The sequence below is a fragment of the Idiomarina solivarensis genome (assembly GCF_033052755.1).
Classification (GTDB): Bacteria; Pseudomonadota; Gammaproteobacteria; order Enterobacterales; family Alteromonadaceae; genus Idiomarina.
Genome location: NZ_JAVFHZ010000006.1, coordinates 115344 through 173014, shown reverse-complemented (window position 1 = coordinate 173014; position 57671 = coordinate 115344). Strand labels below are relative to the sequence as shown.

The 57671-nt window shown below is 46.3% G+C and carries 61 protein-coding genes and 1 tRNA gene (2 of these 62 cut by a window edge); 43 read left to right on the top strand and 19 right to left on the bottom strand.

Going from position 1 to position 57671, the window contains the following annotated elements:
• Window positions 1-1704, top strand: partial view of an EAL domain-containing protein gene (locus tag RBK99_RS13540; RefSeq protein ID WP_411161979.1) — the 3' portion only. The gene continues 747 nt to the left of window position 1, outside the view; the window shows 1704 of its 2451 coding nt (coding positions 748-2451); the start codon falls outside the window, past its left edge; it ends in the stop codon at window positions 1702-1704.
• Here RBK99_RS13540 and RBK99_RS11400 read toward each other — a convergent pair.
• The 6 genes from RBK99_RS11400 to flgA form a co-directional block, all read right to left on the bottom strand.
• Window positions 1666-1739 (bottom strand) — tRNA-Arg (locus RBK99_RS11400). The two genes, RBK99_RS13540 and RBK99_RS11400, sit on opposite strands and share 39 nt — an antisense overlap.
• Before the next feature lie 40 nt (window positions 1740-1779).
• Window positions 1780-2943: a flagellar assembly protein FlgT gene (locus tag RBK99_RS11395; protein ID WP_317504726.1), complete on the bottom strand. Its 1164-nt coding sequence runs from the start codon at window positions 2941-2943 to the stop codon at window positions 1780-1782.
• Between the two features lie 96 nt (window positions 2944-3039).
• Window positions 3040-3519 carry an LPP20 family lipoprotein gene (locus RBK99_RS11390; RefSeq protein WP_317504725.1) on the bottom strand — a complete coding sequence of 160 codons (480 nt, stop codon included), beginning with the start codon at window positions 3517-3519 and terminating at the stop codon, window positions 3040-3042.
• 57 nt (window positions 3520-3576) lie between these two features.
• Window positions 3577-3978: a flagellar export chaperone FlgN gene (gene flgN, locus RBK99_RS11385; RefSeq protein ID WP_317504724.1), complete on the bottom strand. Its 402-nt coding sequence runs from the start codon at window positions 3976-3978 to the stop codon at window positions 3577-3579.
• On the bottom strand, window positions 3978-4301 hold the full coding sequence (gene flgM / locus RBK99_RS11380; protein WP_317504723.1) for a flagellar biosynthesis anti-sigma factor FlgM: 324 nt from the start codon (window positions 4299-4301) through the stop codon (window positions 3978-3980). The genes flgN and flgM overlap by 1 nt, the downstream gene beginning before the upstream one ends.
• Before the next feature lie 81 nt (window positions 4302-4382).
• A complete protein-coding gene (gene flgA, locus RBK99_RS11375; RefSeq protein ID WP_317504722.1) occupies window positions 4383-5117 on the bottom strand; it encodes a flagellar basal body P-ring formation chaperone FlgA in 735 nt (244 codons plus the stop codon).
• Between the two features lie 163 nt (window positions 5118-5280).
• Here flgA and RBK99_RS11370 point away from each other — a divergent pair, with 163 nt between their 5' ends.
• From RBK99_RS11370 to RBK99_RS11270, 21 genes are all read left to right on the top strand, one after another.
• Window positions 5281-6213, top strand: coding sequence for a chemotaxis protein CheV (locus RBK99_RS11370; RefSeq protein WP_317504721.1), 933 nt, complete (start codon window positions 5281-5283; stop codon window positions 6211-6213).
• A gap of 87 nt (window positions 6214-6300) precedes the next feature.
• Window positions 6301-7137, top strand: coding sequence for a CheR family methyltransferase (locus RBK99_RS11365; protein ID WP_317504720.1), 837 nt, complete (start codon window positions 6301-6303; stop codon window positions 7135-7137).
• An 81-nt stretch (window positions 7138-7218) separates the two neighbouring features.
• Window positions 7219-7623, top strand: a complete 405-nt coding sequence (gene flgB / locus RBK99_RS11360; protein WP_317504719.1) for a flagellar basal body rod protein FlgB — start codon at window positions 7219-7221, stop codon at window positions 7621-7623.
• Between the two features lie 6 nt (window positions 7624-7629).
• Window positions 7630-8082 (top strand): flagellar basal body rod protein FlgC, encoded by a 453-nt coding sequence (gene flgC, locus RBK99_RS11355; protein WP_317504718.1) that lies wholly within the window; start codon window positions 7630-7632, stop codon window positions 8080-8082.
• Window positions 8083-8096: 14 nt separating this feature from the next.
• Window positions 8097-8780, top strand: a complete 684-nt coding sequence (gene flgD, locus RBK99_RS11350) for a flagellar hook assembly protein FlgD (protein WP_317504717.1) — start codon at window positions 8097-8099, stop codon at window positions 8778-8780.
• A gap of 15 nt (window positions 8781-8795) precedes the next feature.
• On the top strand, window positions 8796-10163 hold the full coding sequence (flgE, locus tag RBK99_RS11345; RefSeq protein ID WP_317504716.1) for a flagellar hook protein FlgE: 1368 nt from the start codon (window positions 8796-8798) through the stop codon (window positions 10161-10163).
• 121 nt (window positions 10164-10284) lie between these two features.
• A complete protein-coding gene (flgF, locus tag RBK99_RS11340) occupies window positions 10285-11028 on the top strand; it encodes a flagellar basal-body rod protein FlgF (protein ID WP_317504715.1) in 744 nt (247 codons plus the stop codon).
• A gap of 21 nt (window positions 11029-11049) precedes the next feature.
• Complete coding sequence (gene flgG, locus RBK99_RS11335; protein ID WP_317504714.1) at window positions 11050-11838, top strand: flagellar basal-body rod protein FlgG; 789 nt, start codon at window positions 11050-11052, stop codon at window positions 11836-11838.
• Between the two features lie 24 nt (window positions 11839-11862).
• Window positions 11863-12549, top strand: a complete 687-nt coding sequence (gene flgH / locus RBK99_RS11330) for a flagellar basal body L-ring protein FlgH (protein ID WP_317504713.1) — start codon at window positions 11863-11865, stop codon at window positions 12547-12549.
• 9 nt (window positions 12550-12558) lie between these two features.
• The gene (locus RBK99_RS11325; protein ID WP_317504712.1) at window positions 12559-13662 is read left to right on the top strand and encodes a flagellar basal body P-ring protein FlgI; all 1104 of its coding nucleotides are present in this window, start codon (window positions 12559-12561) and stop codon (window positions 13660-13662) included.
• A 15-nt stretch (window positions 13663-13677) separates the two neighbouring features.
• Complete coding sequence (flgJ, locus tag RBK99_RS11320) at window positions 13678-14655, top strand: flagellar assembly peptidoglycan hydrolase FlgJ (protein WP_317504754.1); 978 nt, start codon at window positions 13678-13680, stop codon at window positions 14653-14655.
• 106 nt (window positions 14656-14761) lie between these two features.
• A complete protein-coding gene (gene flgK / locus RBK99_RS11315; RefSeq protein WP_317504711.1) occupies window positions 14762-16771 on the top strand; it encodes a flagellar hook-associated protein FlgK in 2010 nt (669 codons plus the stop codon).
• Window positions 16772-16786: 15 nt separating this feature from the next.
• On the top strand, window positions 16787-17995 hold the full coding sequence (gene flgL / locus RBK99_RS11310) for a flagellar hook-associated protein FlgL (protein ID WP_317504710.1): 1209 nt from the start codon (window positions 16787-16789) through the stop codon (window positions 17993-17995).
• Window positions 17996-18188: 193 nt separating this feature from the next.
• Complete coding sequence (locus RBK99_RS11305) at window positions 18189-19169, top strand: flagellin N-terminal helical domain-containing protein (protein WP_317504709.1); 981 nt, start codon at window positions 18189-18191, stop codon at window positions 19167-19169.
• Between the two features lie 150 nt (window positions 19170-19319).
• The gene (locus RBK99_RS11300; RefSeq protein WP_317504708.1) at window positions 19320-20291 is read left to right on the top strand and encodes a flagellin N-terminal helical domain-containing protein; all 972 of its coding nucleotides are present in this window, start codon (window positions 19320-19322) and stop codon (window positions 20289-20291) included.
• 171 nt (window positions 20292-20462) lie between these two features.
• Window positions 20463-21434 carry a flagellin N-terminal helical domain-containing protein gene (locus RBK99_RS11295; RefSeq protein WP_317504707.1) on the top strand — a complete coding sequence of 324 codons (972 nt, stop codon included), beginning with the start codon at window positions 20463-20465 and terminating at the stop codon, window positions 21432-21434.
• A gap of 168 nt (window positions 21435-21602) precedes the next feature.
• Window positions 21603-22007 (top strand): flagellar protein FlaG, encoded by a 405-nt coding sequence (locus RBK99_RS11290; protein ID WP_317504706.1) that lies wholly within the window; start codon window positions 21603-21605, stop codon window positions 22005-22007.
• A gap of 11 nt (window positions 22008-22018) precedes the next feature.
• Complete coding sequence (fliD, locus tag RBK99_RS11285; RefSeq protein WP_317504705.1) at window positions 22019-23431, top strand: flagellar filament capping protein FliD; 1413 nt, start codon at window positions 22019-22021, stop codon at window positions 23429-23431.
• A 29-nt stretch (window positions 23432-23460) separates the two neighbouring features.
• Window positions 23461-23889 carry a flagellar export chaperone FliS gene (fliS, locus tag RBK99_RS11280; protein WP_317504704.1) on the top strand — a complete coding sequence of 143 codons (429 nt, stop codon included), beginning with the start codon at window positions 23461-23463 and terminating at the stop codon, window positions 23887-23889.
• Window positions 23889-24185, top strand: coding sequence for a hypothetical protein (locus tag RBK99_RS11275; protein ID WP_317504703.1), 297 nt, complete (start codon window positions 23889-23891; stop codon window positions 24183-24185). The genes fliS and RBK99_RS11275 overlap by 1 nt, the downstream gene beginning before the upstream one ends.
• Before the next feature lie 69 nt (window positions 24186-24254).
• Complete coding sequence (locus RBK99_RS11270) at window positions 24255-26324, top strand: motility associated factor glycosyltransferase family protein (RefSeq protein WP_317504702.1); 2070 nt, start codon at window positions 24255-24257, stop codon at window positions 26322-26324.
• Window positions 26325-26329: 5 nt separating this feature from the next.
• Here RBK99_RS11270 and RBK99_RS11265 read toward each other — a convergent pair whose 3' ends face one another.
• The 4 genes from RBK99_RS11265 to RBK99_RS11250 are packed head-to-tail and all read right to left on the bottom strand — an operon-like array spanning window position 26330 to window position 29752.
• Window positions 26330-27058, bottom strand: coding sequence for an oxidoreductase (locus RBK99_RS11265; RefSeq protein WP_317504701.1), 729 nt, complete (start codon window positions 27056-27058; stop codon window positions 26330-26332).
• 1 nt (window position 27059) lies between these two features.
• A complete protein-coding gene (locus RBK99_RS11260; RefSeq protein ID WP_317504700.1) occupies window positions 27060-27752 on the bottom strand; it encodes an acylneuraminate cytidylyltransferase family protein in 693 nt (230 codons plus the stop codon).
• Window positions 27745-28698 carry a Gfo/Idh/MocA family protein gene (locus tag RBK99_RS11255; protein ID WP_317504699.1) on the bottom strand — a complete coding sequence of 318 codons (954 nt, stop codon included), beginning with the start codon at window positions 28696-28698 and terminating at the stop codon, window positions 27745-27747. Before RBK99_RS11255 ends, RBK99_RS11260 begins: the two co-directional genes overlap by 8 nt.
• 1 nt (window position 28699) lies before the next feature.
• Window positions 28700-29752, bottom strand: a complete 1053-nt coding sequence (locus RBK99_RS11250) for a nucleotidyltransferase family protein (RefSeq protein ID WP_317504698.1) — start codon at window positions 29750-29752, stop codon at window positions 28700-28702.
• 155 nt (window positions 29753-29907) lie between these two features.
• Here RBK99_RS11250 and neuB point away from each other — a divergent pair, with 155 nt between their 5' ends.
• The 3 genes from neuB to RBK99_RS11235 are packed head-to-tail and all read left to right on the top strand — an operon-like array spanning window position 29908 to window position 32839.
• Complete coding sequence (gene neuB / locus RBK99_RS11245; protein ID WP_317504697.1) at window positions 29908-30951, top strand: N-acetylneuraminate synthase; 1044 nt, start codon at window positions 29908-29910, stop codon at window positions 30949-30951.
• Window positions 30939-32141 carry a UDP-N-acetylglucosamine 2-epimerase gene (gene neuC, locus RBK99_RS11240; RefSeq protein WP_317504696.1) on the top strand — a complete coding sequence of 401 codons (1203 nt, stop codon included), beginning with the start codon at window positions 30939-30941 and terminating at the stop codon, window positions 32139-32141. Before neuB ends, neuC begins: the two co-directional genes overlap by 13 nt.
• The gene (locus RBK99_RS11235) at window positions 32141-32839 is read left to right on the top strand and encodes an acetyltransferase (RefSeq protein ID WP_317504695.1); all 699 of its coding nucleotides are present in this window, start codon (window positions 32141-32143) and stop codon (window positions 32837-32839) included. The genes neuC and RBK99_RS11235 overlap by 1 nt, the downstream gene beginning before the upstream one ends.
• A 9-nt stretch (window positions 32840-32848) precedes the next feature.
• Here RBK99_RS11235 and RBK99_RS11230 read toward each other — a convergent pair whose 3' ends face one another.
• The 3 genes from RBK99_RS11230 to rpsT form a co-directional block, all read right to left on the bottom strand.
• Window positions 32849-34009 carry a LegC family aminotransferase gene (locus RBK99_RS11230; protein WP_317504694.1) on the bottom strand — a complete coding sequence of 387 codons (1161 nt, stop codon included), beginning with the start codon at window positions 34007-34009 and terminating at the stop codon, window positions 32849-32851.
• A gap of 9 nt (window positions 34010-34018) precedes the next feature.
• A complete protein-coding gene (locus tag RBK99_RS11225; protein WP_317504693.1) occupies window positions 34019-35209 on the bottom strand; it encodes a UDP-N-acetylglucosamine 4,6-dehydratase in 1191 nt (396 codons plus the stop codon).
• A gap of 197 nt (window positions 35210-35406) precedes the next feature.
• Window positions 35407-35667, bottom strand: a complete 261-nt coding sequence (gene rpsT / locus RBK99_RS11220; protein ID WP_054486760.1) for a 30S ribosomal protein S20 — start codon at window positions 35665-35667, stop codon at window positions 35407-35409.
• A 192-nt stretch (window positions 35668-35859) separates the two neighbouring features.
• Here rpsT and murJ point away from each other — a divergent pair, with 192 nt between their 5' ends.
• The 6 genes from murJ to ispH are packed head-to-tail and all read left to right on the top strand — an operon-like array spanning window position 35860 to window position 43234.
• Window positions 35860-37422 (top strand): murein biosynthesis integral membrane protein MurJ, encoded by a 1563-nt coding sequence (murJ, locus tag RBK99_RS11215; RefSeq protein WP_317504692.1) that lies wholly within the window; start codon window positions 35860-35862, stop codon window positions 37420-37422.
• Between the two features lie 60 nt (window positions 37423-37482).
• Window positions 37483-38421, top strand: a complete 939-nt coding sequence (gene ribF, locus RBK99_RS11210) for a bifunctional riboflavin kinase/FAD synthetase (RefSeq protein WP_317504691.1) — start codon at window positions 37483-37485, stop codon at window positions 38419-38421.
• Between the two features lie 26 nt (window positions 38422-38447).
• A complete protein-coding gene (ileS, locus tag RBK99_RS11205) occupies window positions 38448-41282 on the top strand; it encodes an isoleucine--tRNA ligase (protein ID WP_317504690.1) in 2835 nt (944 codons plus the stop codon).
• Window positions 41275-41802, top strand: coding sequence for a signal peptidase II (gene lspA / locus RBK99_RS11200; protein WP_317504689.1), 528 nt, complete (start codon window positions 41275-41277; stop codon window positions 41800-41802). Before ileS ends, lspA begins: the two co-directional genes overlap by 8 nt.
• A 10-nt stretch (window positions 41803-41812) precedes the next feature.
• Window positions 41813-42253 (top strand): FKBP-type peptidyl-prolyl cis-trans isomerase, encoded by a 441-nt coding sequence (gene fkpB, locus RBK99_RS11195; protein WP_317504688.1) that lies wholly within the window; start codon window positions 41813-41815, stop codon window positions 42251-42253.
• Between the two features lie 36 nt (window positions 42254-42289).
• The gene (gene ispH, locus RBK99_RS11190; RefSeq protein ID WP_317504753.1) at window positions 42290-43234 is read left to right on the top strand and encodes a 4-hydroxy-3-methylbut-2-enyl diphosphate reductase; all 945 of its coding nucleotides are present in this window, start codon (window positions 42290-42292) and stop codon (window positions 43232-43234) included.
• 4 nt (window positions 43235-43238) lie between these two features.
• Here the strand turns inward: ispH and RBK99_RS11185 are convergent, their stop codons facing one another.
• From RBK99_RS11185 to RBK99_RS11170, 4 genes are read right to left on the bottom strand one after another with little or no spacing between them, the layout of a single operon-like run.
• Window positions 43239-43583, bottom strand: coding sequence for a type IV pilus modification PilV family protein (locus RBK99_RS11185; protein ID WP_317504687.1), 345 nt, complete (start codon window positions 43581-43583; stop codon window positions 43239-43241).
• Window positions 43564-43758 (bottom strand): Type II secretion pathway-like protein, encoded by a 195-nt coding sequence (locus RBK99_RS11180; protein ID WP_317504686.1) that lies wholly within the window; start codon window positions 43756-43758, stop codon window positions 43564-43566. The genes RBK99_RS11185 and RBK99_RS11180 overlap by 20 nt, the downstream gene beginning before the upstream one ends.
• 13 nt (window positions 43759-43771) lie before the next feature.
• On the bottom strand, window positions 43772-44275 hold the full coding sequence (locus RBK99_RS11175; RefSeq protein WP_317504685.1) for a prepilin-type N-terminal cleavage/methylation domain-containing protein: 504 nt from the start codon (window positions 44273-44275) through the stop codon (window positions 43772-43774).
• Complete coding sequence (locus tag RBK99_RS11170) at window positions 44269-44685, bottom strand: prepilin-type N-terminal cleavage/methylation domain-containing protein (protein ID WP_317504684.1); 417 nt, start codon at window positions 44683-44685, stop codon at window positions 44269-44271. Before RBK99_RS11170 ends, RBK99_RS11175 begins: the two co-directional genes overlap by 7 nt.
• 167 nt (window positions 44686-44852) lie before the next feature.
• Here RBK99_RS11170 and flhA point away from each other — a divergent pair, with 167 nt between their 5' ends.
• Genes flhA through RBK99_RS11110 form a run of 12 tightly spaced genes read left to right on the top strand, consistent with a single transcriptional unit; the run spans window position 44853 to window position 57088 of the window.
• Window positions 44853-47006, top strand: a complete 2154-nt coding sequence (gene flhA, locus RBK99_RS11165) for a flagellar biosynthesis protein FlhA (protein ID WP_317504683.1) — start codon at window positions 44853-44855, stop codon at window positions 47004-47006.
• A 12-nt stretch (window positions 47007-47018) separates the two neighbouring features.
• Complete coding sequence (flhF, locus tag RBK99_RS11160; RefSeq protein WP_317504682.1) at window positions 47019-48341, top strand: flagellar biosynthesis GTPase FlhF; 1323 nt, start codon at window positions 47019-47021, stop codon at window positions 48339-48341.
• Window positions 48342-48396: 55 nt separating this feature from the next.
• The gene (locus RBK99_RS11155; protein WP_317504681.1) at window positions 48397-49269 is read left to right on the top strand and encodes a MinD/ParA family protein; all 873 of its coding nucleotides are present in this window, start codon (window positions 48397-48399) and stop codon (window positions 49267-49269) included.
• Window positions 49262-49987, top strand: a complete 726-nt coding sequence (locus tag RBK99_RS11150) for an RNA polymerase sigma factor FliA (protein WP_317504680.1) — start codon at window positions 49262-49264, stop codon at window positions 49985-49987. The genes RBK99_RS11155 and RBK99_RS11150 overlap by 8 nt, the downstream gene beginning before the upstream one ends.
• Window positions 49988-50024: 37 nt before the next feature.
• Window positions 50025-50408: a chemotaxis response regulator CheY gene (gene cheY, locus RBK99_RS11145; protein WP_126782668.1), complete on the top strand. Its 384-nt coding sequence runs from the start codon at window positions 50025-50027 to the stop codon at window positions 50406-50408.
• 13 nt (window positions 50409-50421) lie between these two features.
• A complete protein-coding gene (locus RBK99_RS11140) occupies window positions 50422-51171 on the top strand; it encodes a protein phosphatase CheZ (protein WP_317504679.1) in 750 nt (249 codons plus the stop codon).
• A gap of 13 nt (window positions 51172-51184) precedes the next feature.
• Window positions 51185-53329 (top strand): chemotaxis protein CheA, encoded by a 2145-nt coding sequence (locus RBK99_RS11135; protein ID WP_317504678.1) that lies wholly within the window; start codon window positions 51185-51187, stop codon window positions 53327-53329.
• Between the two features lie 15 nt (window positions 53330-53344).
• Window positions 53345-54505, top strand: coding sequence for a protein-glutamate methylesterase/protein-glutamine glutaminase (locus RBK99_RS11130; protein WP_317504677.1), 1161 nt, complete (start codon window positions 53345-53347; stop codon window positions 54503-54505).
• A 12-nt stretch (window positions 54506-54517) separates the two neighbouring features.
• The gene (locus tag RBK99_RS11125; RefSeq protein WP_317504676.1) at window positions 54518-55294 is read left to right on the top strand and encodes a ParA family protein; all 777 of its coding nucleotides are present in this window, start codon (window positions 54518-54520) and stop codon (window positions 55292-55294) included.
• Between the two features lie 3 nt (window positions 55295-55297).
• Window positions 55298-56113, top strand: coding sequence for a chemotaxis protein CheW (locus RBK99_RS11120; protein ID WP_317504675.1), 816 nt, complete (start codon window positions 55298-55300; stop codon window positions 56111-56113).
• 21 nt (window positions 56114-56134) lie between these two features.
• A complete protein-coding gene (locus RBK99_RS11115) occupies window positions 56135-56638 on the top strand; it encodes a chemotaxis protein CheW (RefSeq protein WP_317504674.1) in 504 nt (167 codons plus the stop codon).
• Window positions 56639-57088: a DUF2802 domain-containing protein gene (locus tag RBK99_RS11110; protein WP_317504673.1), complete on the top strand. Its 450-nt coding sequence runs from the start codon at window positions 56639-56641 to the stop codon at window positions 57086-57088.
• 6 nt (window positions 57089-57094) lie between these two features.
• Here the strand turns inward: RBK99_RS11110 and RBK99_RS11105 are convergent, their stop codons facing one another.
• Entirely contained in the window at window positions 57095-57376 is a 282-nt protein-coding gene (locus RBK99_RS11105; RefSeq protein ID WP_011234359.1) for an EscU/YscU/HrcU family type III secretion system export apparatus switch protein, read from the bottom strand.
• Window positions 57373-57671 carry the final stretch of a flagellar hook-length control protein FliK gene (locus tag RBK99_RS11100; RefSeq protein ID WP_317504672.1) on the bottom strand. 1363 nt of this gene lie beyond the right edge of the window, so the window shows 299 of its 1662 coding nt (coding positions 1364-1662); its start codon lies off the right edge, out of view — the gene reads right to left on this strand; its stop codon occupies window positions 57373-57375. Before RBK99_RS11100 ends, RBK99_RS11105 begins: the two co-directional genes overlap by 4 nt.

The following is a 57671-nucleotide window of genomic DNA, read 5'->3' as shown; positions in this document are numbered from 1 at the left end:
CATGACAGCTTGACCGGCTTGCCAAACCGAGTGTTGCTGGCGGATAGATTGCAGCAGAGCATGACACTGTGCAAGCGTAACGATGTTCAATTAGGTGTTGTGTTTGTCGGGCTCGATGGGTTTAAAGCTGTGAACGACACTATGGGTCATAAAATTGGTGATCGGCTGTTGCTTGCGGCGGCAGAACGCTTGAAAGACTGTTTACGGCCGGGTGACACATTAGCGCGCATGGAAGGGGATGAGTTTGTTGCGGTATTGTCTGAGCTGAGACGGCAAAGTGATGCTGCCTTTATAGCCGATAGACTGATAGAGGCCATGCAAAGACCTTTTCATATTGAAAGTTCGGAATTGCATTTATCGGCGAGCGCCGGTATTGCCGTCACCGAAAGCTACGATGACGACCCATTAAAATTGGTCCAGCAAGCTGATATTGCTATGTATGAAGCCAAACGCCAAGGCCACGGAACCTATCAGTGGTTTGATCAGCAGCTCAATCAGCAGCTTACACAGAGTCTTCGTATCCGCAACTCACTGCAAAGCGGTATTGATAAGCAAGAGTTTGAGCTGCACTATCAACCCCAGTTTTATCTTAGTCATGGTGATGAGATAACCGGAGTGGAAGCCCTCATTCGGTGGAACCACCCTGAGTTGGGCATGGTTCCGCCCGGGGATTTTATTGAAGTAGCGGAAAACACGGGTCAGATAGTTCAGTTAAGCCGTTGGATTTTGATGCGCGCCTGTCACGATTTTCTCATTTTTTCAGCTGAACGAGACAGCTTAACGACGGTATCCGTAAATATCTCAACCGTTCATATCTTGCGAACTGAGTTTGTTGACACGGTGCGCGAGGTGATTAAAGAAACGGGTATTAAACCGTCCCAGCTGGTATTAGAAATTACTGAATCGGTATTTATGAGGCACCCCGAGTTAGCTATCAATAAACTGCATGAACTTCGCGAATTAGGGGTAAAGGTGGCGTTGGATGACTTTGGTACTGGCTACTCCAGCTTAAGTTATTTAAAAAGCCTACCGGTAAACTTGTTAAAAATAGACCGCAGCTTCGTCAGCGATATGGTCTCAAATCGTCATGACTCAGCAATAATTGAAGGCATTATCTCAATGGCGCACCACCTGGAGTTAGAAGTGTTAGCCGAAGGGGTAGAAACGAGCGCTCAGCAAGAGTATTTACGGCGCTGCCACTGTGATGCCATTCAGGGCTTTTTGTTAGCAAAACCGCTGCCTAAAGATGCACTCATTAAGTTTTTACACGAATACCGCGGCACGGTTGGAAAGGAGCTTAAAGACGCTAATAGTCAAACCGTGCTGATTGTGGATGACGAAGAGAATGTCCTTAAATCACTAAAGCGGTTACTGCGTCGTGACGGGTACGAAATCTATACTGCAGGCAGTGCAGATGAGGCATTTGATGTGTTAGCGCATAACGCCGTAGACGTTGTTATTTCTGATCAACGAATGCGCAATATGCAAGGGCTAGAGTTTTTGTCCAACGTACGCTCCATGTACCCGAATACCGCTCGTATCGTACTAACGGCTTACCGCAATGAAGACAATTTGACGCAGGCCATTAATGAAAGCGAAGTGTACCGATTTTTGGATAAACCCTGGGATGATGAAGTGTTAAGACAAACTGTAAGAAACAGTATGCGTCCCCGGCAGGAGTCGAACCTGCGACCTTTCACTTAGGAGGCGAATGCTCTATCCAACTGAGCTACGAGGACGTGCCCGCGATTATGCCAGAAGCTGACGCGGGTTTCACCCTTAGTTAATTGGCACTACCCAGTCGCTCACCTGAACGTTGTGCAGCATATTGCCTTTGGTCAGTTCTGCGATAGCGGTAGACTGCTGCACCTGGGATACTTCCACCTCAAATTCACTGACCTGCCATTTTAGACGGAAACGACCCTGATCATCCGTAAAGTGAGTAGGTTGAACAATCTTGAGCTTATCCCCCAGGCTAACGCCGTGCTTTTCACCTAAGTTAAACAGAACGGTTTTTGCATCTACTTCAATGATTCTGGCGCGCACAGGTTTGCAGATTACTTGTTTTTTAACACCCGCCGCTAAGTCCCTCAAGCCACTGTCTAGCGCAGCTCCGAAAGGCTGATTCCAAAACTTTGCTGCGGCAACATCTACGTCAACCGTGCGGTCAAACGTCCAGGGTTGGGTGTCTTCAACCCGGGCGCGGGTGACTAACTGTCCTGTTGTTGCATCGAGCAGGTAGAGCGTTAATGCATAGTGGCGGTTAGGGTCACTGGGCCACAACCAGTTAGAACTGGTGTCCATCATAGCGAGGTCGTCGAACATGCCGAAAATGATGAACTGACTGTCGTTTACCAAACCCAGGCTACGGGCCATACGACCTAGTTCTTCCAGGTTCAGCGCGCTGAGCGCTTGCTCAAGGCCCGCATGACGCTGAAGCGTATGCGTAATGTGTAATTGGCTGCCAACACCGCCTAACTCGCGCGCTAAACGTTCAGCGGCCACTTCACCAATATCCCATATTTGCCCCCAAGTGCCATGACTACGGTCGCGTAGTTCAAAGGGGACAACAGTAACCGAGTTTTTATAACTGCTGCGGGCACAGTCGCCTTCGCGGTTCCAAATATCCGCTCTTAACCTGACAATGACACGATCGTCCCGGACTTCTTCACGAACAATGGTGACTTGATCGACATTACCCTGGCTGGTCCATTGAGTTTGTGTATTTTGAAGTACGCCATCAACGACTTGTTGAATGCTGGAGATATTACCACCAGAGGCAAGCAGAGCTTGCTGAAGCGCATTTTCGATTGCTTTTTGGCGTGCTGTGTCGATATCGCCGTTAATAATGCGAGCAGTCCCCTGAGCTTCAACCCAACGCGCCTCGCTTGGCATAGCAACAAAGAAAACAGAGGTCATCAGCAGCAGGATTTTCCAGTTCATGGTGTTAGGCACCTCAGTGTCGGTTTTTCGTCATTTCATTACTGTTGAGGTTGATACTTGCAAAAATCCTGCCACCTTATTTGCGGCTAGTACGGTCTAATAGTAAACCACACGTTTTACTCGTTGTTGACGGTTGGTGCTTTGATACAAGCGATGTACTTTTTCAAAATCTAACCGCAGCTCGGTGGCATAATAGTCGCCAACGGTATAAGTTTTTACTACTTCAGCACCGCGAATAACACCGTCAACTGAGGCTTGAAAGCTGTCTTGCTTTAATACCCAGTCTTCTACGGAGCTGCCACCTGCTATACGCTGTCCGTAAACTTGTTCTGCTAGTTCACGGTAAGCGGCAAGTTTCGATGCGCGCATGGCGTTTAAGTCTTTTAGCTGTGAACTGGCACCTTGTTGAGTTGCTATTGGAGCATAGCCTACTGCATTAATGACCGGAAATTCATCTGGAGTACGGGTTTCCCATTCCACATGCTTCTGATCATAAACAACGTTGTTGTATGCACTGCAACCGCTTAGCAGTAGCGTAGCGGAGAGTAAAACGAATGAAAATTGAAGCTTAGCCATAACGACCTCTGCTGGATCAAAGTACTTAACGTTATAGCGGCAGAAATGGCAAAATCTTTAACGAATTTTACCTTTACTGTTGTAGGTGAGGGTGTCTTTTCTGGCAGACTGCAAAATGGTTTGCTTTAGCTGTTCAATGTTATTTAGCGTTGACTGAACGACTCGTTCATTGACCTGGCTTTGCTGTTGAGTTTCAGCTAATGATGCCTTAATAGAGGAGACCGCCTCGGCCAGGTTTGGATCGTCTTTTAATTGCTCTTTGTCCGGGTGCGAGGCAAGTTGCTGATCAAGTTCAGTAACGCGTTTAAGAGCGTTCTCTTTCTCGAGAGTCAAGGCGTTCATATCCGCGTGCTGGCGATCGACCATAGCATTAAGCTCACGTTGCTGTAACAACGCAAGAGTATCCAGTGACTCGGCCAGTTCCTGTAAAAGCTCGTTGACAGGGGCCAAGACTGCCATTACTCGTTACTGCCGTTACCGAATAAATCGGACTCAAACTGAGCGAGTTTATCCGCCAGCTGCTCAACATTGATTTTGTATGAGCCGCTTTCAATAGCGGTTTTAATTTTATCGACTTTCGCTTGGTCGATTCCACTGCTGCTCATGGCTTTCTCTTGCAGCCCACCAAGGCTTTTCGCCTCGCTGGTCAGAGAAACCGCTTCACCACCTTTTTGAGATACAGAAGCAGGCTTTCCCTGAGAGTCATTCTGTACCTGGCGGTTACCGGATTTGTTGTCAATGTTGGCGTTTTTCAGCCCAGCATTATTAATATTAATTGGCATTGTTTTTAGCCTCGCTAGATAGACGGTCTCAGTCACTTATCGACCACGTTCGAAAAAACTTAAATAAAAATATCAACAATTTTATAAATTAACAGTCACTTCATTGAGTCCTGTGACAACGGCTTGTACCGATTTGTTCGAACGTACATTTTCAACAACAACTGACTCACCTTTTAAACCGTCAGCTAACGCTCTTCCCGCGGCAGTAATTCGTAATGTTTTATCCTGAGCGACTATTGTAACGCTTTGTCCTTCACATACAAGGCATGTGTCGCTGGCATTGATGGCTTGCCCTGCTGAAACCCGCCTTTTTATTCTGGCGCCAACGAGTGCTGTCATATCGGTGAAAACATTAGAGCGTACACGGTTAAGGTCGATTTCAGCAAAAGCCAGATCGCCCTCGCTGATGACTTGTCCTGGAGCCAGGGGCGAGGCGGCTGTTACAACATTCTTATAGTGGTAAACTCGCACCGGAACGTAAGTTCTCCAGGTTGGGACTGTGGCGCATTCGATCTCAACGGTGGTGTAACTATCAAGTGCGGTATTACTTGCCAGGCTGACCTTAGGTTGCTCAGCACACACTTTCGGGGTCATGCGTGGATCCAGGTTGTCGGCAACAATTTCAACGCGACCATTGTCAGGTGCCGACACCCGTTGTTCGATGTAATTATGAGCCATGTCCTGTAACGCTTTATAGTTAAAATGTAAATTAGCGCTGTTGTCGGCTGTGGTATTCGCCTGAACAGGGCCAATAGCGCAGAAAGCACTCGTTACGAAAAAAAGCGAACTGATCAGCAGCGATTTACGTACTATCATAAAAGATCCTGATGTTATCCGTTAAGGTTATCTGGTCGAGTGCCGAAAAAAACGGTATAACGTCAAAAGTTCGGCAGTTCGATGGTTTCGTATGGTTATTGCTGGTGTAAAGCAAATACCGTGCCGAAGTAAAAAATAGCCTGCCACATTACAGGAGTGAACAATGGCTAGTATTCTTGATTCAGTGAATCAGCGCACGCAAATGGTTGGTCAAAACCGGCTGGAACTCTTAATGTTTAACCTCAATGGCAAACAGCGGTTTGGCATTAACGTATTTAAAGTGCGAGAGGTACTGCCTTGCCCTAAACTCACCGCTATGCCTCATCGGAACCCCTTGGTTCGCGGCGTTGCTCATATTCGCGGTCAGGCCATTTCCGTCATCGATTTAAGCATGGCAACAGGTGGCCCTGAATTGGTGGGCACTGAGAACCGTTTTGTGATTATTTCGGAATATAACCGTACCATTCAAGGCTTTCTGGTGGGCGGGGTTGATCGCATTATGAACATTAATTGGGAAGATGTTATGCCACCGCCAAAAGGAACCGGACGCGGAGCTTACTTGACGGCTGTTACACAAATTGAAAATGAATTGGTCGAAATTATCGATGTCGAGCGAATTTTGGCGGACATTATGCCCACCAATATGGACGTTAGCGAAGAAGTGGCTAACGCCCCGATTAATGTTGCTAAGGAAGACCTAACCATTTTAATCACTGATGATTCCTCGGTTGCCCGCAACCAAATTAAACGTGCGTTGCAGTCGTTAGGCATTACGCTGGAAGTTAAAAAGAACGGCAAAGAAGCGTTAGATTACTTAAAAGAGAAATCTAAAGAGGTTGGCGGGCTGGTTCATCCGCATGTGCCGGTGCTGGTTTCGGATGTTGAGATGCCAGTCATGGACGGTTATACCTTAACAGCAGAGTTAAAAGCTGATCCCAATTTGCGTGATATACACGTTATTTTGCATACATCATTGAGTGGTGTGTTTAATCAGGCTATGGTGAAGAAAGTCGGGGCTGATGATTTTATTGCAAAATTTCATCCGGATGAGCTGGCGACAGCCGTTCAAAAATGGCTTAATACTGCTGTAGCCTGATGCTATTGCATCAGGTGATATATCGAACCTGACGTAAATGTCAGGCTACGAAGCGAATAAAACTGAAACGGAAGTTGTTTATATAACGTGTTGAATCGCGAACTAAGTTTATCGGAATATCAAGAGTTTCGTCAGTTTCTTGAGCACCAGTGCGGTATCGTGTTGGGTGAGAGCAAACTGTATCTAGTCAAGAGTCGTCTCAGTCCTTTAATGGGCCGGTTTAACGTCGACTCGTTGTCGGAACTTGTTAAGCGCTCAATGAAGATCAGTGAGCGCGCTCTGCGTGCGTCGGTAATTGATGCAATGACGACGAATGAAACCTTGTGGTTTCGCGACACCTATCCGTTTGAAATTTTAAGAGACCGAATTCTTCCTGAATACAAAAATCACACCGGGCCATTGAAAATATGGTCGGCTGCCTGTTCTTCCGGACAAGAACCGTACTCTATTGCAATGACCTTCTCTGAATATAAAGCAAAACATGCAGGGGCCTTGCGGGGCGGAATAAAAGTCACCGCGACCGACATTTCAAATAAGGTTCTGGAGCAGTGCAGTGTTGGTGAATACGACAGTCTTGCGCTTGCCCGCGGACTTTCTGCAGAACGTCGGAAAAAGTTCTTTACGGAGTCTGACGGTAAGGCCGGCTCAATGAAAATAAAAGATGAACTTAAACAATTCATTCACTTTCGTCATTTAAATCTATTAGACAGCTATTCTTTGCTGGGCAAGTTTGACGTTATTTTCTGCCGTAATGTCCTTATTTACTTTGCCCCGGAAGTGAAGCGGAAAATTATTGCCCAATTCCGGCAATCGCTAAACCCAGGCGGTTATCTTTTCCTGGGTGCCTCAGAGTCTATTTCGGGGCTTACCGATGACTTCGAAATGATCCGCTGCCAGCCCGGCATTATCTACAGAAGAAAGTAACGTCCTCTAAGAATCCCCAGCCTTTTAAACTGGCACACTTCCTGCATTGTCTTCACCATCAAACACTGTGGAGACAAAAATATGGCACTTTCCATGGATAAAATTATGGGAATACAGCAATACACGTTGGGCGTTCGAACCCAGCGTGCGGAGCTTATTGCCAATAACATCGCGAACGCAGATACCCCTGGCTATAAAGCAAAAGGTTTAGACTTCCAGCAAGCTCTGCAACAAGCACAGCGTGGCATAGAAAGCTACAAGCTGGCGCGTACCCACGAAAAGCATTTTAACGTTGAAGTTAAGCCTCAGGGAACGGAGAAGTTCAGAGTGCCCAACCAACCGGATACCGGCGATGGCAATACGGTTGATGTGCAGTTGGAACAAAACTTGTATGCACAAAATGCATTGGAATATGAAATGACCATGAACTTTCTTAACGGCAAAATTAGCGGAGTTAAGAAGGCCTTGGGTGGACAAGGGGGATAGTAAGTCATGAGTCTGTTTAACATTTTTAATATTACCGGTTCGGCTATGAGTGCTCAGTCTGTGCGACTGAATACAACAGCCAGTAACCTGGCCAATGCAAACTCAGTAAGCAGCAGTGTGGGCGAAACCTATCGGGCCAGAAGTCCGGTATTCGCGACTGCTTTATCCGATGCACAGGGTAACTATCGAGGCAACAGTCTGACGAATCAAACTCAAGCAGGCCAGGCCGCAGGAGTAAAGGTATTGGGTGTTGTTGAGAGTCAGAAACCGCTGCAAATTGAGTATGCACCAAACCACCCCATGGCGGATGAAAGTGGTTACATCTATCGGTCAAACGTTAATACGATGGAAGAAATGGCTAATATGATTTCGGCTTCGCGTTCCTACCAGACAAACGTGCAGGTAGCGGACACTGCCAAAACAATGACACAACGTTTATTGCGTCTGGGTCAAGGGTAAGCAGGAGATAGATAATGGAAGGCGTAAGCAATAATTCTCTCATCGACAGCATGAGATGGAAAAAAGAAGAAGGTGCCGAGTATGCTGATCCTAATGAACAGCAAAAGCTCGAGCAGGAAGACTTTTTCAAGCTGTTAACCGAACAATTGAGCATGCAGGACCCTTCTAAGCCGGTTGAGAACGATCAGATGATTGCTCAAATGACCAGCTTTACTATGGCGGAAGGTATCAGCAGCTTATCAGACCAATTTGGACAGTTTGCTAAAGACATGACCTCGAATCAGGCGCTGCAGGCTTCGACTATGGTTGGGCGCCGAGTGTTAGTACCCACTGACCAGGCTAACGTTGAAGCCGGGGCTGGGGTAAGCGGGATGATCGCGACAACTCAGACGGCTCAGAATGTAAAAGTCAATATTAAAGACTCTACTGGCTCTTTGGTGAAAACGATTGACCTTGGTGATGTACCGCAGGGTACCAAAGAATTTGAGTGGGACGGCGTGATGGCTAACGGGCAGCAAGCTCCAGCGGGAAATTACTCTTTCTCCGTTAACGCCAATATTGGTGGGAAGACCGAAGAATTACCATTACAGATGCACGCCCGCGTGCAAAGTGTCAGCACCGGCGGAGACCGCGGTGTGATTTTGAATCTTAAAGGATTAGGTGGCATCAAGCTTTCTGATGTGACTGAAATTAGCTAACAGGTGAGGTGACCTATGTCATTTAATATTGCACTCAGCGGTATCAACGCATCGCAGAAAGATCTGGATACGACCGCTAATAACATTTCAAACGTGAAAACAACCGGCTTTAAACAGTCTAGAGCTGAGTTTGCCGACGTTTATGCAACCAGCATTTTTAATGCCGGCAATACAAAAGTGGGCGACGGTGTTTTGACATCCAGTGTTGCTCAGCAATTTAGTCAGGGAACGCTGGAGTTTACCGAAAATGCTCTGGATATGGCGATTGGTGGTAACGGTTTCTTTGCGACCACTGATGATATCGGCTCGCGTGATATGACGTATACCCGCTCTGGTGCTTTCAAACTAAACGACGGTAAATTTATTGTCGATAATCAGGGAAACTACCTGCAAGGCTATCAGGTGAATGCGCAAAGTGGCTCGCCATCGTCAACCAGTCTGGCGACTACTCAACCTATCCGGGTTCCTGATGTTGCTGGTGCGCCACAAAGCACGCAGAATATATTTACGAGCTTTAACGTAGACGCACGGCTGTCGCCTATTCCAGTGACAGGCGGTGGTCCTCCGCCAACGTCAAATTTTGATCCATCGAGTCCTGCGACCTACAGTTCATCGACATCGGCAAATGTTTATGACTCGTTAGGTGAATCGCATGTTTTAACGACATACTATGTTAAACGCGCACCTAATACCTGGGACGTATACGCCACTTTTGACGGCAAAGAAATTGATATGGGTACAGCGGCAAACGCTAATGGCGGTGCTGTATCAGCTAACAATACCATAGGCCGTAGAATTATCTTTAACCCAGATGGTACACCTGCGGTAACGCCACCCGACGTGACGTTTGCGCCAGCAACAATCAATATCAATGGTAATGATTATGCAGGTAATCCTTATTTGCCAAATGGTGCTGAAACACCTCAGACAGTCCAGTTTAATTTTCAGGATGAGACCGGAACCACGCCTCCAACCCAGTTCGCTTCTGACTTTGAAGTGACTACGCTAGAGCAGGACGGCACCACCGTTGGCCGCTTGACGAATGTGGATATTGATAAGTCGGGACTAATTGCCGCCACTTACTCTAATGGCGATGTTCGTTACCTGGGGCAAGTGGCGCTGGTTCGCTTTGCGAATGAGCAGGGGCTGACTCAGATCGGCGGGACTAAATGGCGTGAGAGTCTGGACTCTGGTGAGGCGTTAGCCGGTGAAGCGAATACCGGTACTTTCGGTTCGATTGAAGCCTCGGCGCTTGAAAACTCAAACGTCAACCTGACCAAAGAGTTAGTGGATTTGATTACCGCGCAGCGTAACTTCCAGGCGAATTCTCGCTCTCTGGAAGTGAACAACACCATTAATCAGACCATCCTTCAGATTCGATAAAAGGGTTTGACTCGATGAATAACAAAAGACGCCTCAGGGCGTCTTTTTTGTTTTTGGCACGGAATCTGCATCGTATTTAACAATGAACCGAAAATGACAAAATTTTGGCTGGAGGTCAGCTATGGACAAAATGCTTTGGATAGCCATGAGCGGCGCGAAAGAAAATATGAACGCCGTGGCCATAAGAGCGAACAATTTAGCTAACGCCAATACTACAGCGTTTAAAGCCGATTTACAGCAGGCGCGCTCAATGCAGGCTTTCGGTGAGGGCTTGCCGACCCGTGTTTTTTCAATGACAGAGAGTCCAGGGCAAAGTTTTGCCAGTGGCCCGCTGCGGACAACCGGCCGGAATCTTGACGTTGCCATTAAAGATCAGGGCTGGATTGCAGTGGACAACGGCACCGGCAATGAACGCTATACCAGAAACGGTAGTCTGGAAGTGGGAACCGATGGGTTATTAAAAAACTCGACAGGGGAAACCGTATTAGGCGAGAACGGGCCAATATTCGTGCCTATGCCAATTGATAACTTGGTTATAGGAGCCAATGGCAACGTGTCGATACGACCGATGGGAGCACCGCCGGACGTGATGGAAGTGATCGATCGGATCAAGTTAGTCAATCCACCCAATGGCAACCTTGAAAAAACCAGTGACGGACTTTTTAAGCTAAAAGACGATCAGCAGGCTTTGGCGGACGCCAATGTTAAATTGCAAATTGGGGTTCTGGAAGGCAGTAACGTCAACAGTATTGAAGAAATGACCAATATGATTGCGCTCCAGCGCCAGTACGAAATGAACGTCAAATTAATGAAAACGGCCGATGAGAACGCTCAGCGTTCTGAGTCGCTGATGAGAATGAGCTAAGCGTAGCCGAGGAGAAACACTATGAACCCAGCATTATGGATCAGTAAAACCGGACTGGATGCGCAGCAACGCGATATCTCAGTCATTTCCAACAACCTGGCGAACTCCAGCACCATTGGCTTTAAGAAAAGTCGCGCAGTGTTTGAAGATTTGCTGTATCAAAATATTAACCAACCGGGTGGTCAGTCGGCTCAGGATACTGAATTGCCAAATGGTTTAATGCTGGGTGCCGGTACCAAAGTAGTGGCAACGCAAAAATCACATACCCAAGGTAACGTGCAGACAACCGACAATTCGCTTGATGTGATGATTGACGGAAAAGGTTTTTTCCAGGTGTTAATGCCAGACGGCAACATTTCCTACACCCGAAATGGGCAGTTTTCACTGAACGAAGAAGGGGAAATGGTGACCTCAGGCAATGGCTATACCATTGAGCCTGCAATCCAAATTCCTGAAGATGCGATGTCCGTCAATATTTCGCAGGAAGGCCAAGTGACGGTTACTCAGCCGGGAAACCCAGACAATGTGGTTGTTGGTCAGCTGAACTTAGTGAACTTTATTAATCCGGCCGGCTTACAGCCCATGGGACAGAACCTCTACCGTGAAACTGCGGTCAGTGGGGCGCCTTTGGAAGCCGCTCCGGGTGTTGACGGTATGGGTAATACCATCCAAGGGGCGTTGGAAACATCGAACGTGAATGTGACCGAAGAGCTGGTGAATTTGATTGAAAGCCAGCGAGGCTACGAGATGAACTCCAAAGTGATTTCATCTGTGGATCAGATGTTGAGTTACATTAATCAGCAGCTTTAATACGAGTCGTAACAGGTGAGTCCTATGCGTAAATTATTTTTTTGTTTAACAGCGATACTTCTGGTCGGGATTCTGGCCGGTTGCGCGCAGACGCCTTATAAGCCGATGCCGAATGATCCCTATTATGCGCCAGTGTTGCCGGAAGAAAGAGCGCAGCCAATTGTGCCGACGGGATCGCTATTCCAGGACGCTTACGCGGACAACCTGTTTTCGGACATTAAAGCTCGCCGCTTAGGTGACATTATTACCGTAACTCTGCAGGAACAAACCAGCGCCACTAAAACGGCGACGACAGAAAGTTCTAAAGAGAGTTCGGCTGAATTAGCCGCACCAACGATGTTTGGTCGCAATATTACGGTTGGCGGAAACCCTTTATCTGCCGGCGTAGAAGGCACCAGGAACTTTAATGGTGAAGCCAGTTCCGATCAAAGTAATCAGTTAACTGGTGAAATTACAGTGACCGTTATTAAAGTGCTGCCAAACGGCAATTTGATTGTTCGTGGCGAAAAATGGATGCGCATTAATACGGGTGATGAGTACATTCGTTTAACCGGCATGATCCGTCCACAAGACATAACGGCTGCTAACCAGATCCCATCCACTCGGGTAGCGAATGCACGAATCGAATATTCCGGTACGGGCATGTTGGCTCAGACTCAGGAGCAAGGTTGGTTGACCCGCTTCTTTAACAGTCCAATCTGGCCGTTCTAAGGAGTTGCTATGAACGTATTTAGAATCTTTGCCATAGTGCTGAGTTTAGTGTTTGTGCTGGAGGCTCCTCCGGCACAGGCCTCAAGAATAAAAGATATAGCGTCGGTGCAGGGAATTCGTGAAAACCAGTTAATTGGTTATGGCTTAGTGGTTGGTTTACCGGGAACCGGTGAGCAAACACCTTTTACTGACCAGACATTCCGCACCATGTTAGGCAACTTCGGGATTAATATCCCGGCCAATGAGCGGCCTAAAATCGATAATGTCGCGGCTGTTGCCGTGCACGCTGACTTACCTGCGTTCGCTAAGCCGGGACAGACGATTGATGTGACGGTTTCTTCTGTTGGCAGTGCGGACAGCCTAACGGGCGGAACGTTGCTGCAAACCTTTTTGAAGGGCGCCAATGGCGAAGTCTATGCCGTTGCTCAGGGAAGCCTAATTGTCGGTGGTTTAGGCGCTGAAGGTAACGACGGCTCTAAAATTGTTATTAATACCCCAACGGTAGGTCGGATCCCCGGCGGCGCGATTGTTGAGCGTGAGGTCAGAACCGGGTTTGGTTCGTCCGACTATTTTACCTTTAATTTGCACCAGTCTGATTTCACTACGGCTAAGCGCATGGCTCAGACCATTAATAGTTTAGTCGGTGAGGGTACTGCTCAAGCCATTGACGCGACTTCAGTCAAGGTTCGCGCGCCCAGAGATTTAGGGCAGCGGGTGAGCTATATGTCGACGCTGGAAAATTTGGAAGTGCAACAAGCATTGGCTGCTGCCAAAGTCATCATTAATGCCCGAACCGGAACCATTGTGGTTGGTCAGAATGTCGAGCTTAGGCCGGCAGCGGTTGCTCACGGTAATATGCAGGTGACGATCGCAGAAAATGTCAATGTCGATCAGCCGAATCCATTTGGAGAGGGCGAAACCGTCGTAACACCGCAGTCTATCATCGATGTAGACCAGGAAGACGCTCGTATGTTTGTGTTTCAGCCGGGAACAACGCTTAATGATTTAGTGCGCGCAGTGAACCAAATTGGGGCCGCTCCCAGTGACATCATTGCGGTACTAGAGGCGTTGAAACAGGCCGGTGCCCTGTCGGGCGAGCTCATAGTGATATAAGTAGTGATATAAGTGATGGCAACGTCGGACTCGCAATTTAAACAAGCGCAACTGGCCATGGATACCCATAGTTTAGATGGGTTGCGTCAGCGCGCGTTTGATCCCAAAGACAAACAAGCGTTGATGGAAGCGGCTGAGCAGTTTGAAGCGATATTCCTGAACATGGTCATGGGTAGTATGCGCAAAGCGAATGCGGTGTTTGAAAAAGGAAATATGCTCGATAGCCGCTACACTAAGATGTACCGTGACATGTACGATCAGCAATTAACCTCAGAACTTTCAAGCCAGGGTACATTAGGTTTGGCTGAGCTGATGGTGAAGCAACTCGGCGGTGACGACAGTTACATTCCTGCGTCAGTGCGCCGTTCAGGCGCAAACCTTGACGATCCACGAATGAAAAATCGGGCGGATATGGTTTCAGAGCAAGCTCGAGTCAGCGATCAGGGCGGCATAGATGCGGGTTTGTACTATGGCTCCCAACGCGTGAATACCGCAACGTTTTCAGAGGGAAGTGAGACGTTTAATTCACCGCAAAGCTTTATTACGGCATTAAAGCCGCACGCTGAAAAAGTGGCGAAAGAGGCGGGTATCAATGCCGATGTGTTAATGGCGCAGGCGGCGTTAGAAACGGGCTGGGGCAAACGGCTCGTACCGGGGCGGCATGGAGGCTCCAGTAATAATTTATTCAATATAAAAGCGGATCAACGTTGGGAAGGCGATAAATCCCACGTCAGTACTCTGGAGTTTGATGGTGAAGTTGCGCGCAAAGAACGAGCCGCTTTTCGGTCTTACACTAATGTGGAACAGAGTTTGCAGGACTACGTTGACTTTATAAAAGGGCATCCGCGTTACCAACACGCTATGCAAGTAGCGGATGACCCCATGCAGTACGCAAAAGAGTTGCAGAAGGCGGGTTACGCGACCGACCCTCAGTACGCACAAAAAATTCAGTCGGTGTTAAATAACCCGGCTTTTGGTGATACAGAAATTTAATTGAACGGTACAAACTTGAACGGGGTAGCGGCAAAAAATTGCCGCACCGGCTAAATATTATCCGATTGTTGCCGATAACGGTCACAGAGTAACTGGAGAGTCATCGATGAGTTTCGACTTATTAAATATCGGTAAAAGCGGAATACTGGCACACCAGCAAAGTCTGCAAGTAACCAGTCAAAATATTAATAACGCGAATACACCAAGTTATGTGCGAGAGCGTGCTGAATATCTTGAGTCGTCGTATGGCGGGCTTGAGCGTGTGCGCGTGCAGCGAATGATTGATGAGTTTGCCAATCGCCAGTTACGCAGTGATATTTCGAAAGTCAGTTACTACGAAGCCAACTTACAGCAGGCAGAACAACTTGATTCCTTGCTGGGCGACAGTACGACCAATGTTGCGTCCAGTATTGAAAGTTTCTTTAATACCTTACAAGATGCGAACAATGATCCCGGCTCAGTTACCGCTCGGCAACTCGTTTTAGCGGAAGCGGACGCAATGGTTACCAAGTTCAACGACTTTTCAAGTTACCTAGATGACCAGAAAGACATTATTAACGAACGGCTTAAGTTGTCGACCGATCGGATAAACGCTATTGCGGAAAACATTGGTAACTTAAATAAAGAAATTTTCGCATCTCAGGGATTGAGTGAAGCCAATGGTGATACTAATGCCTTGCTAAACCAACGCGATGAAGAGTTACGTAAACTGGCAGAGTTGGTCGAGTTCAGTGTCATTGAAAATGACAGTGGTAGCCTCAGCGTCAATTTGAAGAACGGGCAGCCTCTAGTGCTTGAAGATGGCCGCTTTAACTCGGTCGCGGTTTCAAATAACCCCAATACGGAACGTCTGGAGTTTGTTCTTCGTAAAGACCACGGCGGCGGAGCAAAAAGTGAGTTTTTAGTGCCTGTCGGGCAAGTTGGTGGTTCAGTTGGTGGGTATCTCGAGTATCGGGATGAAACCTTAATGCCGACGCAGCGTCGTTTAGGTCAACTAGCGGTGCGTATTGCCGATAGCCTGAATACGCAAAACCAAAAAGGCATGGATTTAGATAATCAGCTTGGCCGCAAACTTTTCGATTTGACAAAAACAGAAGCTGCTGGTTTGGGGTATAGCCAAAATACTGGTAATGCAAGCGTTACTATGGGTGTCCTGGAAGGCAACAGTGAGTCATTCCCTTCGGAGAATTTACAAGTCACTATGACCAGTGCAACAGATTATGAAGTGGTTGCGGTTGATAGCCGGGGCGTTCCACTAGACGGAGCCGAAGTGGTTACCGGAACACTGACTGCAGGGAGCGCTGATATTGTCCGTTACGGTGTTTCTTTGAATGTTGCTAATACGGCGAACGCCGGCGATAAATTTTTAGTGAAACCTTCTGAAAGTGCGGCGGCTGAAATTAATTTAGCGGTGCGTCGGCCGGAAGATCTTGCTTTGGCAAGCCCGGTGCGAGTGAGTGACAACCCCGATAATACGGGCGCGTCGAGTATTGAACTGAGTGCGATTAATACACCGGATGATTACTATGACACAACCAATAATACGTTATTGAATAGTGCACCGGCACGTATAGAGATTACAGGCCAAACAGGTGATGCTTATGATCTGACTATTTTTGCGAAAGACGGCAGCACCCTGAACACTATTGCAGGAACGACGGATCTGAGTAATATTTTAAGTCAGGCTGGTTTAGCTGACCCGGATTACGAAGTGAGTATTAACGGTGAACCCGCTGTGGGCGATTCATTTGAAATGGAATATAACCTGAACGGTTTTGATGACAACAGCAATGGCCAGCGATTAACTGATTTACAACGACAGCAGCTAGTGCGTCGTGATGGCGCGGAAGACTATGAACCCACTATGACCTTTAATGAAAGCTATGGTCGGCTGGTGTCAGATGTTGGTAGTAAAGTGAGTCAGAACCGCGTTTTGCGTGACTCTGCAGAAGCTATTAAGGCGCAGACAACCGCGCTGTACGAATCAAAGTCGGGTGTTAATTTAGAAGAAGAAGCCGCGAACCTTATTCAGTATCAGCAAGCGTACACGGCGTCAGCCCGTATTATTACAACATCGCAGACAATTTTTGATACATTGCTGCGTTCGTTAGGTTAAGTGAGGTGAGATAAGATGAGATTAAGTACCAGTTTATTTTATCAAAGAGCCCAGGACAGCCTGACAACGTCTCAGTCTCGAATGGATAAAGTACAGCAGATGCTGACCAAGCAAACGCGTATATTGAGCCCTGCCGATGACCCCATTGGTAACTCTCAAGTCTTGGCATTAGACGAAAAGCTGGCGCAGAATGCTCAGTTTGATCGTAACTCGGTTACCTTGGAGAATAATCTTAGACGTGAAGAAAGTGCATTGTCGAGTATGGTGGACTTTGTTCAGCGTGCGCGGAAGTTAGCTGTAAATGCGGGTAACGGCAGTCTGTCAGCTGAAAATAGAGAGGCGGTAGCATTGGAGCTCCGTAATATTGAAAAAGCGCTATTTGACTTTACTAATGCGCAAGATGAGTCAGGTGAGTATATTTTTGCTGGCTACCAAAACCGTATTCAGCCGATGGAATATGATCAGGCATCAGAGTCGTACGCTTATCGAAGCGACGATGGGCAAAGAGAAATTCAATTGTCGCCAAGTTTATATTTACCTGCGGGCGACCCTGGCAGTAAAGTATTTGGCAACTTATCTACTCGTGTTGATATTGACTTTACGAATGGAGATAACTTAGTAAAAGGCCTGAAGGCTCCGGATCGTGAAGCGCTGGCCGCTTCATGGGTAGAAGGCGATCCTGATACTCAGTCCGCAAGCATAGTCTTTGGTGCTGGTGATTATGATATTCTAGATGGAGCTGGTAACCCCATCCAAACAAATGTTGCTTATACTCCAGGTGATACCATTAGCTACGAAGGTATTGAAATTGAGACTTCTGAAAGTGTGGTAAATGGCGATACGATTAACTTTGATATCGGTGAACCGGTATCGAGAAACCTGTTGACCCAAGTGGGAGACTTAGCCGATTCGTTGGAAAATTCAGGGCCTGAAGGAAAGAATTTCTTCAGAGAAGAAATTGCTTCTTCTTTAACTGCTTTTGATGATGCGATTTCAGGTCTTACTGATACTCAAGCCAAAGTCGGGGCTCGTCTGAATGTTTTAGAAAGCTCTAAGCTGAGTAACGCAGACATTGAGATTATTAATAAAAAGGCGAGAGCTGATATTGCGGATGTTGATTATTCTACGGCGATTACTGACCTTATTAAAAATGAAACCATCTACTCCGCTGCGCAACAGGTATTTACCCGGGTGAGTCGTTTGAGTTTATTCGATTACTTGTAATAAAGCCCTTATTTCGTCTGGCATTTATGCTAGGCGAAAAAGTTTCAAAAAAATACTAAAGCTTCCTAAAATCCTGCCGATATGCTTTGTGAGAGGAAATTTTAACCAGGCGAAACACGAAGCCGCACACTTCCTCCAGCTTGGCAACAACGATTGAATCCAAGCTTAGGCTAGGTAACTGAGGAGCATTATTATGCCATTATATGTAAATACCAACGTCAGTTCACTGAACGCACAGCGTCAGTTGATCAGCTCAGGTAACAAGCTTGACCAGGCATTTGAACGTTTGTCGTCAGGCTTCCGAATTAACAGCGCATCTGACGATGCCGCGGGCTTACAGATTTCAAACCGCCTGGAGTCTCAGGTGATGGGTCTTAACCAGGGTAACCGTAACGCGAATGACGGTATCTCTCTGGCGCAGACTGCTGAAGGTGCGCTAGACGAAGTGACCAACACGTTCCAGCGTGTTCGTACGTTGGCGCAACAGGCGGCTAACGGCTCAAATACCGGTGAAGATCGTCTGGCGATCCAGGAAGAAATCCGTGTATTGATGAGCGAAGTCAACCGTATTGCAGAAGATACCACCTTTGGTGGCCAGAACCTGCTGGACGGCTCTTATGCTGCTGAATTCCAAGTGGGCGCTGACGCCAACCAGACCATAGATTTTTCAATGAAAACAGTTGGTGGCTCTGCTGTTTCTACAAACGGCGTAAGTGCGAACGGTGGCTTTACTTTATCGGGTATCGCAGGAATTGCCGCAGAAGTAACGGGTGAAACGCTTGTAGAATCATACGGTACGGCTCAAACATTTAATGGCACTGCTGTTGCTACGACGGCTACTGTCAATTTCGCTGGCGTTTTTACAGCGGATGGTATCTCAGTATCAACCCAAGATAACGCTCAAGCAGTACTTGCGGGTATGGATTCACTGATTGCGGTTGTAGATAAAAAGCGTGCTGAGCTGGGTGCAGTTCAGAACCGTTTCCAATCTACCATCCGTAATCAGGGTAACGTCTCAGAAAACTTGGAAGCAGCGAAATCACGTATTAAAGACGCCGACTTTGCGGCTGAAACAGCAAAACTGACTCAGGCACAGATCCTCCAGCAAGCGTCACAGACTATTTTGGCACAAGCGAACCAGCGTCCACAGGCGGCGTTACAGCTTTTAGGTTAATTTTTAATCTATCCTATATGAAAAAAGTCGAGTTTTTCTCGACTTTTTTCTTTTCTCCCCTCAAGAAATAAAAAACTTCGCCGATACCCTTTATAAGCATACGGTTTCGTGCAGCAACTATGTTTGCACTTCTAAATAAGGGGAATAACTATGCCTTTATATGTAAATACTAATGTTAGTTCACTGAACGCACAGCGTCAGTTGATCAGCTCAGGTAACTCACTTGATCAGGCATTTGAACGCCTGTCTTCAGGCTTCCGCATTAACAGCGCATCTGACGATGCCGCGGGCTTACAGATTTCAAACCGCCTGGAGTCTCAGGTGATGGGTCTTAACCAGGGTAACCGTAACGCGAATGACGGTATCTCTCTGGCGCAGACTGCTGAAGGTGCGCTAGACGAAGTGACCAACACGTTCCAGCGTGTTCGTACGTTGGCGCAACAGGCGGCTAACGGCTCAAATACCGGTGAAGATCGTCTGGCGATCCAGGAAGAAATCCGTGTATTGATGAGCGAAGTCAACCGTATTGCAGAAGATACCACCTTTGGTGGCCAGAACCTGCTGGACGGCTCTTACGCCGCTGAATTCCAAGTGGGCGCTGACGCCAACCAAACCATTGATTTTACAATGAAAAAGGTTGGAGGAACTGCTGTTGCAAATAGTCTAACTGCTAACGGTGGCTTTACACTATCCGGTATTGCGGGTGTTGCTTCAGTAGTAACCGGTGAGACATTGACTCAATCATATGGAACCGCAACCTTTACTGCTACTAACAACGGCGCATCGGCTCTTTCATTTGCAGCTGTATTTGAAGCCGATGGTATCTCGGTTAGTACTCAAGAAGGGGCTCAAGCGGTATTGGCCGGTATGGACTCACTAATTGCGGTCGTTGACAAAAAGCGTGCTGAGCTGGGTGCAGTTCAAAACCGTTTTCAGTCAACCATTCGTAACCAGGGTAACGTGGCGGAAAACCTGGAAGCAGCGAAATCGCGTATTAAAGACGCCGACTTTGCGGCTGAGACAGCAAAACTTACTCAGGCACAGATCCTCCAGCAGGCATCACAGACCATTTTGGCGCAGGCGAATCAGCGACCACAGGCAGCGTTACAGCTTCTGGGCTAAACGTAGACTCTATTTATTATTTGAAGCCGGCACAGTAAAAGCTGTTCCGGCTTTTTTATAAACAAATTAAAAAGCGGCTAAAGTTTGCCGCTTCTTGGCCGTTAGCTTAGTAGAGGGTTATATTTTCGGCTAAACCCGAAGAGTAGCCAAAATAAACTAAGGAACATAATTATGCCTTTATATGTAAATACTAATGTCAGTTCACTGAACGCACAGCGTCAGTTGATCAGCTCAGGTAACTCACTTGATCAGGCATTTGAACGCCTGTCTTCAGGCTTCCGCATTAACAGCGCATCTGACGATGCAGCGGGCTTACAGATTTCAAACCGCCTGGAATCTCAGGTCATGGGTCTTAATCAGGGTAACCGTAACGCAAACGACGGTATCTCTTTGGCGCAGACTGCTGAAGGTGCGCTAGACGAAGTGACCAACACGTTCCAGCGTGTTCGTACGCTGGCGCAACAGGCGGCTAACGGCTCAAATACCGGTGAAGATCGTCTGGCGATCCAGGAAGAAATTCGTGTATTGATGAGCGAAGTCAACCGTATTGCAGAAGATACGACCTTTGGTGGCCAGAACCTGCTGGACGGCTCGTATGAGGCGGCGTTCCAGGTTGGTGCTGATGCGAACCAAACCATTGAGTTCTCAATGCAGAATGTTGGCGGGGATGCTACTGCAAATAGTCTAACTGCTAACGGAGGCTTTACACTATCCGGTATTGCGGGTGTTGCTTCAGTAGTAACCGGTGAGACATTGACTCAATCATATGGAACCGCAACCTTTACTGCTACTAACAACGGCGCATCGGCTCTTTCATTTGCAGCTGTATTTGAAGCCGATGGTATCTCGGTTAGTACTCAAGAAGGGGCTCAAGCGGTATTGGCCGGTATGGACTCACTAATTGCGGTCGTTGACAAAAAGCGTGCTGAGCTGGGTGCAGTTCAAAACCGTTTTCAGTCAACCATTCGTAACCAGGGTAACGTGGCGGAAAACCTGGAAGCAGCGAAATCGCGTATTAAAGATGCCGACTTTGCGGCTGAGACAGCAAAACTGACTCAGGCACAGATCCTGCAGCAGGCCTCACAAACCATTTTGGCGCAGGCGAATCAGCGACCACAGGCAGCGTTACAGCTTCTCGGCTAATTTAGCTTCTTAAAAATCACTTCGAAACCGGGCCTACTTTTTTAGTAGGCCCGGTTTTTTTATGTTTTTTTGTAGTAAATCAAAAAAAAAGTTAAAGTTTGTCTAATAAGTAGCCGATAGACCATATGGAAAGAACTAATCATTTAAAATGGGGAAAAGGTGACTCTTATGGCCGACCTATCAATGGAGTTCCGTACGGGGGCAGCGATGAACTCGCCGCAACTGGAAGCAGGCAATCGGCAAGACGTTGTAACGACTCAAAGAGAGCAAGTGATCTCTAAAGTTGAAGAAGTTAAAGGCAAGCAACGAAGTACTCAGCAAGAAGTTGAACCCGAATCGGTTTCAGAAGTAATAGAAAAAATGAATGACTCAAGTGCGATTCGAAATACAAGTTTGCAATTTGTATTTGATGAGCGAGGGGATCCTCCTGTGGTCAAAGTTGTCGACAAAGACAGTGGAGAGATGATTCGTCAAATTCCTTCAGAACTGGCCGTTAAACTGGCTAAAGCTCTGGAAGAAGTTGCCGATAACAAAGGTAACACGTCAGGCTTTTTGTTTGACAAGCAAGTGTAAGGAACATTGATATGCCGTTATTTACTTCTGCAGGTGTGGGGTCAGGTCTGGACCTTGAGGCGATTATTTCGTCGACTTTACAGGCAACCAATCAGCCACAACAAGCAAAATTTCAGCGTCAGGAGTCTCAATATGAGACTGAACTGTCGGCTTTAGGTGCAGTAAAATCGGCATTATCAAAGTTCGATGATGTTGTGAATAAGCTGAGTGATAGTAATTTATTTGACAAACGAGTTGCTAATTTAACTCAGCCGGAATCAGGTGATCTGATTCGTTTTTCAAGTAATGATGACTCAGGCAGTGGTTCGTTTGCGGTAGAAGTGCTGCAATTAGCAAAAGGCTCGCGGGCGGTTTCCGCAGGTGGCTCTTTTGCATCTTCTGATCAAATCGTTAATACGGCGGAAGGTACACTAAGCTTCGCCGCAGGGGACAAAAGTTTTGATTTGACGATTGCCGCAGATTCCACGCTTGAAGACATACGCCAGCAAATTAATGATTCTGCTGATAACTTCGGTGTTACTGCGAATATAATAAATACAGGAACTGAGGCTAAACTGGTGTTTAACTCTAACGTTTCTGGTGTTGGTAATGATTTAACGGTGACGAATGATAATGCCGAGCTTGATGCGTTATCAACCCAGGCGTTTGGCGGTGGTGCTGGTGGTATGGCTATAGCGGTTAATGATCAGGCGACGGATGCCCAAATTGAAATCGATGGTATTTTAGCGACAAGTAGTACCAATACCTTTACCGATGTTATTCAAGGTTCAACAATTACTGCGGTAAAAGAAAGCGAAAATAATGAAACAGCCCAAGTCGAGATAGCGCGAGACAGAGAAGGTGTCAGTAAGCTGATTGATGAGTTCGTGCAATCGTATAACGCGGTTGTGGACATTATGGATAAAGCCACTGCTTTTGACCCTAAAACGGGAAACTCTGCGGTTTTAAATGCCGATTCTACGATGCGTAACTTAAAAAACCAAATGGTCAATGTGTTAACCAGCAATGTGGATGGTGCGGGTGATTTTTCAAGCTTATTTGACATCGGATTGAGCCTGAATAAAGACGGAAAACTGGAAAAAAACAATCTGGTGCGTAGCGTTAACGAAGCAATGGATCAGGATTTTAATGCATTTGGTAAAATTTTCTCGAATGAAAATGGTGTCGCCAGTCGTTTTGAAGGACTGATGGATAACTATATTGAGTCTCGCGGCGCTATTACCTTTAGAGAAGACTCTCTGACTCAACGGCTCGACCGTCTTGAAGAGGATCGTCTGGATCATAGTTACCGTATGCAACAACTAGAATCCCGCTTAAGGGAAAAATATTCAGGGCTTGATGTGATGCTGGCCCAAATGCAAAGTACACAAAGTTTTTTATCGGCCCAGCTTGGTAACTTACCAGGTTTTGGTGGTAAAGACTAAATTCGCCGTTAAGTATTGAGGTGCGAGAAATGAATAAAAAGTTAAAAGGTTATACTCAGAATTCACTAAGAGAGCGCGTAGCAGGAGCCGATCCTTATCAGCTTATTCAGATGTTGATGGCGGGTGCTTTAGATAACCTAAACTACGCTAAAGGTGCAATTGAACGCAAGGACTTGGAGAAAAAGGGTCAGTATATCAGTAAGGCATCTAATATCATTGAGTCGCTAAGAACGAGTTTAAATAGCGATGTTGGCGGTGAGGTGACTAATAATTTGGGGCAGCTCTACTTGTACATGAACGAAACGCTTGCCGATGCGTCACGCAATAATGATGTTGAAAAGGTGACAGAAGTTCACGGCCTTTTATCGCAAATAAAGTCATCCTGGGATTCCATTCCAATGTCTGCCAGAGAAGAAGCTGAATCGCAATCGGCGCAGGCATCTGTTGTTGGTGCTTAATGTCTGAGTCACTTGATCAGCTATTAGCCTTGATAAAAGATGAACTTGATACAGAGCAGATGGATCAGGCCCATGTTGAAAGGTTATTCTTGAAGCTTCGCAAGCGGATTGATGAGGTGCTGTCTGACAACGAAAGTACCTCAGAAGATAAAGGCAAAAAGCTGAGTGCGGTAAGCGATGTACTTAGTCGCTATGAAAAAGAAGCAAATCAACAAAAAGCTATTATTCAAGACGGTCTTAAAAAGCTCACTAAAGGGCGGCGATCACTGAAAGAGTACCAAGACAATACAGGATGACCGTAAGGCTTGAGTACCGGCTCTAAGTCGGGCTATAGTGGTGTGTAATGAATTAACGCGGTACATTCCATGGACAAGATACAAGACCAGATTTCTCAACTGATGCATAGACTCAAAGCCTCCGAGTCTCACATAGAACGAGAAAAGCAGTTTGCAGAGGAAGCTGAGCAAAGATTTCAATCTAACCTCGAGGCATTTAAGTCGTTTTATCCCAACATTGCCAAAAGTATTGACGAGTTTCAGTCAGATGCACCCCTTGAGTTATTTGTTACCGAGACAGGTTATGGGAATATTCGAGAGCATAAAACTGGCGTTACACTTTATGGTACTGATCCAATTTCCCAAGTGACAAAACAGGTCGAAAAGCACTTGGAAAATCCCTATGTAAACCATATCGATTTTTCTAGCTATGCTGGTACACCAAGTGATGATGAGCGTTTGCATGCGCGGCATTTAAAGCAGTTGGGAATTGCTGTAAAAGAGTCAGGAGACTATGAGCCGTTAAAAGTTTTACCAGCACGGTTTCCTACGGCAATCATTTTTGGTATCGGGCTAGGATATCACCTGCCAATTTTATTGGACAAAGTACAGTTTGATTATATTTATTTGATTGAGCCAAGCTTTGAGAACTTTTACTGCAGCTTGTACTGCATTGACTGGAAGTCGATTATTGAACAAGTGGATGAGCAGCATGGGGTGCTTATCTTTCAGCTCGGTGCTTCTTATCAGACATTCATTGATGATCTCTACAGAGTTTCTCAGGATATTGGTGCTTTTTCCTTAACTAAATGTTTTTGCTACCAGCATTACCCATCTAAAAGTACAGGCGAGCTGATTAAGCAGTTTTATCAACGATTGTTTGAAATGCACAGCGGATACGGATTTTATAATGATGCAACTACCGCTATAGCCCACACCGTGCATAACTCTAGCCGTGGAATCAATCTTCTTAAAATAAGAGGAAACACTTTAAATAAGTTTCAGCGTTTCCCTATCTATGTGGTAGGGAATGGACCCTCTCTTGACGAAAGTTTGGATTTCCTAAAAGAAACCAAAGACCAAGCAATAATTATAGCTGCTGGCACGGCTCTCCAAACTTTACTAAAGCACGATATTGTTCCTGATTTTCATACATTGGTTGAGCGGCCCAAAAGCACATATGATAATTTATTAAAGTCTCTTCCGGCGCAGCAATATAATAAATTGAACTTGTTGACGCTTAACCTTATCTATCCGGATGTTGTGCCTCTATACCGTTGGGTAGGAATGGCAGGTAAAGGGACGGATGCTGGCGGTGATCTCTTAAACTTTATATTACTAAATGAGAAAAAAAGGCCCCTTAACTACTTGTCATTTTGCAATCCTATGGTTGCCAATACCAGCTTGTCTTATGCTGTTTATCTAGGTTTCAAGCAAATATATCTGTTTGGTGTCGATAACGGCTATGCCTCAGATGGTAGGCACCATTCAAAAGATTCGGATTATTATAAAGGGCCGTTGAAATCCATAAAAATGCATAAGGCTCCTCACCAGCTCGAAGGAAATTTTGGTGGCACTGTTATGTCCTCGAATCTTCTTGCGATGTCCGCCAGGCAAATGGGAAGACTGCTCGAAAGCTACGGGAAAGTACTGGGGGTTGAATGCTATAACGTTGGCGAAGGGGCTAAAGTGGAGGGGGCTTTACCACTACGGCCTGAATATTTACTACCTGAGTTTTTTAATATTGATAAAGAGTTAGTCGTTGAACATATAAAAGGTGATCTATTCGATGAGTTTCAGTGTGAGGACTTTAGTAAATATTTAGATTTTGAGAAGTATGATGAAATATGTGATCACTTGATTGAGCTCAGTGCTGAAAAAATTTCTTCACGCGGGGAAGCTTTAGATAATATTAGAAGACAAGCAAGGTACTTATACAGCCATAGGGGCTCAAAATACTCTCATCTTCATTATGTACTAGAGGGTGAGTTACTGTATTTTCAGTGTCCAATGATATCACTTCTATTTTTGAATAACGATGAAGACTACTGTGTAGGGCGTTTTAACGTTGCGATGCGTAAGTGGGTCGACTTTCTGTCAGAAGCAAAAGTCGACTTTAAGACGGATTGGTTAGAGAAGTGTACAATGTCAGCTGACTGAGCTTTCTATAACCAAAAGCCATCATCAACAATTAAATTATTTGCCTGGATATATTTAGAGGCGTCTGAGAGTAAAAACTCGACGGCGCCGCATAAATCTTCAGCGTTAAGCATTCCTTTTCCCATTGTTTCGTTTTTATAAGCTAATTGAAAAGAGTCCGGTTGCCCATCTTCGACTCCTCCGGGGGAGATGCAGTTGACTCGGAAATTAGAGTCGTTGACATAACGAGCAAAATACTTGGTTAAATGTATCAGCCCTGATTTAACTGCTGCATACTCAGGAGGTGTTGTCATTTTTGTGCCTGAATAAATTGAAAACCTGGGGGCGACAACCCCATAAATCGAGCTCAAAGAAACGACTGATACAGGGTGATTCGTTTTGCTGAAGTAGTTTGCGGCATGTTTTAAAACGTTGAATGATGAGCCAAGCTGCAGTGATATATTTTCGTTAAAAGATTCCAGCGAAACCTTTTCCATTGCCTGACCAAATTGCTTATTACGCGGATACGCACAGTTTATGACTCCGTCTATCGGAGAGTTATCGATAAATATCCGCTCAACGTCTTCTTCACTAGTAACATCGCACTTAATCGATTGGTAATGAGAACCGGATAATTCAGTTGAATTAATATCTGCCGCTAAAATGAGGGCACCTTTGTCGGACAAAGCTTTAGATACGGCACGACCAATAAGTCCACTAGATCCAAAAACAATAATTTTTTTATTTTCTAACATATTATTCCTGCTCTTTTTTCAATAACTCTGCGAATTTAAAGTCAATGATATCGTCTATATCGACTGAACGTTGGCGGGGGATTTCTATAGCAGTTACTGTGCCGTCAAAAATTCCGGTGGCTTTGAAAATAAAGTCGACGGTCGCTGCATAGACACAAGTCGTTATATTGTACGCTCTAGATGTATCCTGTCGACGAGTAACTTTATTTTCAGAAGTTAGCATGAGACGAGCATAGTTATTGTTGTCTAGCGTTACCATATTAAAGTTCGGATGGTGATTTGACGGTGTGACACTTAAACAGATATCCGCATTCGATCGTTTAAGTTGAGAAATTGCTGCGTTGACATCTTCTTTATTGGTTAACGGACTGGTTGCGGGTAAGCTGACAAAAATGTCGAAAGGACCTTTGTTCTGTGTTACCCAATTGGTAGCCTGTTGCCAAGACAGCCACTCGGGACTAGCATCTGTCGCCAGCTCTTTAGGTCGCTCAATGATATTGGCTCCGCATTTGAGGGCAACTTCTGCAATCTTACTATCATCTGTTGATACATAAACATCGTCAATCAGCTCACTTGCCAACGCACGTTCAATGGAGTACTGAATTAGAGGCTTGCCGCATAAGGGTTTGATGTTCTTACCTGGAAGCCCTTTAGATCCGCCCCGGGCAAAAACAAAAGCGATGGTTTTAGACATTTCTAGCACTCTCTCTAATTCGCTGAATAATGTGCAAAACCTCCAACCCTTCATTGAGGTTAACGGTGTGGCGTTTTTCTATTATAAAGTCCTTGAGCATATCCAGATACATTTGGTTTTTATTGTAACCTAGCCCATCAAAAATTGTTTGCACGCCTTTTGCACTCAATTGCGTAACAGAGTTGGTAATTAAATCCCATTCAATTCGTGCATGCTCGGCCACAATAATGCATTTCCGGTGCGGGTGTTTTTGTAAAAAATCGAGGTGAAGCGAAGCAACTGCATTGTTTTTTAGTTTGAGCTGGGCATCGACAATCTCTTCAACATTGGTGCTCAATTCTTGAGAGCGACGTGTGGAGGCTGATAGTATTTTATCGATTCCGAATAGCCAATTCATGTAATCTATTTCGTGGCTTAATTCGTTTAGCGCTCCGCCGCCTAACTCCGAGCGGGCAGATACCGATTGAGTATAGTCGACTCCAGAACGCCAATCTGGTAAGTATTGTCCTACCTCAACGTTGACGTTATAGATTTGACCTAATTGCTCTGTTTCCAATAGCGATTTTATAAATTGGGCTGAAGGCAAGTATCTTAGACAATAAGCAACTCCCGCAATGGCGCTGGAACTTTGCTTTAATCCGCGAACAAAGTGTTTTGCTGTAACGTAGTCGTGGGATAACGGTTTCTCGATCAATGTGGGTATATCCATATTAAGACAATGCTGTGCATGTTTTATATGTAAAGTGGCGGGGGACGCGACAATAGCAAGGCTGTAAGAGGCGTCTAATTGACCGATTCCTATTAATTGATCTGCTTCGGCTGGGCAGGATGTGTTGCCTCCACCTGAGCGAATAGCGTATATGGTTGCTTCGGGAAATAAAGTCGAGGCGTTACGCATATGGCGCTGCCCGATATTACCACAGCCAATAATTGCGACTTTATTCATTCTAAAAGTCCAGATTTATGATATCGAGTTGCGCACGTTTATAATCTTCTATTCTTCCAATATCCAGCCAATATTCACGCACAGGATACATCACCACATCTTGTTGTTTCTCAATTGAAGACTCGAGTAGTGACGGCATGTCTATGTACCGGTTTTTCGAAACCGCGCGCCGTAACTCAGGGCTTACGATATAAATACCTGCATTTATAAAATAGTGCTCAACTGGCTTTTCAACCATGTTGGTAACTCTATTGCCCGTCCCCTGTATTACGCCAAAAGGCACTTGGTATTCGTAGTCTCTTACACACATTGTTGCATGAGCATTCTGCTTGTTATGAAACTCTAGAACTTTTTCGAAATCAACATTAGTCAGTACATCACCATTCATTAAGAACAGTGGGAGATCGGGAACATCGCTAGGCAATAACCCTAACGCGCCACCTGTGCCTAACGGCTGTTCTTCGTGAACATAGGTAATATTTACCTTCCACTTTGAACCATCGCCAAAGTAATCTTTAATCATTTGGGGTAAATAATGAGTAGATATATAAAAGTTTTTAAACCCTGCTCGTATAAAGCTGTCGAGAACAATTTCTAAAATAGGTTTGTCACCGACTTTTAGAAGGGGTTTAGGACAATTATCAGTTAAAGGTTTTAATCGTGTTCCAAAACCTCCTGCCATCAAGAACACCGGATTTTCATACGTTCTTCCAGAACCGTGTTGATTAAGTGTTTCCAGTCCAACAACTTGGCCATTTTTTATTAAAGGCAGGGCAAGTAGACCATTTGACTCCATTAACTTGACAGCATCTTTTCTTGTAATTGTACTTGGTGCTGTCAAAGGATTGGTATTCATAACCTTGGAAACAGGCTCATTGAGGCTGACACCTTTGATGAGATGTCGGCGAATATCACCGTCTGTTACCACGCCGACTAATTGTTCTCTCTCGTCAACTACTATAGCAATACGTAAGGCTGCTTTATCTATGACCTTTAGAGCTTCAAGTAATGCTTGGTGTGAGTAGAGTAAAATATTATCTAACTTACTATACATGAATCTTACTAACCCCGGTCAGAATAGTACGTCTAAGCTACATCATGTCTCCATTTTATACTACCATAGAAAAATAATTTGAAAATACGAGTAGGGGCGCCATTCAAGTGTCTAGTCAATAGGTGGCAATATGTACAGTCGAGGAGCTTTTAGGTATGAGTATTGATATGAATAGAAATGAACCCGTGATAGTAATTGCCGAAGCAGGTGTCAACCATAACGGAGATGTAGCTATAGCAAAGGAGTTAGTAAGAGCGGCAGCGAAAGCCGGTGCAGATTACGTAAAATTTCAAACTTTTAAAACGGCGAGTAATATTTCGAAAACAGCTCCAAAGGCTCGGTACCAAATTGAAACGACAGGTAAAGAGGAAACTCAATATCAGATGGTGAAAAAGCTAGAGCTGAGCGACAGTGAACATACTGAAATTTATAAAGAATGTAATAATGCAAACATCAAGTTTCTTTCGACACCGTTTGACGTAGATAGCCTCGATTTACTTTTAAAATTAGGTCTGCCGATGTTAAAAATAGCCTCTGGTGAACTCACAAACTTACCTTTACTTAGGGCATATGCATCTAGATACTCTTCCCTAGGTAGACCTGTCTTACTCTCTACGGGAATGGCTAACCTTGAAGAAATTAGTAAAGCAGTGAATGCTTTAACGGAAAATGGAGTAGAGAAAGAACATATTGTTGTTCTACATTGCACCACAGAATATCCTGCACCCTTTGATGAAATAAATTTGCGAGCTTTAAAATCAATGTCAGAGACTCTCGGTCTACCCGTTGGTTACTCTGACCATTCTCTTGGTGTCGAAGTACCGATAGCTGCTGTTACTTTAGGCGCAAAAGTTATTGAAAAGCATTTCACTCTTGATAAGACGTCGTCAGGACCTGATCATCGGTCAAGCTTGGAACCAGATGAATTTAAATATATGGTTCAGTGCATAAGAAACATTGAAAACGCATTGGGGGATGGAGTTAAACGCCCATCACCAAGTGAAAAGCGGAATGCGTTAGTTGCCAGGAAATCTATAGTCGCTTCAAAAAATATAAAAAAGGGGGAAGTTTTTTCGGAAATGAATATTACCACTAAGCGGCCCGGTACCGGTCTATCACCAATGTATTGGGATGATGTTATTGGCCAAAAGTCACATTATAATTACTCAGAAGATGAGTTTATCAAATGGCAAGATTAAAAATATGCGTTATCACTGGAACTAGAGCAGATTTTGGTCTTTTAATTCCGCTAATTAAGCAGATTAAAAAGTCAAAGAGATTAGGCTTACAGCTTATAGTAACGGGCTCTCACTTATCAAAAGAGCATGGCTATACAGTTGATGAAGTTGAATCGAGCGGATTTTTTATAGATAAGAAGGTTTCATTGCAACCTGAAGAAGTAACCGATACTGAGGTAGGTTACAGCGATGAAGTTGTTTCAAAACTGGTTGCTTTAGGAATAAGAAAGTTTACTGATTCTTACATAGATTTAGTATCTGATTGCGTTATTGTTTTAGGGGACAGGTACGAAGTTTTGGCGGCATCGGTTAGTGCTTTCTTTTTAAAAATCCCGATTATACACCTCAATGGAGGAGAACTCACGGAGGGGGCCTTAGATGACTCGATCCGACACATGATAACAAAAGCCGCAAGTATTCATTTTGCTGCGAATGAAGAATATCGTAAGCGCATTATTCAAATGGGAGAGTTACCATCTAATGTTTTCAATGTTGGTGGGTTAGGTGTTGATGCATTAAATGAGGCAAAACTTTTATCTAAGGAAAACTTAGAATTATCGCTGGGTATTCGATTAGATATTCCATTTTTTTTAGTTACGTATCATCCAGAAACGTACCTGAGCGACGAAGATAACTTGAGAAATCTCAATGCCCTTCTTTCTGCTTTGAATGATATGGAAGCTCATAAAATCATTTTTACTTTGCCAAATGCTGATTCAAATAGTGACAAGATGTCGAAGTCAATTATCGAATTTACTGAGCTCAACGAAAACTTTTTTGCGTTTCCGTCATTAGGGCACACTCGTTATCTTAGTTGCATGAAATATTCAGCGTGTGTAATTGGTAATTCTTCTAGTGGATTGGCAGAAGCGCCTACTTTGAAAGTTCCCACAATTAATATTGGTGAAAGGCAGAGAGGACGACTGCGTAGTTCTAGCATTATCGATGTTGCAGCAGAAAAGGATGAAATCCTGAGTGCTTTAAAGCAGATAAAGCAACCAACATTTTTAGATAATATGACAAAAGTACAGAATCCTTATGGTTGTGGAGGGGCAGCAAAGAGGATAGTTGAACAACTTGAGAGCCTCAAATTGTATTCGTTGGGCCCCAAAAAATTTCATGATTTAAATTTCTGTATAGGACGGCTGTAATGAATAAGCTAATAAAAGATGAAGCTGGAAAGACGATCCTGGCTGGAGTTTTCGGTGCAGGGGGATTTGCTCGAGAAGTTATGCCAATTTTTAAGCAGACAATTTCGAAAATGCTCAAAGAGGACTTAAAAGAAACTAGTGTCGAGCTGGTGTTTGTTGACGAAAGCACCGATGTTGAGACTATAAATGGGTATAGAGTAATATCTGAAACTGAATTCTTTGATAAACCGGTAAGCAAAAAGTTTTTTAGTGTGGCCATTGGGAATGCCCAACTTCGTGAGTCAGTAACTAAAAAATGCGATGAGCATGGAGCTTTAGCTGTGACTCTAATATCAGATGACTCAAGGATAGGTGAAAGTAGTGATATAGGGGTTGGTGCTATATTTTGTGGGAATACTTTGGTAACAGAAAACGTAACCATTGGAAAATCATTTCATGCAAATATATATTCATATGTAGCTCACGATTGTGTTATTGGTGATTATGTGACGTTCGCTCCCCGAGTAAATTGTAATGGAAACGTGCATATTGAGGATAGAGCTTATATTGGAACTGGGGCGATAATAAAGCAAGGTAATGATGAGAGCCCCTTAGTTATTGGAGAGGGCGCTATTGTTGGCATGGGGGCAGTTGTGACAAAAAGTGTTTTACCAAACACTACAGTGGTAGGAAACCCTGCACGTCCTTTGGAAAGATAAAGCTACTAACTAAATAGTGTCCCATCCAATTGGGGAGCTTGGAATATTCACCAAACGAGACTGTATATCTTCTGATATGGGCAACTCACCATGCAGGCAATGCTTAAACATTGGCAGCTTATTCATTAGTTGCCAAATTGGGCGGCACATGATTCCCGCTCTATTTTGCTCCTCAAGAACCGAGTCACGTATACGTTCATTTTCACACAAAATGGCATTTAGCCAGAAGTTTGAACGGCATTCAGATGGCTCATCAATAAACTGAAAGTTTGAGTCTTTAAAGAAGTGTCTGTACTGTTGTGCGAGTTCACGTTTCTTCTCGATAAATGTTTCTAGCTTTTCCATTTGTGCACAACCTAGAGCGGCGTTGAGGTTGGGCATTCTGTAGTTAAAACCGGGCTCATCGTGATAAAACTCGTAGGGATGAGGCACTTTGGCAGTTGTCGTGATGTGTTTCGCCCTGCGCGCTTCAGTTTCATTTGCACACAACAACATGCCACCACCACCTGTAGTAATAATCTTGTTGCCGTTAAAGCTAAGTGCTGAGAAGCGAGCTTTGGTTCCGGTGTGTTGACCTTTATAAAATGACCCTAAGCTCTCTGCTGCATCTTCTACAAGCTCTATGTTCCACTTTTTACAGACAGTGACTAACTCATCTAACTGAACGGGATGACCAAAGGTATGCATGGGAACACAGGCACAGATCTTGCGACCTGACCGTTTGTGAATACAATTTTCTCCATCAGTTATCGCAGATTCATCAAGGTAGGCTTCTAAAGCGACAGGGCACATACCTAGCGTTTGACGATTTACATCAACAAATACAGGCTCTGCTCCCATATGATGAATGGCGTTACAGGTCGCGACAAAGGTTAAAGCCTGAGTTATTACAAAATCGCCTTGTTCGACCCCCGACATATATAAGGCAGTATGAAGAGCCGCGGTGCCATTGACGGTCGCGATCGCCCGGTGGGCTCCGGTAAAAGCCTCCACTTGTTTCTCAAAACTCGTGACGTATTCACCGACGCTGGAAACAAAGGTGCTTTCTATAGTGTCGAGAACATTCTGCTTTTCCCGCTCGCCAAAGGTTGGCGCGTGCAAGGGAATAAACTCATTGGTCTGGTAGAGTGACCGGATAAACTCGCTGAGTTGAGATGTCGTTGGTGACATAAGGCTAATTCACATTTTACCGTCGAGGTACTTGCCAGTTTCTTTATGATCAAAGTTTGGCAGCAAAGTACGAAAAAGATCAATAATATCCTGTTTACTCCAGCATTTTGACTGCTTGAGTTTAAGGATTTCGTATTCAAAATTCTTAAGTAAGTCAGATGAGTAATTCAGCTCATTTTTAACCACACCAATATTGCGAAAGCGGTTCATTTCGATTGTTTCATCTGGAGTGAAAAACTCTTCAAAGTCTTTTTCTCCGGTGGTGTCACTTCCCGTAAAAAGGCATGGCCACTGGCCTTTTTCGGGTAAGGTTAAAGCCAGTTCTCTGGCTTCATCTTCTGACTGACAAAGTACGGGTTCTAAGCCTCTTTGCTTTAAGTATTTTTCGGCAATTTCAGAAAAGGTAATTAGGTGCAAAGCTTCGCTTAGCTTAGGAAAAAAGATGTCTCGGTTTTCTCCGAAAATACAGGACATAAGACACAATTCACCTGACTCTTTTGGAGTAACGAAATAGCGTTTAATGTCGTTGGGCGCAACAATCGGCTGCCTTTTCTGAATACGTTGATTAAAGCCATGTAAAAGCGAGCCATCGGAAAAGGCGACATTAGCGAAGCGAGCCGTTGATATATCCACTTGCTCACTGCGCCGCATTAAAAACATTTCCATGATTCGCTTTGATGCCCCCATCATGTTGACCGGGTTCGCTGCTTTGTCAGTTGAAACACAAAAATACTTTTGACTGCCATGTTTAATTGCGTGTTCAATGCTTCTGTCGGTATTAAAAATATTAACATCAAGCATTCGCATTAATGTGAAGGGGTCTTTTTCGCTTCGAACATGCTTTAAGGCGGATAAGTTCAGGACATAATCATATTGTCCGTAGTAATTCATTAACACTTCAAACTCACCTGAGCCAATATCTAGAGCAAAAGTCTTAAAGTCACCGTTGATATAGCCGAGAGAGCTGCGGACATCTCTGACCAGCTCAACTAAGTTGTTTTCACTAATATCAACAACATGAAGCCGTTTAGGAGAGCGTTTAAAGATTTCTTTAACGACCGCCTGCCCAATTGAACCAGCGCCACCTAAAACAAGGAAGCTGGAAGAAGAAACTTGTTCGCAAAGTTCCATTTCGTGATTTTGGATATCGCCAGAGAAGAGTTCTCGATCGCGACCAATTAACGATAAAATATTATCCACGTTATTTATTTTATAGTTCTGATTTGATTATAAAGTGTAATCGGCAGAGTATGCTATGTCTTGAGTTAATGCAATTTGAAGTGAGCGATTGAGGATGCTTTTGATGTCTTCTTTCGATCCATTATAACAGACAAAAAAAACCGGCAAAAAAGCCGGTTTTTCTCTCCCTGCGCCTAAGCCCAGGTCAGTAATTCTTTTTACAGTGCTTTGATCTTAGCATTCAAACGGCTTTTATGACGTGCCGCTTTGTTTTTGCTGATAAGACCTTTAGTCGCGTAACTGTCCAGCATTGGGGTTACGTCTTTCATTGCAGTGTTTGCTGCATCTTTGTCTTTCTTTTCAATAGCTGCGATTACACGTTTAAGGTAAGTACGCATCATTGAACGACGGCTTGCATTGTGGCGGCGATTTTTCTCGGCCTGAATCGCACGCTTTTTAGCAGACTTAATGTTAGCCAAGGTGAACTCCTAAATTCATTAACAGAACGCTTCTCTTATAAAGGCCGCAGATTATGCCTTTTCTGCTGCAAAAGTCAACAGTGAAAAGGGAAAAACTCAAGGCTTTAACTGAGGTTTCGATAAAATAGCATCCGCCATTGGTCTCAGTTACAATCAAAACAGAAACTTAGCGGTCAGTCGAAAGGAACTCTCGTGTCAAAAGCTTTGCTCCGGTCAGGATTTATCGTCAGCGCTATGACTTTAATTTCGCGCGTGCTGGGTTTGGTGCGCGATGTCGTCATTGCCAACCTGATGGGTGCAGGGGCAGCGGCGGATGTGTTTTTCTTTGCGAATAAAATTCCTAACTTCCTTCGTCGGCTATTTGCGGAAGGTGCCTTTGCGCAGGCTTTTGTGCCGGTGCTCACCGAGTACAAACAAGGAAGAGAGCTGCCCGATCAACAGCTGCTGATAGCCCGGGTGTCCGGCACTTTAGGTACTATTGTTACTGTGGTAACAATTTTCGGTGTGGTTGCATCCCCCATAGTGGCTGCACTGTTTGGCATGGGGTGGTTTTTAGATTGGTGGCAAGGTGGTCCGCAAGGGCATAAGTTTGTGCTCGCCAGTGACTTATTGCGTATTACTTTCCCTTATTTGTGGTTTGTCACCTTTACGGCCATGGCAGGCGCCATACTGAATACACTGGGTAAGTTCGCGGTAGCGGCTTTTACACCGGTATTTTTGAACGTGGCTATTATTGCCGCGGCTATTTGGCTGGCACCACAACTGGAGCAGCCGGAGTACGGGCTGGCCTGGGGCGTGTTTTTTGGTGGTTTAATCCAGTTATTATTTCAAATTCCGTTTCTTAAAAAGGCGGGATTATTAGTAAAGCCTAAATGGGGCTGGAAAGACCCCGGTGTGACAAGAATTCGCAAACTTATGTTGCCCGCAATTTTCGGTGTGTCCGTTAGTCAAATCAACTTATTGCTGGATACCCTCATTGCCAGTTTCTTAATGACCGGATCCATCAGTTGGCTCTATTATTCTGACCGTCTGCTTGAATTCCCTTTGGGGTTATTTGGTATTGCTATTGCAACCGTCATTTTGCCGGCATTGTCGTCCCGCCATGTTGACCAGTCAAAAGAAAACTTTACCGCTACGCTTGATTGGGGTATTCGGATGGTGTTGGTGCTGGGCGTGCCGGCTATGGTGGGGTTGTTCATTTTAGCGGAGCCCATGCTGATGGTGCTGTTTATGCATGGAGCCTTTAATCCTGATGACGCGCGTATGGCTTCCTACAGCCTCATGGCCTATTCCACCGGGTTACTCAGCTTTATGATGGTCAAGGTATTGGCTACGGGCTTTTACTCGCGTCAGGACACTAAGCGGCCGGTAAAGTACGGTATTATTGCCATGGCGGTGAATATGGTGTTTAACATCGCTTTGGCCATTCCTTTTAGCTATGTTGGTCTGGCTATGGCAACGGCGGCTTCCGCAGCGGTAAACGCGGGTTTACTGGGCGTTACGCTATGGCGTGAAGGCGTGCTTAAGAAGCAACCCGGAACCGGGCGTTTTATTGTACAAGTGCTATTAGCAACGACCACAATGATTATTATCGTACTGTGGCTGAGTCCGGATACAGAAGCGTGGCGAACACTTTCATTGGTAGAACGCCCCTGGCTTCTGGCGCAGGTCATTGGCCTGGGGGCACTCAGTTACGTGAGTGTGCTTGTTATCACTGGCATGAGGCCAAGACATTTCCGTGCGCGTGAGTACTGATTATCGCGTCAGTATCAGTTATAATCGCGTTTTTCCGGAAAAGAGTAAGATTGTGCGGGCATGGAACTGATTCGCGGTACTCATAATCTCAAAGCTGAGCATCACGGCTGTGTGCTGACTATAGGGAACTTTGATGGTGTTCATCTGGGCCACCAGGCGGTGCTGAGCCAGGTTCGCGAGCAAGCGCAACAGTTGAACGTGCCTTCTGCGGTCATGACCTTTGAGCCGCAACCGCAAGAGCTATTCCAGCCTGAAAAAGCCCCTGCACGGTTAACCAATTGGCGTGAAAAATATTTAGCTCTGCGTGCACAGCAGGTCGATCGGCACATTGTCATTGAGTTTAATAAAAAGTTTGCTAGCCAGCCGGCTCAAGAATTCATTGAAAAAACGCTGGTGGGTAAATTAGGTATTCAGTTTTTGGTCGTAGGCGATGACTTCCGTTTTGGCTATAAGCGCGAAGGTGATTTTAAATTGCTGCAAAAGGCGGGTAAGGAACTGGGTTTTGAAGTGGTCGATACTCACAGTTATCGTCAGAAGCAACAGCGGGTCAGCAGCACCGCTATCCGCGAGGCTTTAAGCGATGGTGACTTCGAACAGGCAGAACAGATGCTCGGTCGCCCTTACCAAATGTGCGGCAAAGTCGTGCACGGACGGAAAAACGGCCGTACGATTGGTTTTCCCACTGCTAATGTGCCGTTAAAGCGGTTGAAAAGCCCGTTACACGGGGTGTTCGCCGTCACTGCTCAGGTGGGCGAAAACCGTGAGACTTATTCCGGGGTTGCTAACCTGGGAACACGGCCTACATTAAATGGTGATGAAGTACAGCTGGAGGTGCATTTGTTTGAGTTTTCAGGCAATCTGTACGGTCAGCAGATGACGGTCACGCCAGTGGCTAAATTGCGTAATGAGCAACGGTTTGCATCGTTGCAGCATTTACAAGAACAAATTGAAAAAGATGCCGCCCGCGCACGCAAGGCTTTAGCGTGCCGGAGTCAGTAACTATGCGGAAATGGAAACAGTGACCCATGAGTGATTACAAACACACCTTAAACTTGCCGGAAACAGCATTCCCAATGCGCGGTAACCTGGCTCAGCGTGAGCCAAAAATGCTGGAGCAGTGGTATGAAACTGACCTGTACGGTCAAATTCGTGAAGCCAAAGCAGGCAAGCCAAAGTTTATTCTGCACGATGGCCCTCCGTACGCGAACGGGCAAATTCACATTGGTCACGCGGTTAATAAAATTTTAAAAGACGTTATTGTTAAGGCCAAAACCCTAAGTGGTTTCGATGCGCCATACGTACCGGGCTGGGACTGCCATGGCCTGCCAATTGAACTACAGGTAGAAAAGAAACATGGTAAGCCGGGCAAAAAGCTGGATTTAGCGGAGTTCCGTGAAAAGTGCCGTGAATATGCTATGACGCAAATTGATCAGCAGCGCACGGACTTTAAACGCTTAGGCGTGTTAGGTGACTGGGATAACCCTTATCTGACAATGAACTTTAAGCAGGAAGCTGACAGTGTTAGAGCCTTGGCGAAAATTATCGATAACGGTCACTTGCATCAAGGCTTTAAGCCAGTTCATTGGTGTACCGATTGTGGTTCCGCACTGGCGGAAGCCGAAGTCGAGTATCAGGACAAAAACTCGCCGGCTATTGATGTGCGTCTTCCGGTCGCGGCAACGCCTGAAACGGTTGAGCGATTCAGCACGCCTGAAGGTCACGTTGGGGAAGGTGCTGTCAGTATGGTCATCTGGACCACAACGCCGTGGACTATTCCGGCAAACCGCGCCGTCACCCTGGCGGAAGGGCTTGAATATACTTTGGTACAAGTTGAAGCCACCGACGACCAGCCCGCCGAGCGTGTCATTCTGTCCGATGATCTGGTCAATGACTGCATGGAACGCTGGAATATTACGCATTATCACAAGTTGGGCTTCTGCAAAGGTAAAGACCTGGAAGGCTTGCAATTGCAGCATCCCCTGTTTGATTTGCAAGTACCGGTTATTTTGGGCGACCACGTTACCACTGAAAGCGGCACAGGTTGTGTGCACACGGCGCCGGGGCATGGTGTTGACGACTTTTTAGTGGGTCAGAGATACGGTATTGAAGTGTATAACCCTGTGGGTGACAACGGTGTTTATAAAGACGACACGCCTTTGTTTGCCGGGCAGCACGTGTTTAAGGCGAATGAGCCTATTGTCGACAAGCTGCGCGAAGTGGGTAACTTAATGCACGCGGAAAGCTATCGCCACTCTTACCCGCATTGCTGGCGCCATAAAACGCCAATTATTTTCCGTGCAACGCCACAGTGGTTTATCAGCATGGATAATAAAGGCTTGCGCGCCGGAGCGTTAGAGCAAATCAAGAAAGTAGGCTGGTTCCCGGAGTGGGGTCAAAGCCGCATTGAATCAATGGTAGAAGGTCGTCCCGATTGGTGTATTTCACGTCAGCGTACCTGGGGTAACCCGATTGCTATTTTCGTGAACCGTGAAACCGATGAACTTCATCCGAACACGCTGGAGTTGATGGAAAAGGTCGCGCAGCTAATTGAGCAAGACGGCGTTCAGGCCTGGTTTGATTTAGAGCCGGAAACCCTGCTGGGCGATGAGGCCGATAACTATCGCAAAGTGACTGACACATTAGATGTTTGGTTTGACTCGGGTGTGACACATCATTGCGTATTGCGTGAGTTTGATGGGTTGCGCTGGCCAGCTGACTTGTACCTGGAAGGGTCAGATCAGCACCGTGGTTGGTTCCAGAGCTCATTAGTCACTGGTGTGGCGATGTACAACGAAGCGCCTTATCACCAGGTGCTAACGCACGGCTTTACGGTAGATGCTCAGGGTCGCAAGATGTCTAAGTCTATCGGCAATGTAGTAGCTCCGCAGGACGTCATGAACAAACTGGGCGGAGATGTCCTGCGCTTGTGGGTGGCATCAGCGGATTACTCCGGTGAAATGACGGTTTCTGATGAAATTTTGAAACGTTCAGCGGATGCGTATCGCCGTATTCGCAATACGTCGCGCTTTTTACTGGCGAACTTAAGCGGCTTTGATCCTAAAACTGATTTGGTTGCCAGAAAAGATATGGTCGAACTGGATCGTTGGATTGTCGGTCGTGCTGCCGATTTGCAGGAAGAGCTGTTGGAAGCGTACGACAATTATCAGTTCCACAGCGTTGTACAAAAGCTCATGCATTTCTGTTCGATTGAACTGGGCAGCTTCTATCTGGACATCATTAAAGATCGCCAGTACACAGCCAAATCAGAAGGCTTGGCTCGTCGTTCGTGTCAGACGGCCTTGTATCATATTGCTGAGGCTTTGGTTCGCTGGATGGCGCCAATCTGTAGCTTTACTGCCCAAGAGATTTGGGACCTGTTGCCAAGTGGGCGCAGCCAATATGTGTTTACCGAAAACTGGTATCAGGGTTTTGATGAGTTTGGCGGTGTTAAAGACGATGAAAACGCCTTTTGGATGCAATTGCTGGAAATTCGCGATGTGGTAAACCAGGCACTGGAGCAATCGCGTCGTGATGATGTCATTGGTGGCTCGTTACAGGCCGAAGTGGTTCTGTATGCCGATGATAAGCTGGCGACCTCACTGAATCGTTTAGGTGAAGAGCTGCGGTTTGCGCTGCTGACATCTGAAGCCCGGGTGGCTTCTCTTGGTGATGCTCCGGCTGATGCCGTTAAGGCTGAGAAACTGACGTTAGCTGTTAGTGTCACTAAATCGGAATACAAAAAGTGTGAGCGCTGCTGGCACCACCGTGAAGAAGTTGGCACCTTAGAAAGTCATGCCGACTTATGTCAGCGCTGTGTAACTAACATTGAAGGTGAAGGTGAGGAGCGTCGTTTTGCCTGATTTTGCTAACCAATCGGAACGAGCTAGCGGGTTACGCTTTTTGTGGCTAACGTTGCTGCTTGTCGTTATTGACCAAATTACAAAGATTTGGGTTGCGGGTGAGTTTGAGCTTTATGAAAGCCGTGTTGTTATTGATGGGCTATTTAATTTTACCTATGTACACAACTACGGCGCTGCGTTTAGCTTTCTAAGTGATAGTGGCGGCTGGCAGCGCTGGTTTTTCACCGCTATTGCCATTGCAATCAGTGTTGTTTTGCTGGTGTGGATGCGCCGTAATCCGGTTGGTTTATGGCGTCAGAACTTAGCTTTCTCGCTAATTCTGGCGGGAGCGATAGGTAATGTCGCTGATCGCTTAATGTATGGCTATGTTATCGATTTCTTTGACGTTTACTATCAGGGTTGGCACTGGCCGGCGTTTAACGTAGCGGATATGGCTATTACTATTGGTGCTGCGCTGATGTTGCTGGAAGCTTTTTTTGATAACCGCCGGGATAAAGCCGAAAACGATAACAAGTCGTAAGGAGTTTCGTTTGAGTCGTTTACCGATAGAACATGGACGTGAAGTGGTTATGCACTTCACGCTTAAATTGGCCGATGGTTCGGTTGCTGATAGCACCAAGATGTCAGGTAAGCCTGCTAAGTTCCGGATGGGCGATGGCAACTTAACTGAGAACTTTGAGGCATGCCTTGTAGGGCTGCGTGAAGGCGCAGAGCGTAAATTTACGCTAGAGCCTAAAGATGCTTTTGGTGAGCCGAACCCCGACAACTATTATTACGTAGATTCGGCGAAGTTCAGTGAAGAAACCAAGCCCGAAGTGGGGGCTATTTTAGCCTTTACTCAACCCGATGGTACCGACCTACCGGGAATTGTTCGCAAAATTGAAGGTCCAACGGTGACCATCGATTTTAACCACCCGTTGGCAGGACAAACGGTGGTTTTTGAAGTAGAAGTTATTAGTGTTGAGCCGTAATTGGTTAATGAACCGGGCTGAACGCAGGAGGAAATGATGCAAATTTTGTTGGCGAACCCAAGAGGCTTTTGTGCCGGAGTTGATCGCGCGATTACCATTGTCGAACGAGCTTTAGAAATATTTGAGCCGCCGATTTATGTGCGTCATGAAGTGGTTCACAACAAATATGTGGTTAATAAATTACGTGACGCTGGCGCGGTATTTGTAGAAGAGTTGCACGAAGTGCCCGATGACCAGATTGTGATTTTTAGCGCTCATGGTGTGTCACAAGCAGTGCGGCAGGAAGCCAAAGATCGCGGTTTGCGGGTATTTGATGCGACCTGTCCTCTGGTAACTAAAGTTCATATGGAAGTGACCCGCGCGAGTCGCAAAGGCCATGAATGCATTTTGATTGGACATGCAGGGCATCCGGAAGTGGAAGGCACCATGGGTCAGTATAAGAATACTGAAGGCGGCATCTACCTTGTGGAATCACCGAAAGACGTAACTGAGCTTGAAGTGAAAGATCCGAATAACTTGCATTATATGAGCCAGACAACCTTGTCGGTTGACGATACGGCGGATGTAATCAACGCTTTGCGTCAGAAGTTTCCGGCTATTAACGGCCCGCGTAAAGATGATATTTGCTATGCGACTCAAAACCGTCAAGACGCGGTACGCGAACTGGCCAGTGATGCCGATATGATGTTGGTCGTTGGTGCCCGCAACAGCTCAAACTCTAATCGTCTACGTGAACTGTCAGAGAAAATGGGAACACCAGCCTACTTAATTGACGATGCCAGCTGCATTGATAAAGCCTGGCTGGACGGCCATGACAAAGTGGCTGTAACCGCAGGAGCCTCAGCGCCAGAAGTTTTGGTTAAAGAAGTCATTGCCAAGCTACAGGAGTGGGGTGGCAAAACCGCAGTGGAGCTTAGCGGCCGGGAAGAGAATATTACTTTCTCAATTCCTCCTGAACTGAGGCCCTATCCTGCTGCTTAAGGCGTTAACGAGTAAACCAGAATCGTTGTGTCAGTTCATTCTGTTTGCCCCACGACACTGTCACCCTGGCGGTTGCATTGAACGAGTCAATTTCATTGATTTCTGATTCGATCAGAAAGGCGCCAGACTCAACAACCGCCGGCGGCTGGTCTCCGAGGCTCCATCCTTTTTGGACCTCACTCGAGTAAGCCATCAAAACCTCAACGGCCCGGGCTTTTTGGTAAGCAGTATCAATTGCTGATAATCCATTTTGTATAAGTTGCAGGCTGCTGGTAGCCCATAAACCGACTAGTGCAGTACCTGCCAGAACTTCAATAAAAGACATACCGCTATTTTTGCGTTTGTTCATATGCGGTCCGTTGTGACTCAAAGTCGAGCTCGAGTTGCTGAGAAAGTTGTCGCCATTGATGTAGCTGCTGAGCTTCTATCATTTGTGCGTAGAAAAGCAATGCCGCTAAACTTGCCGAACTTAAGCCAATAAGCGTTACCAGAGTCAGTATTAGAGCGAATCCTTTTACGTTCACTGTAACTCCTTTTCTAATTAACTGAGAGGGTGATTAAGCGCTTGAAGTCGAAATCTTCACCGCGACGGTCAACCGTTAACGTTATGAGTAGTTTTGGGAGCCCGCCAACAGGTGATACTGACGCGTAGGATTCGGCAGTGAATCGGGTCACCTTAAATTGTGACTTATCTGTAAGCGACTGCCAGCCATACCCCGAACAATCCAGAGTCATGGAGTTGTGCTGCAGCTGGTTATTCCTGACCCTGACGCCTATGGCACCACCATTCTGTTGGGGAAATAAGTAACATCCGTTTTGAGGGTTAGAAACGTGCGTTGCTGCGCTACTTTGTAAGGCGTCAAACAACTGGTTAGCAGTGGCCTGAGCGCTTAATAAAAGGATCGCGCGCGATATTTTCAGGTGCTGAACACCAGTTTGCCATTGCAGCTGCTGTTGAATCGCCAGCACAACGAAAGCACCGATTGAGGAAGCAATAAGCATCTCAACCAACGTGCTGCCTCGTAGCCTATGATTTAGCATGTCGCTAAGCCCGGTAGAGAACGACCTTGGCTGAGGCAGGTCCGGATGCGGCCCTTACTGCTGATTATCACTTTAACCTCTCGGTCACGTGATTTTAGTTTTATATGACCTGGGTTAGCGGTGGCAGATTCGCCATCAAAAATAAGAGGCGATGCCGCGTTGTAGGTCGATTCAGTATCGACTCCAGCGTTACCGGACTTGTTGATTACTGCGGCTAAATTGGCTTCGGTAGCGATGTTTTGGCTTTTTGATTTGGCTTGCACTTGCTGCAAATATAATAGCCATCGAATAGTCTCTCTCTGCAGCAGTAGAGAGGTTGTTTGCTGATGAAATACAGGCAAAGCAAACGCCCCTAAAATAGCGCTAATGGCCAGTGCAATAACCAATTCGATAAGTGAGTAACCGCGCATAATATGCCAATAATTGAGCCAATATGGCAGAGTATAGTTGTGCTCAAAGTCACGTCTGTAAGCCCCAGCTGAAGAGAATGTGAGATAACAGCATTATCAAGTAAAAGCTGGCTCGATTCTTGAATAAACCATCGCAGGTTCAACTTTTTGACGCAACAGGAAGACGTATGGCGAGCGGTGCCGAAAAGTTAGTAGGTTTAAGAAACTTTACACAGAATAATGCGCATCTGATCAAAGGCTTCGGGACGCCCGTGGCTATTATGGCCATTCTGGCAATGGTGGTTTTGCCTATCCCGGCCGTTGTGCTGGATATTCTGTTTTCGTTTTCCATTACGCTCTCATTGGTGGTGATGTTGGTGGCGGTTTACACCCAACGCCCGCTCGACTTTGCTGCTTTCCCGACGGTACTGCTTATTGCCACGGTATTGCGTTTAAGTCTTAACGTAGCGTCCACTCGAATTGTTTTACTGGAAGGCCACAAGGGACCCGGAGCCGCGGGGTCTGTGATAGAAGCTTTTGGTAGTGTGGTCATTGGTGGAAACTACACCGTTGGTCTGGTGGTGTTTGCCATTCTGGTTATCATTAACTTTGTGGTTATCACCAAAGGTGCTGGCCGTATTTCGGAAGTAACGGCGCGTTTTACCCTGGATGCGATGCCGGGTAAGCAGATGGCCATTGACGCCGACTTGAATGCGGGCTTGATCAATCAGGAAGAAGCGAAAGCCCGACGCAGCGACGTGACCCGTGAAGCGGATTTTTACGGCTCAATGGACGGTGCGAGTAAATTTGTAAAAGGCGATGCTATCGCCGGTATCCTGATCCTCTTTATTAATATTGTGGGCGGTCTGCTGATAGGCATGATTCAGTACGGCTTAACATTCAATGAAGCTATTGAAGTTTATACATTACTTACCATTGGTGACGGCTTAGTGGCGCAAATTCCTTCGCTCTTACTGTCAGTTGCGACGGCCATCATTATTACCCGCGAGAATGACAGCAAGGATATGGGGGACTCGGTTGCGCTTCAGCTTCTGGATAACCCAAAAGTTCTGGTAATTTCAAGCGCGGTGATGTTTGCCATGGGCGTTATTCCGGGTATGCCCCACTTAGCGTTTTTAAGTATGTCAGCGGTACTGGCAGGAGCTGCATACCTCAAGCTGAAGAAAGCAAAAGTTGAAGAAGGTCAATTGGTCGAGAAGGAACAGGAACAGCAGGTTCAGCAGGCGCAGCAGAAAGAATTGAGTTGGGATGATGTCCGTCACGTTGACACCATCGGCCTGGAAGTGGGCTATCGGCTTATTCCTTTGGTCGATAAGCAGCAGGGGGGCGAGCTGCTCTCTCGGATCAAAGGTGTACGTAAGAAACAATCTCAGGAATTTGGGTTTTTGGTGCCGGCTGTTCATATCAGAGACAATCTGGATTTAGGCCCGAACAGTTATCGCATTACCTTAATGGGTGTGACCATGGGTGAAGCTGAAATCCGTCACGACTGGGAATTGGCAATTAATCCAGGACAGGTCTTTGGCGAACTCGAAGGTGAGAAGACGACCGACCCGGCTTTTGGTCTGGACGCGGTCTGGATCCGCCCTGAACAACGCGAACATGCACAGACCTTGGGCTACACCGTGGTTGATGCCGCGACTGTGGTCGCCACGCATTTAAGTCAAATAGTGACAAATAACGCATCTCAGCTGCTGGGGCATGAGGAAGCGCAGGAGCTTCTGGATCGCCTTGGGCGTACCCATCCGAAACTGGTTGAGGGGCTCATTCCGGATCTGCTGTCGCTGGGTAATTTTGTGAAAGTACTGCAGAACTTGCTGGATGAAGGCATCGCCATTCGTGATATGAGGACCATTGTGCAGACATTGGTCGAGTTTGCTGGTCGTAGCCAGGATCCTGACGTACTAACGGCTGCGGTTCGAATTTCTCTGCGTCGTTTAATTGTTCAGGACATTGCTGAAGGTTCCGCAGAGCTACCTGTCATAACTTTGGCACCAGAGTTGGAACAGATGTTGCATCAGTCTCTGCAGATGGCTGGTAACGATGGAAATCAGCAAGGTGCCGGAATTGAACCAGGCCTGGCTGAACGTCTACAACAGTCGTTACGAGATACGCATCAGCAGCAGGAAATGAATGGTGAACCATCCGTGTTGCTGACATCTGGACTGTTACGTTCAACCATGGCTCGCTTTGCGCGCCACGCTGCAGAAGGCATGCGAGTGTTGTCCTATCAGGAAGTACCGGATGATAAACAAATTAGAATTGTCAGCTCAATTGGTGGACAACAAAACGGCAGTGAACAAACTGCCACACAAGAGTAACGGGAGTCGCTTGTGAAGATTAAACGCTTTTTTGCCGAAGATATGCGCCGCGGATTGCAACAGGTTAAAGAAACTCTGGGGCCAGATGCTATTATTCTATCCAATAAAAAAGTGAACGGTGGTATTGAGCTGGTTGCTGCTATTGACCCTGATGCACAACAGGCTCCCTCCGAAGCTGAACAAGCGGTTAATAACCAGCCCAAGTCACAGACCCCCGAGGTGCCGGCTGAGTCATTGCAGGAACTATTGCAGCGCCAGGTTCGAGCTGAACAGAATACGCAAAACTCCGCCCCGGAAAAACGTACGCAGAAAACAGCTCAACCCGAGCCACAGGGATTCGCTGATACTCAATTAAGCGACGATATATTTCCGGAGCAAATGAACACACCGGCAGCGGACGATTCCCAGGCAATTGCTGAGCTGCGTTCTCAAGTTAATGGTATCCGCCAGTTATTAGAACATCAGCTAAGTGGTCTGATGAAACAAGAGATGGATCGTGAAGAGCCAACCCGCGCGATGCTGATGAATCGTTTGATGGCGATGGGTTTGAGCGAGCGAGTGGCTGATCAAATTGCGTGTTTTATTCCTGAAGGTGGGTCAGACGACGAAGCCTGGGAGCAAACGCTTCATTTATTAGAAGGTCAGCTTAATACCACTTCTGACGATATTTTGACACGCGGTGGTGCAGTGGCGTTAGTTGGCCCCACAGGCGTGGGTAAAACCACCACTATTGCAAAATTAGCGGCTCGCTATGCCCAGCGCCATGGTGCCGATAAAGTGGCATTGATTACGACGGATACATTCCGTATTGGTGCGAGTGAACAATTACAGACCTACGGCCGTATTATAGGTTGTCCTGTCAAAGTGGCTAAGAATGCACAAGAGTTAGCAGATGCTTTACTTGCGCTACGTCAAAAGAGTCTCATTTTAATTGATACGGCTGGCATGGGTCAGCGGGACAAGCGTTTGAATGAGCAACTTAGTCAGCTTATTCAGAACTCACGATTACGTATCCGTCCTTATCTGGTACTCTCTGCCACGTCGCAGACCCAGGTTCTTATGGATGCGGTTAAACAATTCAAAACACTACCTTTGTCGGGTTGTATATTTACTAAACTGGATGAATGCTTAAGTTTAGGTGAAAGTATTAGTGTGGCAATAGAGCATGGCTTGCCGGTTGGTTATTTAACCAACGGTCAGCAAGTGCCGGAGGACATCCGGGTAGCGGATGCCAACTTTATGGTCGCGGAGGCGGAGCGCCTGCTTGATAAAAGCATTTGTTCCTCAGTGTCAGACGTGCCAAAATCGTACTGGAATACGGCGTCTTCTCGCTGAGTAAGCGAATAGATAGGAAGCTGTTGTCAATCTAGTCAGAGAAGAGATACGCCCGATGGATCAAGCAAGCGGTCTGCGAAGAATGAAACAATCAAAAGTAAAAGTGATTGCGGTCACTGGTGGTAAAGGTGGCGTGGGTAAAACTAACGTGTCACTGAACATGGCTATCGCAATGGCAAAACAGGGCAAACGGGTATTGGTACTGGATGCCGACTTAGGCCTGGCTAACGTAGACGTTATGCTAGGTCTCCGCGTTGAGCGCAATCTTTCTCATGTATTGAGTGGTCAGTGCGAATTAGAAGATATTCTTATTGAAGGTCCGGCAGGAATCAAAATTGTTCCGGCCACATCAGGCACCCGCTCAATGGTGGACTTGAGTGAATCTGAACATGCCGGCTTAATCAGAGCCTTTAGTCAACTGCAGGGCAACTACGATGTATTAATTGTGGATACTGCAGCCGGTATCGGTAACACAGTTGTCAGTTTTGCCCGGGCTTCGCAAGATGTTTTGGTCGTGGTTTGTGACGAGCCTACTTCTATTACTGATGCTTACGCCTTAATTAAAGTATTGAGCCGTGAGCAGGGTCTGTTTAAATTCAAAGTGGTTGCCAATATGGTGCGCAATATGCGCGACGGGCAAGTCCTGTTTAATAAGTTGACCAAAGTAACCGATAGGTTTTTAGATGTTGCTTTAGAGTTGGCGGCAATTGTACCCTTTGACGAAAACTTACGTTTAGCTGTGCGTAAGCAGCAATCTTTTGTCATGGCTTACCCTAAATCACCGGCCTCGCTAGCGATAAAAGCGCTTGCCAAGAAAGCCCTCGATTGGCCAGTGCCGGCACAAGCGGGCGGTCATTTGGAATTTTTCCTTGAACAATTGATAACTTCTGCCGATAACGAAAATAAGCGGGATGTTGCCAATGAATAAAGCTGCCGTTTATGCCGCCACTGCTGACAACCGGAATGCCATTATTGAACAGCATACCGGATTGGTTAAGCGCATTGCACACCACATGATGGCGAGACTGCCAGCGAGTGTGCAAGTTGATGATTTAATTCAGGCAGGCATGATTGGTTTATTAGAAGCTGCGCGAAACTTTGATAACAGCAAAGGCGCCAGTTTTGAAACGTTTGCCGGTATTCGCATTCGAGGTGCGATGCTGGATGAAATTCGTCGGGGTGACTGGGCACCGCGCTCGGTACACCGTAATCACCGACGGGTACTGGAAGCCATCCGTCAGGTTGAAAACGAAACCGGGCGAGATGCAAAAGATATGGAAGTTGCGGCAAAACTGAATATGGGAATGGATGAGTACCATCATATTTTGCGAGACGTGAGTTCAGGACGAATTGTTGGTATTGAAGATCTTGGTGTATCTGAAGACGCCTTAATGCCAGAGCAGGTAACGGGTTCAGCTTATGAACCACAACGAGATGTTGAGAATGCAGCGTTTCATAAAGCATTGGTTTCAACCATCTCATCGTTACCAGAGCGTGAAGCTTTGGTGCTTTCGTTGTATTATGACGAAGAATTGAATTTAAAAGAGATAGGTGAAGTGCTGAGCGTGAGTGAATCGCGGGTCAGTCAAATTCACAGTCAGGCAATGTTGCGACTTAAATCGCGAATGCAAAATTGGGTTGAATAAACTTTGGTTGTAATCGAGAGCCTCAGTGGAGGGTGCTTTGGATAAAAATATGAAAATTCTTGTTGTAGACGACTTTTCTACAATGAGACGAATCATTAAGAATTTACTTCGTGATCTTGGCTTCACTAATATTCAGGAAGCTGATGATGGTAATACTGCCTTACCAATGTTGCAGAACGGCGACTTTGACTTTGTCGTAACCGACTGGAACATGCCGGGTATGCAGGGAATTGACTTGCTGAAGGAAATTCGCAAGGACGATAACCTGGCGCATTTACCTGTGTTAATGGTGACGGCTGAAGCTAAACGTGAACAAATCATCATGGCGGCTCAGGCTGGGGTGAATGGTTACATTGTTAAACCATTTACAGCGGTAACCTTGAAAGAAAAACTCGACAAGATTTTCGAACGCATTAGCTAAAGGGCGAATGACTATGTCTGACAACGCCCATGATATTTCTCTGGAGCAAGCCAAGGAATTAGTAGCCTTGCTTGAAGACGGGAAGCAGCAGCAGGCTAATCAATTACTGGAAGATGTTTACAACCGTCGAAATGATAAGTTGTTTACGTCTGTCGGCCAATTAACACGAGACCTCCACGAAGCGCTTCAGGACTTTCAGGTAGACCCTCGTATTGTACAAATGACGGAAGATGATCTTCCGGACGCGCAAAACCGTTTGTTGTATGTCATTGAAAAAACCGAAGACGCAGCCAACCGGACCATGGATGCAGTAGAAGCCTGTCTGCCATTAGCTGACGAGATGCATCAGCGTGTTGAGAAGGTGATGCCAGCCTGGAACCGGTTAATGAGTAACGATATTGAGTTAAATGAATTCAAGTCTTTATGCCATGAGGTCGATGACGTACTTAAGCGCTGTGGTGAAAATATGCCGCAAGTGCATGGGTTGATGACCGAAGTATTGATGGCGCAGGACTTTCAGGATATTACCGGGCAAGTCATTCGTCGGGTTATTCAGTTAGTCGAAGACGTTGAAAAGAATTTAATAGAGCTACTTAAGATATTCGGCAAAGAAGAAGAGCGCCGAAATGCAGAGAAAGCGAGTTCTGTTCCCAAGAAGGATGCAGGAGTTGCTGAAGGCCCAATTATAGATGCTGACCAGCGTGATGACGTGGTTGGTGGACAAGACGAAGTGGACGATTTGCTGTCCAGTTTAGGTTTCTAGGAGCATCAGTCGCATGAGCTTTGATATGGACGAAGACATTCTGCAGGACTTTTTGATCGAGGCGGGAGAAATCCTCGAGCAATTGTCTGAACAGCTAGTTGAGCTGGAAAATGATCCAGAGAACAAAGACCTGTTGAATGCTATTTTCCGCGGTTTCCATACGGTTAAAGGTGGCGCAGGGTTCCTGTCGCTAGGTGCTTTGGTCGATACCTGTCATGGCGCGGAGAATGTGTTCGATACGCTACGGAACGGTCAACGTACGGTCACTTCGGACTTAATGGACGTTATTCTGCAGTCATTGGATACCATCAATGCTCAGTTTGCACAGGTGCGTGCTAAAGAGGAGCCTGAAGCCGCTTCACCTGAACTGTTAGAGTTGCTGCATAAGTTGAGTCAGCCTGAGTCAGAAGACGAAGCGCCAGTTAAAGCGCCCGAGCCGGAACCTAAGACGGAAGAGACTTCTGAGTCCGAAACGGCGAGTGCAGACAGCAGCAGCGATAGCATTGATGAAATTCAGGATGATGAATTTGAAGCTCTATTGGATGAGCTGCATGGTCAGGGCCAAGGCCCGGGTAAAAAAGACGAAGCTCAATCTTCCGCGAGTAAGCCGGCGACCAACGATGACGGTGATGAGATAACCGACGATGAGTTTGAATCGTTGCTGGACGAGTTGCACGGCAGTGGCAAAGCACCACAAAGTGCTGAAAAAACGCAAGAGAAACAAAAAGAGCCGGCGCAAGACGATGAGATAACTGACGATGAATTTGAGTCGTTGCTGGACGAATTACACGGCAGCGGAAAAGCTCCGATGCCTAAAGGGGATACCCCAACCAAGGACTCTGCTGCGAAAAAGCCAGAGCCAAAAGCGCAACCTAAGCCTGCGCCGAAGCCGGAACCTAAAGCTAAGCCAGAGGCTAAAGCGGATGATAAGCCAGCGGCTGCTAAGCCTGTTGATAAAAAGCCCGCAGCACCAGCACAGGCTCCGGCTGAAACAACGGTACGGGTTGATACCAAACGCTTAGATGAAATAATGAATATGGTGGGCGAGTTGGTCTTGGTTCGAAATCGCCTGTTAAGTCTGAGCAACTCAGATGACTCCGACAGCGATGAGATGGGGAAAGCCATTTCAAATCTGGATGTTGTGACCGGCGACTTGCAGGGTGCGGTAATGAAAACTCGCATGCAGCCCATTAAGAAAGTGTTTGGGCGCTTCCCTCGAGTGGTGCGAGATTTAGCGCGTAGTTTGAAAAAAGAAATTAACCTTGAGATGTATGGCGAGGATACTGACCTTGATAAAAACTTGGTTGAAGCGCTTGCCGATCCGTTGGTGCATTTGGTTCGCAACTCGGTTGACCATGGTATTGAAATGCCGGATGAGCGCGAAGCAAACGGTAAACCACGTTCAGGAACCGTGACCCTATCGGCCTCTCAGGAAGGTGACCACATCATGTTGTCGATAAAAGACGATGGTGCGGGCATGGATGCTGAGAAATTGAAAGGCATCGCAATAAGTAAAGGCATTCTGGATACCGATGCTGCCGCTCGCTTAAGCGATGAAGACGCTTATAACTTAATTTTTGCGGCAGGCTTCTCAACTAAAGAAGAAGTCTCGGATATTTCCGGTCGTGGCGTTGGCATGGATGTGGTTAAGACCAAAATCAGCCAACTTAACGGTAGCGTTAAGATTCAGTCAGAGTTAGGTAAAGGTACCGAGTTATTAATTAAAGTGCCGCTAACGTTAGCCATATTACCGACCTTGATGGTCGCCGTTAAAAAGCAGACATTTGCTTTACCATTGGCGGTTGTCAGTGAAATTATCGACCTTGATATGAAACGGACGAATACGGTGGATGGTCAGTTGACGCTGATTGTTCGTGACAGGGCAATTCCGCTGTTTTTCTTAGAGCATTGGTTAGTCCGTAATCCGGACCGCTCAACCCGCAACGAACAAGGCCACGTGGTGGTTGTACAAATTGGCAATCAACAGGTTGGTTTTGTCGTGAATGCGCTTATTGGCCAGGAAGAAGTTGTCATCAAGCCATTAGACAAATTATTGCAAGGTACACCGGGAATGGCCGGTGCAACGATTACCAGTGACGGCGGTATTGCTCTGATAGTTGATGTACCGAGCATGCTTAAGTATTACGCAAAACGATAACGGGACACACCGTTCATGACTGTAAAAGTTCTCGTGGTAGACGACTCGGCGTTTTTCAGACGCCGGGTGACCGAGATTTTGGAAGATAATCCCAACATTAAAGTAATTGGTAGCGCCAACAACGGTGAAGAAGCCGTTGCACAAAGCCGCCTTTTAAAACCCGATGTGATTACAATGGATATTGAAATGCCGGTAATGAACGGCATTGATGCTGTTAAAGCGATAATGAGCAGTAATCCTTGTCCTATTTTAATGTTCAGCTCTCTTACCCATGAAGGGGCGACGGCCACCTTGAATGCGCTGGAAGCCGGTGCTGCTGATTTCCTCCCGAAAAAGTTCGAAGACATAGCGCGTAATCGTGACGACGCGGTCAAAACTTTACAGGACCGAGTATTAGCGATTGCTCGTCAACCCGTTAGCAGAGCCAGTGTACGGCCATCGACGCCGCCCCCGGCTGCTAAGCAACCGCAGCGTCCGTCAGAGCCGACGTCAGCGCTTGAGCGTATTCGCCAGCGTAATAACGAATTAAAAAGCCAACGTGAGAGTGACGCCCGTACGGCAACATCAGCGGGCGCACTAACCGTTAACCGCGCGTATCAATTACTAGCTATTGGAACCTCAACCGGGGGCCCGGTTGCACTGCAAAAGATACTGACTCAATTACCGGCTAATTTCCCTTATCCTATTGTGATGGTTCAGCACATGCCGGCTGCTTTCACTAAAGCGTTTTCTCAGCGCCTCGATGGTCTGTGCCAAATTAACGTGAAAGAAGCTGAAGATGGCGATGTATTAAAAGCCGGGACGGCTTATTTGGCGCCGGGCGGAAAGCAATTAATGGTCGAAGGTCGGCCTGGCAGTGCAAGGTTGCGAGTAAAAGACGATACCAGCGGACGTATTACCTATAAACCCAGTGTCGACTTAACCTTTGCCAGCTTATCAAAGGCGTATATGGGAAAAGTGCTGGGTGTTATTTTAACGGGTATGGGAGCCGATGGTCGTGACGGTGCTCGTATGCTCAAGGATCAAGGCGCAAGCATTTGGGCTCAGGATCAGGCCAGTTGCGTTGTTTACGGCATGCCTCAGGCGGTAGCTCAGGCGGGAATTTCAACCCGTAGCATCAGCCTTGAAGGAATGGCCAAGGCGATTATGAAAGAAGTCGGATACAGCGGCTTGTAGCAGGATGAGTGAATGATCGTATGGACGGTAGCTAATCAAAAAGGTGGTGTTGGAAAAACCACCACAACGGTTGCCTTGGCAGGCCTTCTGGCTGAGCAGGGTAAGCGGGTGCTGTGCATTGATACCGATCCTCACGCGTCGCTGACGTATTACTTTGGCATCGACTCCGAAGAGCTTGAGTCTAGTGCGTTCGATGTGTTCAGCTCAGGCAAGAATGTAACGGCGGATTTAATGCGTCGTAGTATTCTGCCAACCGAATTTAAGAATTTAAGCGTTATGCCCGCGACTATGGCATTGGCCACCCTTGACCGCAAGCTGGGAACTCAGGACGGCATGGGTCTGGTGTTAAAACGGGGATTGGCTATGGTGGCGGCAGATTTCGACTATGTACTTATCGATGTTCCGCCCGTGTTAGGTGTTCTTATGGTGAATGCACTGGCTTGCTGCCAGCGCGTACTGATTCCGGTTCAGACGGAGTTTCTGGCGCTTAAAGGGCTCGATCGCATGATGCGGACGCTGACGTTAATTCATAAGTCGCGTGGCGAAAATTACGCTTACACCATCATTCCGACACTTTACGACAAACGAACCAATGCTTCTTTGCAAACCTATAAAAAACTGATTGCCCGTTACGGACGCTCGGTCTGGAACGGCATGATTCCAATAGACACCAAATTTCGGGATGCCTCTAACGAACAACAGCCTCCTTCGGTTTATGCACCAAAGTCCAGAGGTGTATTGGCTTATCAATCATTGTTGACCAATTTACAGCAGCTGGAAGTTCATTAACTTATGAAGACGAAACACGACGCCAGTGAAGCCGCTATGGCAGAGTACCTCGATGCGTTATTGCTCGAGGAGGAAACCGTTGAGTTTGATAATGAACCGGTAAAGCGCCTTTTGGAACAGGCAGCACCTAAGATTCAGGCAGTTGCTCAGGAAGAGACGGTGAGTTTAAGTCGGGAACAGGATTTATTGCCTTTAGTTTCTGCAAAAGCGGACGATAGCTATAGAGAGCCTGATGTTGATACGGTTCCTGAAGCGGAAGTTACAGAAGCCCCCGTTGAATTAACCGAAACAGAGATCGAAACAGAAACCGTAGAGGTCCTGGCTACGCCAGAGGAGCCCTTGCCCGATGCAATGGCCGAGTATATGGAGCATGATTTCCAGGCGCTGTTTTTTAAAGTGGCAGGTTTAACCTTAGCGGTACCGTTGAAAAGCTTGGGCGGAATCCATCAATTGAGCAAAATAAGTCCTTTGATGGGGAAACCGAAATGGTTTCGGGGTATTATGACGGAGCGTGACAATAAGCTTCAGGTGGTCGATACGGCCCGTTGGGTCATGCCGGAGAAATGTACGCCGGAATTAGAAGAAAGCCTGGACTACCAGTATTTAATTACGCTCAATGACAGCCCCTGGGGGCTCTTGTGTGAAGAGCTGGTTACCAGCGAACCGTTGCAGCCGCAGTCAATTCAGTGGCGCAAAGAGACAAATAGTAAGCGACCCTGGCTTGCCGGGGTTGTCCGTGACAGAATGTGTGCATTGCTCGATGTTAACGCATTGATTACACTTCTGGATAAAGGTCTGGGACATATCCAGCAGGATTAATAACGCATGGCGGAGTAAGACATGAGTAAAGACAATCGCGCTATCAAGAATGAAACTGACGTTGATAGTAATGACGAAGTTCTGCAGTGGGTCACTTTCCAACTAGAGCAGGAAACTTACGGTATCAATGTCATGCAGGTTCAGGAAGTGCTGCGCTACAGTGAGATTGCTCCCGTACCGGGCGCGCCTGGTTATGTTTTAGGTATTATTAATTTGCGCGGTAACGTCGTGACGGTTATTGATACTCGCCTGCGTTTCGGCTTGCAAACAACCGAAGTTACCGACAACTCACGTATCGTGATTATTGAATCTGAGCAGCAGGTGATTGGGATACTGGTTGATAGCGTCGCTGAAGTTGTCTATTTGAAGTCTTCAGAAATTGATAGTGCCCCTAATGTTGGTACCGATGAAAGCGCCCGTTTTATTCAGGGTGTGAGTAATCGCGACGGTGAGTTATTGATTTTAGTCGATCTGGATAAAATGCTGACCGATGAAGAGTGGGATGAAATTTCCCGTTTGGGTTAAATGATGACGAACTGGTTATTGATTATTTCGGCGCTGGCTCTTGGGCTGGCGCTTATTGCGTTAGTGACAGTGATTATCACCTCGCGGCGGCAGGCTGAGCTTATTGAACGTCAACAGCAGCGCCTGTTAATGCTGACAGAGACGGCCAGTGAAGTGCTGCAGCTTCGGGAGCAGTTTAAGCAGTCGTCCGAGCCGTCAGATAAAACAGATTTTGCCCAGCAGAAAGCCGTTGCTCAGCTGCAACAGCACGTTGCGCAGTTAACGGAAGAACACAAACAACTGCAGCAGAAGCTGCAGGAAGTGGCAGAGCAGGACCCTGGAAGTAAGCTTTACCAGCGTGCGGCTAAGTTAGTGGTTAAAGGAGCCAGCACCGAGGAGTTGATGCAGGAGTGTGATTTACCTCAGGCTGAAGCGGAGTTACTTATTTCTTTGCACAAGAAAGGCGCTTAACGTTTTTTATCCTTCTTCCCATTGCCTTGGGAATTTCCCGTCCAACAGATAAGCAAACGCAATAATCTCAGCAATAATAATATACAACTCTCGGGGTATCTCATCGCCCACATTCAGTTTTGCCAGAGAGTCTGACAGCAATGGGTCTTCATGCACCAGAACACCATGCTCTTTGGCCACGGCAATAATCTCTTCGGCGAGTTCATCAAACCCGCGGGCAATAACCTTAGGCGCATTAAAACCATCGTAAGATAAGCCAATGGCCTGTTTTTCCTTTTTGTCACTCATACCGTCACCCGAATGATGCCGCTGTGTTGTTGGGCTAAGTTATCCGGAATTTTTCCTTGCTGAACCCTAAGTTTAACGCTGTTCACCTCTAGCTCTTGTAACCTTGTCTCGAGCCTCTCGACATGGGTTTCTACGACGCTTTGTGCTGCTTTTGTTTCTGTGTAGAAGTCTACTGAAGAACCTTGCGGATGATAGCGGCCTTTAACCAATAATGGGCCAGTGCTTTCCAGTTCAAAACGTAAAGTAAACAGCCACAGCGTCCGTCCGCCACCTTCTTTATTGCTGTGGTCTTTTT

Coding starts and splice junctions, on each gene's coding strand:
- RBK99_RS11290 (WP_317504706.1), top strand. CDS start 21,603: ATGGCCGACCTATCAATGGAGTTCCGTACGGGGGCAGCGATGAACTCG.
- RBK99_RS11130 (WP_317504677.1), top strand. CDS start 53,345: ATGACTGTAAAAGTTCTCGTGGTAGACGACTCGGCGTTTTTCAGACGC.
- RBK99_RS11305 (WP_317504709.1), top strand. CDS start 18,189: ATGCCATTATATGTAAATACCAACGTCAGTTCACTGAACGCACAGCGT.
- flhA (WP_317504683.1), top strand. CDS start 44,853: ATGGCGAGCGGTGCCGAAAAGTTAGTAGGTTTAAGAAACTTTACACAG.
- flgA (WP_317504722.1), bottom strand. CDS start 5,117: ATGATAGTACGTAAATCGCTGCTGATCAGTTCGCTTTTTTTCGTAACG.
- flgC (WP_317504718.1), top strand. CDS start 7,630: ATGAGTCTGTTTAACATTTTTAATATTACCGGTTCGGCTATGAGTGCT.
- RBK99_RS11170 (WP_317504684.1), bottom strand. CDS start 44,685: ATGCGCGGTTACTCACTTATCGAATTGGTTATTGCACTGGCCATTAGC.
- RBK99_RS11390 (WP_317504725.1), bottom strand. CDS start 3,519: ATGGCTAAGCTTCAATTTTCATTCGTTTTACTCTCCGCTACGCTACTG.
- ispH (WP_317504753.1), top strand. CDS start 42,290: ATGCAAATTTTGTTGGCGAACCCAAGAGGCTTTTGTGCCGGAGTTGAT.
- RBK99_RS11115 (WP_317504674.1), top strand. CDS start 56,135: ATGAGTAAAGACAATCGCGCTATCAAGAATGAAACTGACGTTGATAGT.
- flgG (WP_317504714.1), top strand. CDS start 11,050: ATGAACCCAGCATTATGGATCAGTAAAACCGGACTGGATGCGCAGCAA.
- RBK99_RS11275 (WP_317504703.1), top strand. CDS start 23,889: ATGTCTGAGTCACTTGATCAGCTATTAGCCTTGATAAAAGATGAACTT.
- neuB (WP_317504697.1), top strand. CDS start 29,908: ATGAGTATTGATATGAATAGAAATGAACCCGTGATAGTAATTGCCGAA.
- RBK99_RS11125 (WP_317504676.1), top strand. CDS start 54,518: ATGATCGTATGGACGGTAGCTAATCAAAAAGGTGGTGTTGGAAAAACC.
- RBK99_RS11270 (WP_317504702.1), top strand. CDS start 24,255: ATGGACAAGATACAAGACCAGATTTCTCAACTGATGCATAGACTCAAA.
- flgE (WP_317504716.1), top strand. CDS start 8,796: ATGTCATTTAATATTGCACTCAGCGGTATCAACGCATCGCAGAAAGAT.
- flgK (WP_317504711.1), top strand. CDS start 14,762: ATGAGTTTCGACTTATTAAATATCGGTAAAAGCGGAATACTGGCACAC.
- RBK99_RS11185 (WP_317504687.1), bottom strand. CDS start 43,583: ATGAACAAACGCAAAAATAGCGGTATGTCTTTTATTGAAGTTCTGGCA.
- RBK99_RS11235 (WP_317504695.1), top strand. CDS start 32,141: ATGAATAAGCTAATAAAAGATGAAGCTGGAAAGACGATCCTGGCTGGA.
- flgF (WP_317504715.1), top strand. CDS start 10,285: ATGGACAAAATGCTTTGGATAGCCATGAGCGGCGCGAAAGAAAATATG.
- RBK99_RS11250 (WP_317504698.1), bottom strand. CDS start 29,752: ATGTATAGTAAGTTAGATAATATTTTACTCTACTCACACCAAGCATTA.
- fliD (WP_317504705.1), top strand. CDS start 22,019: ATGCCGTTATTTACTTCTGCAGGTGTGGGGTCAGGTCTGGACCTTGAG.
- RBK99_RS11175 (WP_317504685.1), bottom strand. CDS start 44,275: ATGCTAAATCATAGGCTACGAGGCAGCACGTTGGTTGAGATGCTTATT.
- ribF (WP_317504691.1), top strand. CDS start 37,483: ATGGAACTGATTCGCGGTACTCATAATCTCAAAGCTGAGCATCACGGC.
- RBK99_RS11255 (WP_317504699.1), bottom strand. CDS start 28,698: ATGAATAAAGTCGCAATTATTGGCTGTGGTAATATCGGGCAGCGCCAT.
- flgL (WP_317504710.1), top strand. CDS start 16,787: ATGAGATTAAGTACCAGTTTATTTTATCAAAGAGCCCAGGACAGCCTG.
- flgD (WP_317504717.1), top strand. CDS start 8,097: ATGGAAGGCGTAAGCAATAATTCTCTCATCGACAGCATGAGATGGAAA.
- RBK99_RS11260 (WP_317504700.1), bottom strand. CDS start 27,752: ATGTCTAAAACCATCGCTTTTGTTTTTGCCCGGGGCGGATCTAAAGGG.
- RBK99_RS11230 (WP_317504694.1), bottom strand. CDS start 34,009: ATGTCACCAACGACATCTCAACTCAGCGAGTTTATCCGGTCACTCTAC.
- RBK99_RS11120 (WP_317504675.1), top strand. CDS start 55,298: ATGAAGACGAAACACGACGCCAGTGAAGCCGCTATGGCAGAGTACCTC.
- RBK99_RS11110 (WP_317504673.1), top strand. CDS start 56,639: ATGATGACGAACTGGTTATTGATTATTTCGGCGCTGGCTCTTGGGCTG.
- RBK99_RS11295 (WP_317504707.1), top strand. CDS start 20,463: ATGCCTTTATATGTAAATACTAATGTCAGTTCACTGAACGCACAGCGT.
- flgJ (WP_317504754.1), top strand. CDS start 13,678: ATGGCAACGTCGGACTCGCAATTTAAACAAGCGCAACTGGCCATGGAT.
- RBK99_RS11395 (WP_317504726.1), bottom strand. CDS start 2,943: ATGAACTGGAAAATCCTGCTGCTGATGACCTCTGTTTTCTTTGTTGCT.
- neuC (WP_317504696.1), top strand. CDS start 30,939: ATGGCAAGATTAAAAATATGCGTTATCACTGGAACTAGAGCAGATTTT.
- flgB (WP_317504719.1), top strand. CDS start 7,219: ATGGCACTTTCCATGGATAAAATTATGGGAATACAGCAATACACGTTG.
- fliS (WP_317504704.1), top strand. CDS start 23,461: ATGAATAAAAAGTTAAAAGGTTATACTCAGAATTCACTAAGAGAGCGC.
- ileS (WP_317504690.1), top strand. CDS start 38,448: ATGAGTGATTACAAACACACCTTAAACTTGCCGGAAACAGCATTCCCA.
- flgH (WP_317504713.1), top strand. CDS start 11,863: ATGCGTAAATTATTTTTTTGTTTAACAGCGATACTTCTGGTCGGGATT.
- RBK99_RS11325 (WP_317504712.1), top strand. CDS start 12,559: ATGAACGTATTTAGAATCTTTGCCATAGTGCTGAGTTTAGTGTTTGTG.
- RBK99_RS11300 (WP_317504708.1), top strand. CDS start 19,320: ATGCCTTTATATGTAAATACTAATGTTAGTTCACTGAACGCACAGCGT.
- RBK99_RS11265 (WP_317504701.1), bottom strand. CDS start 27,058: ATGTTAGAAAATAAAAAAATTATTGTTTTTGGATCTAGTGGACTTATT.
- flgM (WP_317504723.1), bottom strand. CDS start 4,301: ATGCCAATTAATATTAATAATGCTGGGCTGAAAAACGCCAACATTGAC.
- flgN (WP_317504724.1), bottom strand. CDS start 3,978: ATGGCAGTCTTGGCCCCTGTCAACGAGCTTTTACAGGAACTGGCCGAG.
- RBK99_RS11135 (WP_317504678.1), top strand. CDS start 51,185: ATGAGCTTTGATATGGACGAAGACATTCTGCAGGACTTTTTGATCGAG.
- RBK99_RS11105 (WP_011234359.1), bottom strand. CDS start 57,376: ATGAGTGACAAAAAGGAAAAACAGGCCATTGGCTTATCTTACGATGGT.
- RBK99_RS11370 (WP_317504721.1), top strand. CDS start 5,281: ATGGCTAGTATTCTTGATTCAGTGAATCAGCGCACGCAAATGGTTGGT.
- RBK99_RS11150 (WP_317504680.1), top strand. CDS start 49,262: ATGAATAAAGCTGCCGTTTATGCCGCCACTGCTGACAACCGGAATGCC.
- RBK99_RS11140 (WP_317504679.1), top strand. CDS start 50,422: ATGTCTGACAACGCCCATGATATTTCTCTGGAGCAAGCCAAGGAATTA.
- RBK99_RS11155 (WP_317504681.1), top strand. CDS start 48,397: ATGGATCAAGCAAGCGGTCTGCGAAGAATGAAACAATCAAAAGTAAAA.